The organism is Alloalcanivorax gelatiniphagus (assembly GCF_005938655.1).
GTDB classification, from domain to species: Bacteria; Pseudomonadota; Gammaproteobacteria; order Pseudomonadales; family Alcanivoracaceae; genus Alloalcanivorax; species Alloalcanivorax gelatiniphagus.
Window position 1 is genome coordinate 1 of the sequence record NZ_VCQT01000019.1, and the last position, 57,046, is coordinate 57,046.

Annotated in this window: 51 protein-coding genes; 38 read left to right on the forward strand and 13 right to left on the reverse strand. The window is 66.9% G+C overall.

From position 1 onward, the window contains the following. Window positions 1-243: 243 nt before the first annotated feature. The 5 genes from FGS76_RS03810 to FGS76_RS03830 all read right to left on the reverse strand — a co-directional run bounded on the left by FGS76_RS03810 (window position 244) and on the right by FGS76_RS03830 (window position 5,003). On the reverse strand, window positions 244-1,050 hold the full coding sequence (locus FGS76_RS03810) for an SDR family NAD(P)-dependent oxidoreductase (RefSeq protein ID WP_138771305.1): 807 nt from the start codon (window positions 1,048-1,050) through the stop codon (window positions 244-246). Further along, a complete protein-coding gene (locus tag FGS76_RS03815) occupies window positions 1,051-2,340 on the reverse strand; it encodes a dicarboxylate/amino acid:cation symporter (RefSeq protein ID WP_138771306.1) in 1,290 nt (429 codons plus the stop codon). A 71-nt stretch (window positions 2,341-2,411) separates the two neighbouring features. Next, complete coding sequence (locus FGS76_RS03820; RefSeq protein WP_138771307.1) at window positions 2,412-3,032, reverse strand: hypothetical protein; 621 nt, start codon at window positions 3,030-3,032, stop codon at window positions 2,412-2,414. After that, entirely contained in the window at window positions 3,029-4,327 is a 1,299-nt protein-coding gene (locus FGS76_RS03825) for an ammonium transporter (protein ID WP_138771308.1), read from the reverse strand. Before FGS76_RS03825 ends, FGS76_RS03820 begins: the two co-directional genes overlap by 4 nt. A gap of 175 nt (window positions 4,328-4,502) precedes the next feature. After that, a complete protein-coding gene (locus tag FGS76_RS03830) occupies window positions 4,503-5,003 on the reverse strand; it encodes an EVE domain-containing protein (RefSeq protein WP_138771309.1) in 501 nt (166 codons plus the stop codon). 184 nt (window positions 5,004-5,187) lie between these two features. Between FGS76_RS03830 and prmB the strand changes: the two genes are divergently transcribed. The 3 genes from prmB to FGS76_RS03845 are packed head-to-tail and all read left to right on the forward strand — an operon-like array spanning window position 5,188 to window position 8,394. Beyond that, window positions 5,188-6,129 carry a 50S ribosomal protein L3 N(5)-glutamine methyltransferase gene (prmB, locus tag FGS76_RS03835; protein ID WP_138771310.1) on the forward strand — a complete coding sequence of 314 codons (942 nt, stop codon included), beginning with the start codon at window positions 5,188-5,190 and terminating at the stop codon, window positions 6,127-6,129. Between the two features lie 18 nt (window positions 6,130-6,147). Next, window positions 6,148-7,245 carry a chorismate synthase gene (gene aroC, locus FGS76_RS03840; protein ID WP_138771311.1) on the forward strand — a complete coding sequence of 366 codons (1,098 nt, stop codon included), beginning with the start codon at window positions 6,148-6,150 and terminating at the stop codon, window positions 7,243-7,245. A gap of 9 nt (window positions 7,246-7,254) precedes the next feature. Continuing rightward, a complete protein-coding gene (locus tag FGS76_RS03845) occupies window positions 7,255-8,394 on the forward strand; it encodes an MFS transporter (RefSeq protein WP_138771312.1) in 1,140 nt (379 codons plus the stop codon). A gap of 31 nt (window positions 8,395-8,425) precedes the next feature. On the opposite strand, the gene FGS76_RS03850 is transcribed toward FGS76_RS03845, so the two are convergent. Beyond that, window positions 8,426-8,665: a hypothetical protein gene (locus FGS76_RS03850; RefSeq protein ID WP_138771313.1), complete on the reverse strand. Its 240-nt coding sequence runs from the start codon at window positions 8,663-8,665 to the stop codon at window positions 8,426-8,428. A gap of 295 nt (window positions 8,666-8,960) precedes the next feature. Between FGS76_RS03850 and gtdA the strand changes: the two genes are divergently transcribed. From gtdA to FGS76_RS03880, 6 genes are all read left to right on the forward strand, one after another. Beyond that, window positions 8,961-9,998, forward strand: a complete 1,038-nt coding sequence (gene gtdA / locus FGS76_RS03855) for a gentisate 1,2-dioxygenase (RefSeq protein WP_138771314.1) — start codon at window positions 8,961-8,963, stop codon at window positions 9,996-9,998. A 19-nt stretch (window positions 9,999-10,017) separates the two neighbouring features. Next, window positions 10,018-10,875 (forward strand): fumarylacetoacetate hydrolase family protein, encoded by an 858-nt coding sequence (locus FGS76_RS03860; protein ID WP_138771315.1) that lies wholly within the window; start codon window positions 10,018-10,020, stop codon window positions 10,873-10,875. Window positions 10,876-10,901: 26 nt separating this feature from the next. Then, a complete protein-coding gene (locus tag FGS76_RS03865) occupies window positions 10,902-12,086 on the forward strand; it encodes an FAD-dependent monooxygenase (protein ID WP_138771316.1) in 1,185 nt (394 codons plus the stop codon). Between the two features lie 121 nt (window positions 12,087-12,207). Continuing rightward, window positions 12,208-13,167 carry a TAXI family TRAP transporter solute-binding subunit gene (locus tag FGS76_RS03870; RefSeq protein ID WP_170214391.1) on the forward strand — a complete coding sequence of 320 codons (960 nt, stop codon included), beginning with the start codon at window positions 12,208-12,210 and terminating at the stop codon, window positions 13,165-13,167. Between the two features lie 23 nt (window positions 13,168-13,190). After that, window positions 13,191-15,149: a TRAP transporter permease gene (locus FGS76_RS03875; RefSeq protein WP_138771318.1), complete on the forward strand. Its 1,959-nt coding sequence runs from the start codon at window positions 13,191-13,193 to the stop codon at window positions 15,147-15,149. A gap of 95 nt (window positions 15,150-15,244) precedes the next feature. Continuing rightward, complete coding sequence (locus FGS76_RS03880) at window positions 15,245-16,003, forward strand: sulfite exporter TauE/SafE family protein (RefSeq protein ID WP_138771319.1); 759 nt, start codon at window positions 15,245-15,247, stop codon at window positions 16,001-16,003. A 46-nt stretch (window positions 16,004-16,049) separates the two neighbouring features. Here the strand turns inward: FGS76_RS03880 and FGS76_RS03885 are convergent, their stop codons facing one another. Next, window positions 16,050-17,261 (reverse strand): DcaP family trimeric outer membrane transporter, encoded by a 1,212-nt coding sequence (locus FGS76_RS03885; RefSeq protein WP_138771320.1) that lies wholly within the window; start codon window positions 17,259-17,261, stop codon window positions 16,050-16,052. Between the two features lie 220 nt (window positions 17,262-17,481). Here FGS76_RS03885 and pcaQ point away from each other — a divergent pair, with 220 nt between their 5' ends. Continuing rightward, entirely contained in the window at window positions 17,482-18,411 is a 930-nt protein-coding gene (gene pcaQ, locus FGS76_RS03890) for a pca operon transcription factor PcaQ (RefSeq protein WP_138771321.1), read from the forward strand. A gap of 3 nt (window positions 18,412-18,414) precedes the next feature. On the opposite strand, the gene FGS76_RS03895 is transcribed toward pcaQ, so the two are convergent. Then, window positions 18,415-19,284 (reverse strand): LysR family transcriptional regulator, encoded by an 870-nt coding sequence (locus tag FGS76_RS03895; protein ID WP_138771322.1) that lies wholly within the window; start codon window positions 19,282-19,284, stop codon window positions 18,415-18,417. Between the two features lie 173 nt (window positions 19,285-19,457). Between FGS76_RS03895 and leuC the strand changes: the two genes are divergently transcribed. The 25 genes from leuC to FGS76_RS04020 all read left to right on the forward strand — a co-directional run bounded on the left by leuC (window position 19,458) and on the right by FGS76_RS04020 (window position 49,880). Then, window positions 19,458-20,873, forward strand: a complete 1,416-nt coding sequence (gene leuC, locus FGS76_RS03900) for a 3-isopropylmalate dehydratase large subunit (protein ID WP_138771323.1) — start codon at window positions 19,458-19,460, stop codon at window positions 20,871-20,873. Between the two features lie 12 nt (window positions 20,874-20,885). Further along, the gene (gene leuD / locus FGS76_RS03905) at window positions 20,886-21,539 is read left to right on the forward strand and encodes a 3-isopropylmalate dehydratase small subunit (protein WP_138771324.1); all 654 of its coding nucleotides are present in this window, start codon (window positions 20,886-20,888) and stop codon (window positions 21,537-21,539) included. Window positions 21,540-21,554: 15 nt separating this feature from the next. Then, entirely contained in the window at window positions 21,555-21,983 is a 429-nt protein-coding gene (locus tag FGS76_RS03910; RefSeq protein ID WP_138771325.1) for a hypothetical protein, read from the forward strand. A 31-nt stretch (window positions 21,984-22,014) separates the two neighbouring features. Beyond that, window positions 22,015-23,091 carry a 3-isopropylmalate dehydrogenase gene (gene leuB / locus FGS76_RS03915; protein WP_138771326.1) on the forward strand — a complete coding sequence of 359 codons (1,077 nt, stop codon included), beginning with the start codon at window positions 22,015-22,017 and terminating at the stop codon, window positions 23,089-23,091. A 69-nt stretch (window positions 23,092-23,160) separates the two neighbouring features. After that, window positions 23,161-24,273 carry an aspartate-semialdehyde dehydrogenase gene (gene asd / locus FGS76_RS03920; RefSeq protein WP_138771327.1) on the forward strand — a complete coding sequence of 371 codons (1,113 nt, stop codon included), beginning with the start codon at window positions 23,161-23,163 and terminating at the stop codon, window positions 24,271-24,273. Beyond that, window positions 24,273-25,292 (forward strand): aspartate-semialdehyde dehydrogenase, encoded by a 1,020-nt coding sequence (locus tag FGS76_RS03925; protein WP_138771328.1) that lies wholly within the window; start codon window positions 24,273-24,275, stop codon window positions 25,290-25,292. The genes asd and FGS76_RS03925 overlap by 1 nt, the downstream gene beginning before the upstream one ends. A gap of 155 nt (window positions 25,293-25,447) precedes the next feature. After that, window positions 25,448-28,615, forward strand: coding sequence for a motility hub landmark protein FimV (locus tag FGS76_RS03930; protein WP_138771329.1), 3,168 nt, complete (start codon window positions 25,448-25,450; stop codon window positions 28,613-28,615). A 130-nt stretch (window positions 28,616-28,745) separates the two neighbouring features. After that, window positions 28,746-29,555: a tRNA pseudouridine(38-40) synthase TruA gene (gene truA, locus FGS76_RS03935; protein ID WP_138771330.1), complete on the forward strand. Its 810-nt coding sequence runs from the start codon at window positions 28,746-28,748 to the stop codon at window positions 29,553-29,555. 37 nt (window positions 29,556-29,592) lie between these two features. Continuing rightward, the gene (locus FGS76_RS03940; protein ID WP_138771331.1) at window positions 29,593-30,237 is read left to right on the forward strand and encodes a phosphoribosylanthranilate isomerase; all 645 of its coding nucleotides are present in this window, start codon (window positions 29,593-29,595) and stop codon (window positions 30,235-30,237) included. 74 nt (window positions 30,238-30,311) lie between these two features. After that, window positions 30,312-31,541 (forward strand): tryptophan synthase subunit beta, encoded by a 1,230-nt coding sequence (gene trpB / locus FGS76_RS03945; RefSeq protein WP_138771332.1) that lies wholly within the window; start codon window positions 30,312-30,314, stop codon window positions 31,539-31,541. Window positions 31,542-31,562: 21 nt separating this feature from the next. Beyond that, on the forward strand, window positions 31,563-32,369 hold the full coding sequence (gene trpA / locus FGS76_RS03950; protein ID WP_138771333.1) for a tryptophan synthase subunit alpha: 807 nt from the start codon (window positions 31,563-31,565) through the stop codon (window positions 32,367-32,369). Between the two features lie 22 nt (window positions 32,370-32,391). Further along, window positions 32,392-33,276 (forward strand): acetyl-CoA carboxylase, carboxyltransferase subunit beta, encoded by an 885-nt coding sequence (gene accD / locus FGS76_RS03955; protein WP_138771334.1) that lies wholly within the window; start codon window positions 32,392-32,394, stop codon window positions 33,274-33,276. 23 nt (window positions 33,277-33,299) lie between these two features. Continuing rightward, on the forward strand, window positions 33,300-34,553 hold the full coding sequence (locus FGS76_RS03960) for a bifunctional folylpolyglutamate synthase/dihydrofolate synthase (RefSeq protein WP_138771335.1): 1,254 nt from the start codon (window positions 33,300-33,302) through the stop codon (window positions 34,551-34,553). A gap of 13 nt (window positions 34,554-34,566) precedes the next feature. Continuing rightward, a complete protein-coding gene (locus FGS76_RS03965; RefSeq protein ID WP_138771336.1) occupies window positions 34,567-35,181 on the forward strand; it encodes an SPOR domain-containing protein in 615 nt (204 codons plus the stop codon). 77 nt (window positions 35,182-35,258) lie between these two features. After that, the gene (locus FGS76_RS03970) at window positions 35,259-35,753 is read left to right on the forward strand and encodes a CvpA family protein (protein ID WP_138771337.1); all 495 of its coding nucleotides are present in this window, start codon (window positions 35,259-35,261) and stop codon (window positions 35,751-35,753) included. Between the two features lie 34 nt (window positions 35,754-35,787). After that, complete coding sequence (gene purF, locus FGS76_RS03975) at window positions 35,788-37,317, forward strand: amidophosphoribosyltransferase (protein WP_138771338.1); 1,530 nt, start codon at window positions 35,788-35,790, stop codon at window positions 37,315-37,317. A 31-nt stretch (window positions 37,318-37,348) separates the two neighbouring features. Continuing rightward, window positions 37,349-38,560, forward strand: coding sequence for an O-succinylhomoserine sulfhydrylase (locus FGS76_RS03980; RefSeq protein ID WP_138771339.1), 1,212 nt, complete (start codon window positions 37,349-37,351; stop codon window positions 38,558-38,560). 141 nt (window positions 38,561-38,701) lie between these two features. Beyond that, the gene (locus FGS76_RS03985; protein ID WP_138771340.1) at window positions 38,702-39,613 is read left to right on the forward strand and encodes an AAA family ATPase; all 912 of its coding nucleotides are present in this window, start codon (window positions 38,702-38,704) and stop codon (window positions 39,611-39,613) included. A gap of 19 nt (window positions 39,614-39,632) precedes the next feature. After that, the gene (locus tag FGS76_RS03990) at window positions 39,633-40,577 is read left to right on the forward strand and encodes a DUF58 domain-containing protein (protein ID WP_138771341.1); all 945 of its coding nucleotides are present in this window, start codon (window positions 39,633-39,635) and stop codon (window positions 40,575-40,577) included. After that, entirely contained in the window at window positions 40,577-42,595 is a 2,019-nt protein-coding gene (locus tag FGS76_RS03995; protein WP_138771342.1) for a transglutaminase TgpA family protein, read from the forward strand. The genes FGS76_RS03990 and FGS76_RS03995 overlap by 1 nt, the downstream gene beginning before the upstream one ends. Window positions 42,596-42,674: 79 nt before the next feature. Beyond that, entirely contained in the window at window positions 42,675-43,451 is a 777-nt protein-coding gene (locus FGS76_RS04000) for an iron-containing redox enzyme family protein (protein WP_138771343.1), read from the forward strand. A gap of 220 nt (window positions 43,452-43,671) precedes the next feature. Then, the gene (locus FGS76_RS04005) at window positions 43,672-45,801 is read left to right on the forward strand and encodes a putative bifunctional diguanylate cyclase/phosphodiesterase (protein ID WP_276607921.1); all 2,130 of its coding nucleotides are present in this window, start codon (window positions 43,672-43,674) and stop codon (window positions 45,799-45,801) included. Between the two features lie 58 nt (window positions 45,802-45,859). After that, on the forward strand, window positions 45,860-48,316 hold the full coding sequence (gene hrpB / locus FGS76_RS04010) for an ATP-dependent helicase HrpB (protein WP_138771345.1): 2,457 nt from the start codon (window positions 45,860-45,862) through the stop codon (window positions 48,314-48,316). A 135-nt stretch (window positions 48,317-48,451) separates the two neighbouring features. After that, entirely contained in the window at window positions 48,452-49,249 is a 798-nt protein-coding gene (locus FGS76_RS04015) for a thioesterase family protein (RefSeq protein WP_138771346.1), read from the forward strand. A gap of 1 nt (window position 49,250) precedes the next feature. After that, the gene (locus FGS76_RS04020; protein WP_138771347.1) at window positions 49,251-49,880 is read left to right on the forward strand and encodes a 1-acyl-sn-glycerol-3-phosphate acyltransferase; all 630 of its coding nucleotides are present in this window, start codon (window positions 49,251-49,253) and stop codon (window positions 49,878-49,880) included. 13 nt (window positions 49,881-49,893) lie between these two features. Here FGS76_RS04020 and FGS76_RS04025 read toward each other — a convergent pair whose 3' ends face one another. Further along, window positions 49,894-51,111 (reverse strand): GAF domain-containing protein, encoded by a 1,218-nt coding sequence (locus tag FGS76_RS04025; RefSeq protein ID WP_138771348.1) that lies wholly within the window; start codon window positions 51,109-51,111, stop codon window positions 49,894-49,896. Window positions 51,112-51,243: 132 nt separating this feature from the next. Between FGS76_RS04025 and FGS76_RS04030 the strand changes: the two genes are divergently transcribed. After that, the gene (locus tag FGS76_RS04030) at window positions 51,244-51,507 is read left to right on the forward strand and encodes an acyl-CoA-binding protein (RefSeq protein WP_138771349.1); all 264 of its coding nucleotides are present in this window, start codon (window positions 51,244-51,246) and stop codon (window positions 51,505-51,507) included. A 28-nt stretch (window positions 51,508-51,535) separates the two neighbouring features. On the opposite strand, the gene FGS76_RS04035 is transcribed toward FGS76_RS04030, so the two are convergent. Next, window positions 51,536-52,093 carry a DUF805 domain-containing protein gene (locus tag FGS76_RS04035; protein WP_170214393.1) on the reverse strand — a complete coding sequence of 186 codons (558 nt, stop codon included), beginning with the start codon at window positions 52,091-52,093 and terminating at the stop codon, window positions 51,536-51,538. A gap of 70 nt (window positions 52,094-52,163) precedes the next feature. Further along, window positions 52,164-53,102 (reverse strand): DMT family transporter, encoded by a 939-nt coding sequence (locus FGS76_RS04040; RefSeq protein ID WP_138771351.1) that lies wholly within the window; start codon window positions 53,100-53,102, stop codon window positions 52,164-52,166. A 391-nt stretch (window positions 53,103-53,493) separates the two neighbouring features. Between FGS76_RS04040 and FGS76_RS04045 the strand changes: the two genes are divergently transcribed. Continuing rightward, window positions 53,494-54,666 carry a type III PLP-dependent enzyme gene (locus FGS76_RS04045; RefSeq protein WP_138771352.1) on the forward strand — a complete coding sequence of 391 codons (1,173 nt, stop codon included), beginning with the start codon at window positions 53,494-53,496 and terminating at the stop codon, window positions 54,664-54,666. Window positions 54,667-54,841: 175 nt separating this feature from the next. Then, a complete protein-coding gene (locus FGS76_RS04050) occupies window positions 54,842-55,597 on the forward strand; it encodes a M90 family metallopeptidase (protein WP_138771353.1) in 756 nt (251 codons plus the stop codon). Window positions 55,598-55,708: 111 nt separating this feature from the next. Here FGS76_RS04050 and FGS76_RS04055 read toward each other — a convergent pair whose 3' ends face one another. Together FGS76_RS04055 and FGS76_RS04060 are read right to left on the reverse strand one after the other, a co-directional pair. Beyond that, complete coding sequence (locus tag FGS76_RS04055; protein WP_138771354.1) at window positions 55,709-56,005, reverse strand: chaperone modulator CbpM; 297 nt, start codon at window positions 56,003-56,005, stop codon at window positions 55,709-55,711. Window positions 56,006-56,009: 4 nt separating this feature from the next. Further along, on the reverse strand, window positions 56,010-56,909 hold the full coding sequence (locus FGS76_RS04060) for a DnaJ C-terminal domain-containing protein (RefSeq protein WP_138771355.1): 900 nt from the start codon (window positions 56,907-56,909) through the stop codon (window positions 56,010-56,012). Window positions 56,910-57,046: the final 137 nt, after the last annotated feature.

Sequence of the window (57,046 nt, forward strand, 5' to 3'; positions counted from 1 at the left end):
ATATAAGCCGTCACTCCACCTGGCCATGTCTGTGCAGCCACTCTTCCAACGGGAAGTGGCTTGGATACCGTTCAAGTTTTGAGAGAAACAGCCCGGTGGTCCGATCTACAACACAGGTTCACGGACCTCAGGAGCGGCTCGGGTTGCCACCGGGCTGATAGGATGATGGTAGCTAACCATCAACCCGTGGAAAGACACAAGGAGCGGCTTTAGCCGCGATCCACCGTAGCCGCGATCCACCGTCTAGGTATGCCGCCGCAGCCGCCGGGCCTTTTCCTTCATCGCTTCCAAAAACCGCCCCGGGCGGCGGCGCTTGCGGCGCCAGGCCTTTTTCGCTTCCCGCTGGGGAAAGATGTGCAGCGGCGCCTTGGGCAGATCGGCGAGGATACGCTCGGCCACCCGGTCGGCGCTGTCCGGGGCGCCCTGCAGGGCCCGCCGCAGCCGCGCCCGGCTGAGCGCGTCGGAGCCGGCCATGTGCCGTTCCATCTCACTGGGAAACAGGTCCGGACACACCACCGACACGCGGATGCCGAGCACCGACAGTTCCGCCGCCAGCGCCTCGCTGAGCCGGATCAGGGCGGCGTTGCAGGCCACGTAGCTGGCCATGCCCGGCGGCGCGGTGAGCCCGGCCAGCGCCGCCACATTGACCACCTGGCCACTGCCCTGACGTTTCATCAGGGTGAGCGCCGCCCGGCAGCCGTACACCGCGCCCATCACATTGACCCGCCAGGGCAGCTCCCAGCTTTCCTCGTCCAGGGCCTCGAAGGGACCGGCGGCGGCCACGCCGGCGTTGTTGATCAGCACGTCGAGGCGGCCCCAGCGGCGCTGCAGGCGCTCCATGGCCTGGCGCAGATCCCGTTCGTTGGACACGTCGCCGTGCAGAAACAGCACCTCGCCGTCGGCCCGGCGCAGCGCCTCGGTGGTGGCCTGGCCGGCGCTGTCGTCCCGGTCGAACAGCGCCACCCGGTATTCACCGATGGCGCGCTCCGCCAGGGCCCGCCCCAGTCCGTGGGCGGCGCCGGTGATCAGCATGACCGGTTTGCCGTTCATTCAGTCCCGTTCCACGCTGAGTTCGCGCATCGGCCCCTGCAGCACCTGGTCCTCGCCTTCGCTGCGCGCCAGCAGCACCGCGCAGACACTGTCCCCCCAGATGTTCACGGCGGTGCGGCACATGTCCAGCAGCCGGTCGGTGACCAGAATCAGGCCGATGGCTTCGGCGGGCAGGCCGATCACCCCCAGGATCACGGTGATCGCCACCAGGCTGGCGGCGGGAATGCTGGCCACGCCGATGGAGGTGAGCAGGGCGGTGATCACGATCAGGAACTGGGTGGTCAGGGAGAGATCCAGCCCGTAGGCCTGGGCGATGAAAATCGCCGCCACGCACTCATACAGAGCGGTGCCGTCCATGTTCACGGTGGCGCCCAGGGGCAGCACGAAACTGGCGGTGCGGTTGGAGACGCCGGAGCGCTTTTCCACGCACTCCATGCTCAGCGGCAGGGTGGCGGCGGAGCTGGCCGACGAAAACGCGGTGAGCAGGGCAGGGGTCATGGCCTGCAGATGCCGCCAGGGGGACCGTTTGGCCAGCCCCCGGATCAGCAGTGGCATGACCACGAACATATGAATGCCCAGCGCCAGCAGCACGGTGACGAAGAACAGCGCCAGCGGCTCCACCGCGTCCAGGCCGGTGCGGCTCACGGTCACCGCGATCAGGCCGAACACGCCCACCGGGGCGAAGCGGATGATCACCATGGTGATGCGCAGGATCACCCGGTAGATGCCCTCGATGGTCTGGCGCAGGTGTTCGCCGGGGGCGCCGGGCAGGGTACGCAGGAAAAAGCCGAAGAACAGGGAGAACACGATCAGCCCCAGCATCTGCGTTTCCGCCGCCGCCTGGAACAGGTTGGGCGGCAGCATCTGGCGCAGGATCTCGGTGAAATCGGCGGCGCCCCGGCCCTCGATGCTTTGCAGCGTCTGCTCGGTGTCCGCGGACAACCCCAGCAGGTCCCGGGCCGGCTGACCGTCGATGATGCCCGGGGAAATCACATTCACCACCAGCAGGCCCACCAGCACCGCGATCAGGCTGGTGGTCAGATAGAACGCCACCGTCTTGGCGCCCAGGCGGCCCAGGTTGTCGCCGTCGCCCACATTGATCATGCCGCTGATGATGGCGGTGGTGATCAGCGGTACCACCACCATCTTCAGGGCGTTGATAAACAGGTCGCCCAGCAGATCGTAGACCGGCAGCAGCGGCAGGCCGAATACGGCGGTGTTTTCCGAGGTCAGGGCGCCGGCGATGCCACCCAGCACCATGGCCAGAAAGATCTGGTGATGTAATTTCATTCCGCCGCCCTTTGTGTGCAGTAGCCGGCAAGCATAAAGACCGGTTGGAACCACTGGCAACCCGCATGGGCTTACAACAGCTCATTCAATGCCTGGCCCAGTTCCGGCTGGTCCCGGCGCAGCCGGTCGCCGGCGTCCTTCAGCAAACGGTCGGCGCTGACCGGGCCGAACCGTTCGCACAACAACACATAGCCGCGATTGAGCAGGGTGCGCAGGCTGCCCTGGTCCAGGGCGGCCAGTTCGGAGCGCGGGTGGTTGAGCCAGTATTCCAGGGCGGCGCGGGTGTCGGCGGGCAAGTCGGCCTGGCGCAGGTCGGTGAGCTGGTCCAGGCGCAGTTGCCCGGCCCGGGCCTCGCCCAGCGACGCCCACAGGGCCCGCATCAACCCCTGGAAGGCGCGGGTGGGCGGGTGCCGGTCTCCGGCCCCGGCGGCCCGGTCGTCGGCCAGCGGGTCGGCGGCCAGCCGCGCGTCCGGCAGGGACTGGGCGCGCACCAGGCTCAGATGCAGCTGGTGGCGCTGCTCGCCCAGGTCGAACAGGCGGCACAGCTCGCTGACATAGCCCTGCAGGGAAAAGCGCGGTCGGTCGGCGTAGTCCCGTTGCCACAGCGCCACCGCCTCGACCAGGGCGGCGGCATCCAGATAGGGCGCCAGGCCGGTGGCCAGGGCCCGTCGGCGGCGTTGCTCCGGGCTCATGGCCGTGGCTCCAGGCCGCTGGCCACCTCCGCGTCATAGAGGTGGGGCTGGGAAAATTCCGGGTAGCCCAGTTCCGCGTGTTCGCTCACGTCCAGCCCCCGTTGCTCATGCAGAGCCGGGGCGCGCAGCCCGGCGCTCAGGGCCAGCAGCATATACAGGATCAGGGCGGCGAAGAACGCCCAGGCGAACGCCACCACGATGCCCAGCAGTTGCACCGTGATGCGGCCCGGGTCGAACAGATCGCCGCTGTAGAACAGGCCCGCCGCCAGGGTGCCCCAGGCGCCGGCGAAGGCGTGCACCGGCACCGCCGACACCACGTCGTCCAGTTTCAGGGCCAGCAGCAGCCGGCCGCCGGGGCCCACCAGCAGCCCCGCCACCAGGCCGGTGAGCACCGCGAAACCGGGGGCCATGGTGGCGCAGCCGGCGGTGATGCCGACCAGACCGGCCAGGCTGCCGTTGACGGTTTCGGTGAGCAGCACCGGGCGCCGCGCCGCCAGCCGGTAGAGCGCGGAGCCCAGGGCGCCGGCGCTGGCCGCCAGTTGGGTGTTGAGATTGATCAGGGCGATATCGACGCTGGCGCCCAGGGTGGAGCCACCATTGAAACCGAACCAGCCGAACCACAGCAGAAAGCCGCCCAGCGCCACGAAGGACAGGTTATGGCCGCGGATTTCCCGGGGCTGGCCCTGCTTGTCGAAGCGGCCCAGCCGGGGCCCCACCACCAGAATGCCGGCCAGGGCGCACCAGCCGCCGACGCTGTGAACCACCGTGGAGCCGGCGAAATCCACGAACCCCAGGCGCGCCAGCCAGCCGTCGCCGTTCCAGGCCCAGTTGCCGAACAGCGGGTAGATCAGCCCGGTGATCGCCACCGCCCCGCACAGATACCCCACATAGCGGGTGCGCTCGGCCATGGCGCCGGAGGCGATGGTGGCGGCGGTGGCGGCGAACATCAGCTGGAACAGCAGCAGGGTCCACAGGTCGCTGTCCCCCTGGCTGGGGGCGAACAGGCTCTGGCCCAGCCAGCCGCTGGGGTTGGCGCCGAACATCAGGCCGAAGCCCAGGGCCCAGAACGCCAGGGTGCCCACGCACAGGTCCATGTAGTTCTTCATCAGCACGTTGACGGCGTTCTTGGCCCGGCTCAGCCCGCTTTCCAGCAGGGCGAAGCCGGCCTGCATCAGGAACACCAGGGCGGCGGCGATCGCCACCCACACCACATCGGCGCCCTGGTACTGGGGGCTAGCGGCCAGTGCCGGGGCGGGCAGCAGAACAAAGGCGAGAAGGATGGCGCGTCGTTCCATGAAACCCCCTTAACGGTTGTTGTCGGGGGAAGGCTGCAACGGCTATGCCAACGGGTGTGCACCGGCCGGCCACGGCGGGGCGGGGCCCGGCGGGAAACGGCGCAAAAAGGAATGCTTCGGTTTGGGGCGCCCGGGAGACCCCGGGCGCCGCCTGCCTCGGAACGGGGCAGGGGCTTTAGAAGAGCGCCGACACCAGGCCGCCGGGTACCGATAGCTCCGGTTCGCACAGTGACAGGATTTGCTGGTACTGGCGGTCGGTGATCTGCTGGATCGACAGCCGCGGGCGGATCACCAGCTCCAGATCGGCGAACTCCGGATACTGGCGCATGCGCGCCAGGGGCAGGGGCTCGGCGTAGCTGCTCACGTAGCGCACGTCCACCTGGAACCAGCGCGGCATATCCTCGCTGCTGCGCGGGTCGAAGCCCGGGTGCTGCGGCTGAAACTGGGTCGGGTCCGGGTAGGGAGCGGAAACCACGCGGGCTTCACCGACGATGGAGGGATTCTTGCCACGGGAGTGGTAGATCAGTACCCGGTCGCCTTCCTGCACCTCGTCGCGGATGCGGTTGCGTGCCTGGTAGTTGCGAACACCATCCCAGCCCGTGGTCTGATCCGGCGCGTCCTGCAAATCCTGCAGACTGAAATCCTTTGGCTCGGTCTTGAAAAGCCAGCTGCGCATACCGATCCTCCCGCGTGTGAAGGGGCAATGTATCACGTCTGTCAATAAAGTCATCCTCACTTTAAGTAATGACTCCAATGCGCCCCGCCATGGGCTCCACACTGGGCCTTCGGGATGTCATTCCGGTGACGGCCAACCGGCCGATTTTGTGCTACGCTTCCGCGCCCATTATGGAGGCGTACCCGTGATCGAACCCCGCGAACAGGATCAGGCCCAGGCCACCTTGCGAACCCCGCGCGATTGTCTGCGCTGGGGCGAGTCGGTGCTGCGCCGGGGCGGCGTCTTTCTCGGCCACGGCACCGACGATCACGGCGACGAATGCCTGGCCCTGCTGTTGCATGTGCTGGCGCTGCCCCTGGACACCGACCCGCGCATGCTGGATGCCCGTCTGCTGCCCGATGAGGTATCGGCGTTCGTGGCGCTGATGAAGCGCCGCGTGAACGAACGGGTGCCGGTGCCCTATCTGACCGGCGAAGCCTGGTTCTGCGGCCTGCCGTTCCAGGTGGATGAGCGCGTGCTGATTCCGCGTTCGCCCATCGCCGAGCTGATCGAGGCCCGCTTTCAGCCGTTTCTGGACCCGGACCGCATCGACCGGGTGCTGGACCTGTGCACCGGCAGTGGCTGCATCGCCATCGCCTGCGCCCACGCCCTGGAACAGGCCCAGGTGGACGCCAGCGACATCTCCGAGGACGCCCTGGCGGTGTGCCGCGCCAACGTCCAGCGCCACGGCCTGGAGGAGCGGGTGTTTCCGCTGCGCGCCGATGGCCTGGACGGGCTCACCGGCCCCTACGATCTGATCGTCTCCAACCCGCCCTATGTGGACGCGGAGGATCTGGCGGCGATGCCGGATGAGTACCGCCACGAGCCGGAACTGGCCCTGGCCTCCGGCGTGGACGGGCTGGATTTCACCCGCCGCCTGCTGATCGAGGCGCCGGAGCGCCTCAGCGAGGACGGCGTGCTGATCGTGGAGGTGGGCAACAGCGACCGGCACATGATGGCCGCCTGGCCGGAGGTGCCGTTCCTGTGGTTCGAGTTCGAGCGCGGCGGCCATGGGGTGTTCATGTTGGATCGGCGCCAGCTGATCGAGCATCGGGATTGTTTCAAGCGAGATCATGTCACGGGCTGAGGCCCGAAGAGGAAAGCTATGTCCGGGAACAGTTTTGGTGAGCGCTTCCGCGTCACCACTTTCGGTGAAAGTCACGGCGCCGCGCTGGGTGCCATCGTGGACGGCTGCCCGCCGGGGCTGACGCTCAGCGAGGCTGACCTGCAGCACGAACTGGACCGCCGCAAACCGGGCACCAGCCGCTATACCACCCAGCGCAAGGAACCGGACCAGGTGCGCATCCTGTCCGGGGTGTTCGAAGGCAAGACCACCGGCACCGCCATCGGCCTGCTGATCGAGAACACCGACCAGAAGTCCAAGGACTACGGCAACATCGCCACCACCTTCCGGCCGGGCCACGCGGACTACACCTACACCCAGAAATACGGCTTCCGGGATTACCGGGGCGGCGGCCGCTCCTCCGCCCGGGAAACCGCCATGCGGGTGGCCGCCGGCGCCATCGCCCGCAAGTTCCTCAGCGAACGGCTGGGCGTGCGGCTCTACGGTGGGGTGGAGCAGATCGGCCCGATCCGCGCCGAGACCTTCGACTGGACCACGGTGGACAGCAATCCGTTCTTCTTCCCGGACCCGGACAAGATCCCGGCCCTGGAACAGCTGATCAACGACCTGCGCAAGGACGGCTCGTCCATCGGTGCCCGGGTCACGGTGTACGCCGACAACCTGCCGCCGGGCTGGGGCGAGCCGGTGTTCGACCGGCTCGACGCGGACCTGGCCAAGGCGCTGATGTCGATCAACGCGGTCAAGGGCGTGGAAATCGGCGACGGCTTCGAGGTGGTCAACCAGCGCGGCGAACAGCACCGCGACGAGATCACCCCCCAGGGCTTTCTCAGCAACCACGCCGGCGGCGTGCTGGGCGGCATCACCAGCGGCCAGACCCTGCGTGCCAGCATGGCCCTCAAGCCCACCTCCAGCATCACCATCCCGGGCCGCTCCATCACCCTGGACGGCGAACCCACCGAGGTGATCACCAAGGGCCGCCACGACCCCTGTGTGGGGGTGCGCGCCACGCCCATCGCCGAGGCCATGCTGGCCCTGGTGCTGATGGACCATTACCTGCGCCACCGGGCGCAGAACGGAGACGTGACGCCGCCGCTGGCGCCGATCCCCGGCCAGGCCTGACGCTCGCCCATGCATTATTATTGGCGCCTGTCGGCCTTCTATTTTCTGTATTTCGGCCTGTTGGGCACCCTGGTGCCCTACTGGTCCCTGTACCTCAAGGACCTGGGCTTCTCCGCCACCACCATCGGCCTGCTGATGGCGGTGCCCCATCTGACCAAGGTGGTGGCCCCCAATCTGTGGGGCTGGCTCGCCGACCGCTCCGGCGCGCGCATGCGCATTATCCGCCTGGGCAACCTGGCGGCGGCGGTGGCCTTTCTGCCGGTGTTCTGGGCCGACCAGATCTGGTCCATGGCCATCCTTCTCGCCGTGTTCAGCTTTTTCTGGAACGCGGTGCTGGCCCAGTTCGAGGTGGTCACCCTGCACACCCTCGGCGACCAGGCCCACCGCTACAGCCAGGTGCGGGTGTGGGGCTCGCTGGGCTTTATCACCTGCGTGTTGCTGGTGGGGCTGGCCCTCGACCATCTGCCCATGGGCCTGCTGCCCTGGGTCATGTCGGTGCTGCTCTGGCTGCTGTGGCTGGCCACCCTGGCGCTGCCGGCGGAACGGGGCGAGCCCCGCCGTAACGCCGACGGCGGCCTGATCAAGCTGCTCAAACGCCGCGATATTCAGATCTTCATGCTGGTGGCCTTTCTGATGCAGGCCTCCCACGGCCCTTACTACACCTTCTACAGCATCCACCTGGAAGAGATGGGCTTCCGCAAGGTCACCGTGGGCACGCTGTGGGCGGTGGCGGTGACCTCCGAGGTGGTGGCCTTTCTGATCATGCACCGCCTGATGACCCGCTTCGCCCTGAACCGCATCCTGCTGACCTGCCTGTTGCTGGCCAGCGTGCGCTGGGTGGTGGTGGCGCTGTGCGGCGACAGCATCCCCTGGCTCACCGCCGCCCAGCTGCTGCACTCCGCCAGCTACGCCAGTTTTCACGCCGGCGGCATCGCCTGGGTGCAACGGGCCTCCGGCCGCGCCTTCGCCGGCCAGGGCCAGGCGCTGTATTCCAGCCTGGGCTACGGTGCCGGCTGGGGCCTGGGCTCCGGCCTCACCGGCCTGGCCTGGCCCTACCTGGGCGTCTACTGCTTCCTGGTGGCCGGCGCCCTGACCCTGGTCGCCGCCGCCCTCTGCACCCGCCTGCCGGTGGCCGCCGAAGCGCGATAAACCGCCCCCGGCGGCACCGGTAGGAGCGGCTTCAGCCGCGATCTTCGGCGTCCTTTATCGCGGCTAAAGCCGCTCCTACCGGGATAGTCGGGCGACGGCGGGATGAACGCGGGCCCGTCAAGACCGGGCGTGCTCCAGGGGGCGCCACGCCGTTACGGCCCACCACGCCGGTATGGGAAGCGTCGAAGGTTTCATTGAGGTCCGCGAACAGCGGTCGGCCGTCCGGGAGCACGAAGGACAGGTCGTGCAGCGTGAGATACGGATTCGTCATGCGGATTTCCAGGGATGCCAGATTCTCCCCCTGCGTATGGGGGCCGGTGGAGACTGGCCGTCGTGAAGACGGCGGCATCAATGGCGCATTGGACGAACACCTCGGAGTGGATAAGCGGGGGGACGAGTATGACCGGTCCGCCGCGTTTTCCGCAGGGTGGCCGGGTTTGGGTGGTTAACCCCAGGTTAATCAGTGGCTCTTTTTATTCAATTTAATTAAGAAAACGACTTTCCTATAGTGCCTCGCAAGACACAACAACCCACGACACAACAACAATAGTCGCAGCGAGGTTGCTATGGCAGGCAAGACCACCTCTGCGCGCCGACGCGCGTTCTATCAACGGCTGGCGGCGTTCGAAGCCGCTCCCCTGTGGGAGGTGCTCGGCAACATCGTGCCGCGCCAGCCCACCTCCCATTACCACGCCCATCAATGGCATTACTCGCAGTTGCGCCCGCTGCTGCTGGAAGCCGGTGATCTGCTTACCGCCGAGGAGGCGGAGCGCCGGGTGCTGGTGCTGGAAAACCCGTCCTGCCCCGGCCAGTCCCGGGCCACGCCCAGCCTCTATGCCGGCTTGCAGTTGATTCTGCCCGGTGAAACCGCCCCGGCGCACCGGCACACGCCGTCGGCGTTGCGCTTTCTTATCGAGGGCGAGCGCGGCTACACCTCGGTGGGCGGTGAGCGCACCACCATGCGCGAGGGCGACTTCGTGATCACCCCGGCCTGGGCCTGGCACGACCACGGCAACGACGGCGATGAGCCGGTGATCTGGCTGGATGGGCTGGATATTCCGGTGATCAGCTATTTTGAGTCGGTGTTCTCCGACCCCCACGAAGAAAGCCGCCAGCCGCTCAGCCGGCCGGAGGGCGACTCCCTGGCCCGCTACGGCCAGAACCTGCTGCCCATCGACGCGCGCAGCCCCTACGGGCCGACCACGCCGATTTTCAATTATCCCTACGAGCGCACCCGGGACGCCCTTATCAAGGCCGCCCTGGGCGCCGCGCCGGATGAGCATTGGGGCACCACCCTGCGCTACGCCAACCCCATCGACGGCGGCTGGCCGATGCCCACCCTGGCCACCTGGATGACCCATCTGCGCAAGGGCGAGCAAACCACCGCCCTGCGTTCCACGGACAGCCAGGTGATGCACGTGGTGGAGGGCCGGGGCGAGATCACCATCGACGGCCAGGTGATCAGCTTCGGTCCCAAGGATGTGATCGCCATTCCCGGCTGGCAGTGGCGGCGTTTGTCGGCCAGCGAGGACTGCTTCCTGTTCTTTTTCTCGGATCGCGCTTTGCACGAGAAGCTCGGCTTCCACCGCGAAGAGCGCCAGTAATAAACCCAGAGGTAATCAAATGCGTATTTGTAGATTCGATAACGACCGCGTGGGCGTGGTCGTCGGCGACCGCGTGGCGGATGTCACCGAGGTGGTGAGCGAAGCGCTGCCGTCGCAACAGTGGCCGTTCTCCCGGGGCGATGCCTTTATCGCCGCGTTGCCGGAACTGCGCCAACGGTTGGAAGCGGCCGCCGCCGACGCGCCCAGCAGGCCGCTGGCCGAGGTGCGTCTGCTCAGCCCGGTGGCCAACCCGGGCAAGATCATCGCCGCGCCGGTGAACTACATGAAGCACGTGGAGGAGTCCCGCGAGGACGCCGGCATCAACTTCGGCACCGAGATCTCGCTGATCGACCGTTACGCCCTGTTTCTCAAGGCCAACAGCTCCATGGTCGGCGCCGGTGAAGGGGTGGAGATCCATCACGACGATGGCCGCCGCACCGATCACGAGGTGGAGCTGGCGCTGGTGATCGGCAAAACCGCCCGCAATGTCTCCGAGCAGGACGCTCTTGACTACATCGCCGGTTACTTCATCGGCCTGGATATCACCATTCGCGGTACCGAGGATCGCAGCTATCGCAAATCCCTGGATACCTTCACGGTGCTCGGGCCCTGGCTGGTGACCGCCGATGAATTCGGTTCCCCGGAGTCGGTGGAGCTGGACATCAAGGTCAACGACGAAACCCGTCAGAACGCCAACACCCGCGATCTGATCTGGTCGGTGGCCAAGATTATTTCCTTCGCCTCCCACTCCTACACCCTGGAGCCCGGCGACGTGATTCTCACCGGCACCCCGGAAGGGGTGGCACCGATCCAGCGCGGTGACCGTATGGATGCCTGGATCGAACGGATCGGCGCCATGCGCGTGATGGTGCGCTGAAGTTCGGTGACAAGCGGAGTCCTTGCATGAGCAAAAACAAAGTTCTGATTGCCGGCGGCGGCATCGGCGGCCTTACCGCCGCCGCCTGTCTGCTGCAGCGCGGCATCGACGTGGAGGTCTACGAACAGGCCGATGTGCTGGGCGAGGTGGGCGCGGGCATCCAGGTCAGCGCCAATGCCAGCCGCGTGTATCGCCATATCGGGGTGCTGGACGCCCTGGTGGAGACCGGCTCGCGGCCGGAAGCCTACCGGTTTCGTCTGTTCGACAGCGGCGAGGTGCTGCAGACCATTCCCCTGGGCGATGCCTACACCCGTCGCCACGGCGTGCCCTATGTGTCCGTGCACCGGGCCGATCTGCACCGGCTGCTGGTGGAGCGGGTGCGCGCCCTCAAGCCCGATGCCATCCACCTCGGCAAGGAGGTGGTGCGCTTCGAGGAGCAGGGTGGCGGGGTAACGCTGTATTTCGCCGATGGCGGACAGGCTGAGGGCGCCGTGCTGCTGGGCGCCGACGGCATCAAGTCGGCGATCCGTGAGCAGATCGTCGGTGCCGCGCCGGTGACCTATACCGGCGATGCCTCCTGGCGGGTGGTGGTCAGCGCCGACGATGTGGACGAGGCGCACCGGCTGCGCACCGTGGACATCTGGGTGGGGCCCGGCAAACACGCGGTGACCTACCCCATGCGCGGCGACAGCCTGATCAATCTGGTCGGCTGCGTGGAGCACGACCAGTGGGACGAGGAGTCCTGGGTGGCCAGCCGTCCCTGGGAGGAACTCAACGCGGACTTCCAGGGCTGGCATCCGGCCATCGGCGCGCTGATCGCGGCCGCTGACCGGGACCACTGCTATCGCTGGGCGATGAATAACCGCCCGCCGGTGGCCAACTGGACCGCCGGCGCCGCCACTCTGTTGGGCGACGCCGCCCATCCGACCTTGCCTTACATGGCCCAGGGCGCGGCCATGGCGGTGGAAGACGCGGCGGTGTTCGCCCGCGCCCTGGCGTCCGCGGGCACCGACCACCAAGCGCTGTTGTTGTATCAGCGCAACCGTATCGAGCGGACCACCCGCATCGTCAATGAATCGTCGGCCAACCGACGTCTTTTCCATCTCAATTCCACCGACGAACTGCGTCAGGAGTTCGCCAAACGGGATATGAACTCAGAGCGTTCCGCCTGGTTGTTTTCCTACGACCCGGTGAGCGTGGACATGCTCTGAAACGATTGTTCTTACGCAGCCGGAAGTGGCGGCGGCTAGCATGTCCGTTTTTCAAGCAGACGCCGCCACTCCCTAATAAAGTCCGATAACCGTGCCGGTTAAGGAGAAAAAACCAATGATAATGACAATGACCCGTAAGCTGCTTACCGCCCTGATGCTGGCCGCCACCCTGACGGCCACGGCTCAGGCGCAATCCTTCGGCATCGGCACCGCCGGCGGCGGTTCGTCGACCTACAGCATCGGCGCCGCCATCGCCAATGTGATCTCCAACGCCACCGGCGACCAATACCTGGTGCAGCCCTATGGCGGCACCGGCCGGGTGATGCCGCTGGTCAACAGCGGCCGCACCGACTTCGGCCTGGCCAATATTCTTGAGGTCAGCAACGCCTATAACGGCGTCGGCGATTTCCAGGGCCACGAACACCCGGATCTGCGTGTGGTGGCGGTGCTTTATCCGTTCGACGTGGGCCTGTTCGTGCGCGAGGACGCGGAGTACCAGAGCATCAACGACATCAAGGGCGCGCGCATTTCCTCCGGCTACAGCGGCCAGCGGATTATCGGTGAGCTGATCGACGCCGCCCTGGCCAACGCCGACCTGACCATGGACGACATGCGCGCCGTGCCGACCACCAATCTGCTCTCCAACGCGGACGACTTCACCGCCGGGCGCACCGACGTGGGCTTCTTCGCGCTGGGCTCCGGCAAGCTGGACGAGGTCAACGCCTCGGTGGGTGGCATTCGCTTCCTGCCGTTCAATATCGACGCGGAAGCCCAGGCCCGCATGCAGGCGCTGATGCCGCAGACCTATGTGCGCGTGGTGCAACCCCGGGACAACCTGACCGGGCTGAAAAAGCCCGCGCCGATGATGGCCTACGATTACATTCTGTACGCCGGCAAGCATGTGGACGACGACGCGGTTTATCGGCTGGTGGAGGGCTTGATCGAGCACCGCCAGGCCCTGGCCGACAACTACGCCAACCTGAGCCGGCTGGAGCCGCGCAAGATGGCCAAGAACGTGCGGCTTCCCTATCACCCGGGCGCCATCCGCTATTACCAGGAGCACGACCTCTGGTCGCGCTGAGCCACACCGGCGAGTAGCGAATCATGACCACATTGACTGAAGCCAACGGCGCCGCCGGCAGTGCGGCTGCCCGGCGGGCGACCGTGCTGCGTGGGCTGGTGGCGGTATTGATCACCGCCCTCAGTCTGGGTTGGACCGCGGAGCTGCCGCGCCTGTTATGGGGCCGCGTGTACCTGGTACAGGAATTTTCCCTGGTGATCCTGGGGCTGTGCCTGGCGCTTATCTATCTGAGTCGGGACCTGCGCGGGCGTGACTACGCCGGCGCCCCGGCGCGGTTCAATCTGCTGATCGCGGCGCTGGTACTGGGCACCTGCTGGTATGCCGCCTGGCGCTATAAGGTGCTGTCCGCGCAGATGTTCTACTTCCCGGTGGAGACCTTCATCATCGGCGCCATTATCGTGCCGGCGGTGATCGACGGTTTGCGTCGCATGGTGGGCTGGGCGCTGGTGCTGATCGTGCTGGCGTTCATTGCCTACGGACTGTGGGGCAATCTGATGCCGGCGCCGTTCACCGCCCGGCCCTGGACGGTGATGGATCTGGCTCCGCATCTGGTGCTCGACACCACCGCCATGGTGGGCCTGCCGATCACCATCGGCGTCACCGTGGTGATTCCGTTTATCTTCTTCGGTGTGCTGCTGAACCGCGCCGGCGGCGGCGAGTTCTTCTCCGATCTGGCGGTGGCGGCGGTGGGGCGGTTCCGTGGCGGTAGCGGCAAGATCGCCATTGTCGCCTCGGCGCTGTTCGGCACCATCTCCGGCAGCGCCGTGTCCAATGTGGTGTCCACCGGGGTGATCTCGATTCCATTGATGAAGCGCTCCGGCTTCAGCGGACGGGTGGCGGCGGCCACCGAGTCGGTGGCCTCCACCGGCGGGCAGTTCATGCCACCGGTGATGGGCGCCGCCGCCTTCCTGATGGCGGAACTGTCGCAGACCCCCTACGAGACCATTGTGCTGGCGGCGGTGCTGCCGGCGCTGTTCTTCTTCTTCGCGGTGTTCATGCAGTCCGATGCGGACGCCATCCACCAGAACGTGTCTCCCGTGCCCCGGGAGGAGCGCAAGCCGTTCAGCCAGGTGATGAAGCAGGGCGGGCATTTTCTGTTGCCGTTCGTGCTGCTGATCGTGCTGCTGTTCAACTTCAACCAGTCTCCGGAACTGTCGGCGCTGGCGGCGGCGGTGCTGGTGGCGGTGCTCGGGCTGACCCGTGGCTATGGCGGTGAGCGCATCGCTTTCCGGGACATTCTGGAAGCGTTCCGCAAAACCGGCCAGGCGTCCATGGAGATCCTGGCCATCGTCGCCGCCGCCGGTTTCGTTATCGGTGTGCTCAATGCCACCGGCGTGGTGTTCGCGCTCACCTCGATCATGGTCGACGTCGCCGGTGGCGATGTGGTGGTGCTGCTGGCACTGACGGCGGTGATCAGTATCGTGCTGGGCATGGGCATGCCCACCGTGGCGGTCTATGTATTGCTGGCGTCCCTGGTGGTGCCGGCGCTGGTGCACGCCGGCGTGCCCAAGCTGTCGGCGCATATGTTCGTGTTGTACTACGGCATGATGTCGATGATCACGCCGCCCATCGCCATCGCCGCCTACGCCGCCTCCAGCATCGCCGACGAGAAGCCGCTGGCGGTGTCGGTGACCGCCATGCGCTACGCCTGGATCGCCTACCTGGTGCCGTTTATTTTCGTGTTCCGTCCCGAGATGTTGCTCAGCAAGAGCCATTTCGACGCGGCCGGATTGACGGAGGTGGTGCTCGCCACCACGCTGTTGATCTTTATTCTCAACGGCGCCCTGGCCGGCTACCTGCGCGGTGCGCTGCGCTGGCCCTGGCGTCTGATACTGGGCGTCACCGGGCTGGCCGTGTTTCTGGCCCTGGTCAGTGGCAGCCACGCCGTGCCGGCCTACGCCCTGGGGCTGGCGGTGATGGCGGCCTGTGCCGGGCGCGGTTATTGGCGCCGGCGCGCCTGGAACCCCCAGAGCCAGCCATGATGGCGGGCCACTGACCGCCGCCTTTCCCTGTCTCCCGGGTTGGCGTCCCCGCTCACGGTTCCGGCGAGGGGCGCCTTTTTTGTCAGGATTTCGCCTTGAGCACTCTCGTGTTGCCTTCGCTGGCCACCTTCGCCGCCCTCTGTCTCACCTTTGGTACCGCCGGCACCGTCAAAGGCCTGACCGGTTTCGGCATGCCGCTGGTGGGCATTCCGTTGACCATTCTGCTGCTGGACGTTCCGCCCACCACGGTGATGGGCTGGATGCTGGCGCCGATCTTTATCACCAACCTGGCGCAGTTGATCAGCAGCCGCCATCGGGCGGCGGTGGTGGTGGGCCTGTGGCCGTTGTTCGCCGGTTTGCTGCTGGCGATGCTGGCCAGCGTGCCGCTGCTGGCACGGCTGCATCAGGATCAGCTGTCGCTGTTGGTGGGCGTGTTGGTGCTGTTGGTGACCCTGTCGCAATTCATGCGGCCCTGGCGGGTGGCGCCGGCCTGGCGGCGGGCCTTTCTGTTCACCGCAGGCGTGGTCAGCGGCGCGGTGGGCGGCGCCACCTCGTTTTTCGGTTTTCCCGCCGTGCACGCCCTGCTGGCCGTGGACCTGGACAAGACCGGGTTCATCTTTTCGGTGAGCCTGATGTTTCTGGTGGGCGGGGTGGTGATCGCCGCGGCCCTGGGTGGCTACGGGCTGATCGGCGGCGCCGATCTGGTGATCTCGGCGCTGGTGGTGGCGCCGGCATTGGCCGGGCTGTGGCTGGGGCAGCGGCTGCGCGGCCGGCTGTCCCTGCTGGCGTTTCAGCGGCTGGTGCGGGTGGTATTGCTGCTGGTGGGTTGCAGCATGATTTACAAGGGGCTGTGAAGGACCCGGCCGTTGGCCGGGTCCGTGGTACTGGTCGGGAGGGTGCTCAGAACTGGTAGAGGAAGCTGGTTTGCAGACGATTGGCGGTTTCCGATTCGCCGTTGACCTGCTCCAGATCCACCCGTTGCAGCTCCACGCCCACCATCATGCGCGCGGTCACGTCCCAGATCAGATTGGCGAAGCCGTAATCCAGCGTTTCGAAGTGCTCGCCGTATTCGGTTTCCGGCAGGTCCTGCTTGAGCCGGGAGAAGCCCACCGAGGCGAACCAGTCACGGCTCAGCGGCTGGTTGAGAGAGACGCCGAAGGCGGTCAGGTCCACGGTTTCCAGCTTGCCGTTTTCCACGTAAACGTCCGGCGCCCGGCGGTGGCCGGTATTGCCCGGGTTGCCCATGTAGTTGCCGATGCCGCTGCCGCCGATCACGTTGCCCTTGAAGGTGAGGCCGTTGAACAGCGGCAGGCTGATCTGCGCCAGGGCACCGTAACCGGTGGCGCTGTCGTCGACCTGGGCCACTTCATCGTTGGTGGACAGCTTGCGCGCCAGCAGCGACAGGGTGAACAGGCGCCGGTATTCGTAGCGCAGGGTCAGGTCCGGCAGCGGGCTGTCGCCGCTGGCGGCGCTGTTGGGGTCCGGCGAGACGTTGGCGCGGGCGATCACCGTGTCCGGGTCCTCCAGGGCCACCGCCAGGGTGCCTTTGCCGATGGAGCGGGTGTAGCGCAACTGCGCCTTGCGGTCGAAGGCGTAGCCCTTGGGGCTGCCCAGGGCCAGGGTGCGCGGCGTGGCCACGAAGCTCATGAAGTTGGTCCAGGTTTGACCGGCCAGCAAGCCGTTCATCTCGCCATAGGCATGGCGCAGATTGAACTTCTCGTCGGGCATGAAGTGCCCTTCGAAATAGGTGGTGAGCACGCCCCGGTCGGTGCGCGTATGGGTGCGGAAATTGAGCCGGGACTCCGCCGCCGTGAAACGGGTGCGGCCGTCGGTGCGGTTGCTGTCGTCGAGCACGTTGAACGGCGTGGTGGAGGCGCCCAGGTCGTAGTCGAAGTCGTAGAAGATGTCGAGTTTTGCGTAGCCGCCGAACGCCACGTCGGTGGCGGTGCCGGGAATGTTGAAGGTGCTGCGGTGGTTCCAGGGCGGGCCCACCCGGCTGGGTTCGCCGGTGACCACCGGCTGGCCGGCCTCGACCACGTCGAAAGCGTGGCTTTGCGGCGCCGCCAGCCAGGTGGAGGCCAGCACCAGAGGAACCAGAGGTTTGAATTTCATGGCGATTTCCTTGTTTCTCTTATGAATGTTGTTATTCGCGTTTTGCGTTTTTCAGGCACGAAGCGTCCCGCCCCGGGGCCGGAGCCACGGGAAAAAACAGGGCGGGGGAGGCGTGGGAAGTGCCGTTGAACCGGGACTATAGGAAAGGCTTTTTATTAATTAAATTGAAAAAACGGGACCCGAAGTTAACCTTGGGTTAACCAATAACAAGGAGAACCCCATGGACCGGCGTCTTAAGCTGCGTCATTTCCAGTGCTTTCTGTCCGCCGCGCGATCCCGCTATCTCCGCGAAGCGGCCACCGCCCTGAACATCACCCAGGCGGCGGTGACCAAAACCCTCAATGAGCTTGAAGAGATCGTGGGCCACCGGCTGGTGGTGCGGGACCGTTCCGGGGTCAAGCTGACCCACCAGGGGGAGCTGTTCTTTCATTACGCGGCGGCCGGCATGGCGTCCCTGGAGCAGGGCTACGACGGCCTGCAGGCGGACCCCAGCGCACCGCGCATCGAAGTGCGCCTGGGCGTGCTGCCCACGGTGGCGGCGCGCTTTCTGCCCCGCGCCACCAGCCGCTTTCTGGAGGAAACCCGGCGCTCGGTGAATTTCTCCCTGCTCACCGGCCATAACCAGCATCTTCTGGAGCTGCTGCACCGGGGCAAGGTGGACCTGGTGGTGGCGCGGATCGGCTCGCCGGACGACATGCAGCAGCTGGAATTCAAGCACCTCTACGCGGAGCCGCTGGTGCTGGTGGCCCGGGCCGGCCATCCGCTGTGTCAGTCCGGCGGCGTGCGGCTGCGCGATGTGAGCGGCTATCCGTTTCTATTGCCGCCGGTGGGCACGCGCATCCGGCCCCTGGTCGAGCAGGCGCTGACCAATCTGGGCATCCCGATGCCGGGCACCGTGATCGAAACCGTCTCCAACACCTTCGGGCGCTCTTTTCTGCGCGGCTCCGACGCGGTGTGGATGATTTCCTACGGGGTGGTGGAGGATTACATCGAGGCGGGCCTGCTCAGCCTGCTCGCCGACCCGATTGAGAACACCAGTGACCCGGTGGGGGTGATCCGGCGCAAGGACCAGGAGATGGACGCCGCCACCCGTCAGATCACGCAGATTCTGTTGTCCCAGACCCGCCACCTGCGGCCGCTGGGGCAGTGACCCTTAGCCGTCGGCCTGCAGAATCTCCAGAAACGCCCGCGCCGCGTTGGAGCGGCTGCGGCCCGGGTGGGTGACCACCCCCAGTTTGCGCACCGGCAGCGGCGTGTCCACGTTCAGGGTCACCACCTGATCGTCGAGCATGGTGGCGGGCAGCACGCTCCAGCCCAGGCCGATGGCGACCATCATATGGATGGTCTCCAGATAGTTGGTGGACATGGAAATATTCAGCGCCGCCTGCTGTTCGTGGAACAACTGTTCGACGATACCCCGGGTGAAGGTGGCCGGGGAGGGCAGGATGGCGCTGTAGCGGGTCAGGGCATCCAGGGTCAGGTCCCGGTGCCGGGTCAGCGGGTGCTCCGGGGCGCACATGAACACCAGCGGATCGTTCCACACGGTCTGGGTGTGCAGGCGGCCGTCCGGGCGGGGCGGCAGGGTCACCACGCCCAGTTCCAGGTCGCCGTGGAGCACCCCTTCCCAGGCTTCCTCGGAGTCGATGAACTGGATATCCAGGCGCACCTCCGGGTAGTCCCGGGAAAAGCGCCGCAGCACCGGCGGCAGACGGTGCAGGCCGATATGGTGGCTGGTGCCGATGCGCAGGGTGCCGGCCACCCGGCCGGTAAGGTTGCTGATCGCCCGGCCCATGTCCTCCAGGTCGAGCAGCACCTGACGGGCCCGGGGCAGCAGCGCCTCGCCGGCCTCGGTGAGGCGGATGCGGCGGCCCACCCGGTCGAACAGGCGGGTGCCCAGTTGCTGCTCCAGCTGGGCGATCCGTTTACTCACCGCCGGCTGGGTGAGGAACAGTCGCTCGGCGGCGGTGGAGAACGAGCCGCTTTCGGCCACGGCGGTGAAAACCGTGAGGGAGTGGGTGTCCATGGGCAGGGGGCTCCGTTGCCGGTGTCCGTGATAGTGACTTTGACGGTGGTGTTTTCAGATAACCAAATGGAATCCTAAACATAAAAAATATGAATTGGAATTATCGAATGCCCCTGCGTATGGTGTGCCTACCCTGATGATTTCCCCTTTGAACCAGGACCAGGACAAGACCTATGGCTGGCAAGACGCTTTACGACAAATTGTGGGATGCCCACCTGGTCGCCGAACGCGAAGACGGCTCGGCGCTGATCTACATCGACCGGCAGATCATCCACGAAGTGACCTCGCCGCAGGCGTTCGAGGGCCTGCGTCTGGCCGGCCGCCAGCCGTGGCGCGCCGGTGCCTCGGTGGCCACCATCGACCACAACGTGCCGACCACGCCGTTCAACAGCGCGGCGGACATCGAGGACGAAACCTCCCGCCTGCAGGTCACCACCCTGCAGGACAACACCCGTGAGTTCGGCATCACCGAGTACGGCATTGGCGACGTGCGCCAGGGCATCGTGCACGTGATGGCGCCGGAGCAGGGCGCGGTACTGCCCGGCATGACGGTGGTGTGCGGCGACTCCCACACCTCCACCAACGGCGCGCTGGCCTGCCTGGCCCACGGCATCGGCACCAGTGAGGTGGAGCATGTGTTGGCCACCCAGACCCTGGTGGCCAGCAAGATGAAGAACATGCTGGTACGGGTGGACGGCGATCTCGGTCCCGGCGTCACCGCCAAGGACGTGGTGCTGCACATTATCGGCATCATTGGCACCGCCGGCGGCACCGGCCATGCCATCGAGTTCGCCGGCAGCGCCATCCGCTCCCTGAGCCTGGAAGGCCGCATGACGGTCTGCAATATGTCCATCGAGGCCGGTGCCCGCGCCGGCATGGTGGCGGTGGACGACACCACCATCGACTACGTGCGCGACCGCCCGGCGGCCCCCAAGGGCGCGGACTGGGACAAGGCGGAAGCCTACTGGCGCACCCTGGTGTCCGACGACGACGCCCGCTTCGACACCGTGGTGGAGATCGATGCCGCCGACATCAAACCCCAGGTGTCCTGGGGCACCAGCCCGGAAATGGTGGTGCCGGTGGACGCCCTGTTGCCGGACCCGGACGCCGAGCAGGACGAGGTGAAACGCTCCGGCATGAAGCGGGCCTATGAATACATGGGCCTCAAGCCGGGCAGCAAGGTCAGTGATATCCGCGTGGACCGGGTGTTCATCGGCTCCTGCACCAACTCCCGCATCGAGGACCTGCGCGCCGCCGCCGCGGTGATCAAGGGCCGCAAGAAAGCGGACTCGGTGAAACAGGTGCTGGTGGTGCCCGGTTCCGGCGTGGTCAAACAGCAAGCCGAGAAGGAAGGCCTGGACAAGATCTTCCTGGAAGCGGGCTTCGAATGGCGTCAGCCCGGCTGCTCCATGTGCCTGGCCATGAACCCGGACCGTTTGCAGCCCGGCGAGCACTGTGCGTCCACCTCGAACCGCAACTTCGAGGGGCGCCAGGGCAACGGTGGCCGCACCCATCTGGTGAGCCCGGCCATGGCCGCCGCCGCCGCGGTGGCCGGTCACTTCGTCGATATTCGTGATTTGGACGCGTAAGGAGCGGTCATCATGGAAAAATTCGTTAAACATACTGGCCTGGTGGCGCCCCTTGATCGCGCCAACGTGGACACCGACCAGATCATTCCCAAGCAGTTTCTGAAGTCGATCAAACGCACCGGCTTCGGTCCCAATCTGTTCGACGAGTGGCGTTATCTGGACGAAGGTCAGCCCGGCCAGGACAACGACGTACGCCCGAAAAACCCGGACTTCGTGCTCAACAAGCCCGAGTACCAGGGCGCCAGCGTGCTGCTCACCCGCCGCAACTTCGGCTGCGGCTCCAGCCGTGAGCACGCCCCCTGGGCACTGATGGATTTCGGCTTCAAGGCGATCATCGCGCCCAGTTACGCCGACATTTTCTACAATAACTGCTTCAAGAACGGCCTGTTGCCGATCGTGTTGCCGGACGCTACCGTTGAGAACCTTTTCAAGGCCGAGGCGGCCAGCGACGACTTCCGGCTCACCATCGATCTGGAAAATCAGCAGGTACTGACCGCCGAGGGCGAGGCGCTGCCGTTCGAGATCGACGGCTTCCGCAAACACTGCCTGCTCAACGGCCTGGACGAGATCGGCCTGTCCCTGCAGCAGGCGGATGCGATTCGTGATTACGAAAGCCGCCGCCAGGCCGCCGAGCCTTGGGTTTTCCAGGAGCCGCAACCACAATAAAGTGAAGAGGCGGGAATGAGAGTTTGTAGCGCTGTCCTGTTGCTGGCCCTGGCCATGGCGGTCACCGGGTGTACCGGTACCGCCCTGTACGAGCCGCCCGGGGACGGCGCTCCCAAAGCCCGGCTGAGTATCGAGACCATGTTTGGCGGCAATGGGGAGCGCGGCGCAGGCGAAAGCATCGTGGCGATGCTCAAGGTGGACGGTGAACGGCTGGCGGAAACCGGCGGCAAGCAAAGGGTATTTCTGGAGCCCGGCGAGCACAGCGTGGCATTTTCCGCCGACCACCAGGGCACTTTGCGCTTCGGCACTCTGAGCCATGATTTCCAGGCCGGCGCGGACTACCTGATTTGGGTCGGCGAAGGCGAGGGCGACAGGCCCTACAGCGCCGTGCTGGTGCCGGCGGGCAGTGGCGTGGTCAACATTTATGACGAGACCCTGTTCTGAACAGGGTGATTCAAAAGTTTAAGGAATTTGAATGAGCAGTATTCTGGTGTTGCCCGGCGACGGGATTGGTCCGGAAATCGTCGACGAAGCCCTGCGGGTGCTGGACGCCGCCAAGGCGCGCTTTGGCCTGGACATCGACCTGGATCACGGCCTGGTGGGCGGTGCCGCCTACGACGCCGAGGGTGATCCGCTGCCCGAAAGTACCCTGGAGAAGGCCCGGGCCGCCGATGCCATTCTGTTCGGCAGCATCGGCGGGCCCAAGTGGGACACCATCGAGCGCGACAAGCGCCCGGAGCGCGGCCTGCTGCGGCTGCGTTCGTCCCTGGGCCTGTTCGCCAACCTGCGCCCGGCGATCCTGTTCCCGCAACTGGCCGGCGCTTCCAGCCTCAAGCCGGAAGTGGTGTCGGGCCTGGATATCCTGATCGTCCGTGAGCTGACCGGTGGCATCTATTTCGGCCAGCCGCGCGGCATCAAGGAAGAGAACGGCGAGCGCGTCGGCTTCAACACCTATGTGTACTCCGAATCGGAAATGAAGCGCATCGCCCGGGTCGCCTTCGACCTGGCCATGCAGCGCGGCAAGCGCGTGTGCTCGGTGGACAAGGCCAATGTGCTGGAAGTCACCGAGCTGTGGAAGGAAGTGGTCACCGAGGAGGCCAAGGCCTACCCGGAGATCGAGCTGTCGCACATGTACGTGGACAACGCCGCCATGCAGCTGGTGCGCGCGCCCAAACAATTCGACGTGATCGTCACCGGCAACCTGTTCGGTGACATCCTCTCCGATGAAGCCGCCATGCTCACCGGCTCCATCGGTATGTTGCCCTCCGCGTCCCTGGACGAAAACCGCAAGGGCCTGTACGAACCCTGCCACGGCTCGGCGCCGGATATCGCCGGGCAGGGCATCGCCAACCCGCTGGCCACGATCATGTCGCTGGCCATGCTGATGCGTTACAGCCTGCAGCGGGGCGATGTGGCCGACGCCATTGAGGCGGCGGTGGAAAAGGTGCTGGATCAGGGACTGCGAACCGCGGATATTCACACCGAGGGCACCCGCAAGGTGAGCACCGGGGAAATGGGCGCCGCCGTGGCCGAAGCACTGGTCAACGGCTGACCGATCGCCACCCCGTTCATCCATGGAAAAATAGAGAAGGGCGGTACGCTCTTCAGGAGAACAGACTCAATGAAGAAAGTCGGTTTTGTAGGTTGGCGTGGCATGGTGGGCTCCGTGCTCATGGACCGTATGCGCGCGGAGAACGACTTTAAGGACATCGAGCCGGTATTTTTCTCCACCTCCCAGGTGGGCCAGCAGGGCCCGGACGTGGGTAAGGACATCGCGGTGCTCGGCGACGCCAAGAGCATCGATGAACTGAAACAGCTGGACGTGATCGTTACCTGCCAGGGCGGCGACTACACCAATGAGGTGTACCCCAAGCTCCGTGAAGCGGGTTGGGACGGCTACTGGATCGACGCCGCCTCCGCCCTGCGCATGGCGGACAACAGCGTGATCGTGCTGGACCCGGTGAACCGGGGCGTGATCGACCAGGCTCTGGATAAGGGCATCAAGGACTACGTGGGCGGCAACTGCACCGTCAGCCTGATGCTGATGGCCCTCGGCGGCCTGTTCAACGCCGGCCTGGTGGAATGGGCCAGCGCCCAGACCTACCAGGCGGCCTCCGGCGCCGGTGCCCAGAACATGCGTGAGCTGATTGCCCAGATGGGCAAGATCCACGGCGATGTGGCGGACAAACTGGCGGACCCGGCCAGCGCCATCCTGGACATCGACAGCCAGGTGGCGGCGACCATGCGCGGCGCCGATCTGCCCACCGAGCATTTCGGTCACTCCCTGGCCGGCTCCCTGCTGCCCTGGATCGACAAGGAAATGGAAAACGGCCAGAGCAAGGAAGAGTGGAAGGCCCAGGCCGAGACCAACAAGATCCTCGGCCGTGGCGATCAGCCGATCCCGCTGGACGGCACCTGCGTGCGCATCGGCGCCATGCGCTGCCACGCCCAGGCGCTCACCGTGAAGCTGACCCGCGACGTGCCCCTGGACGAGATCTACCAGCTGGTGGGTCAGGCCAACGATTGGGTAAAAGTAGTGCCCAACGAGAAGGAAGCCACCCTGCGCGACCTGACGCCCACCGCCGTTACCGGTACTCTGTCCGTTCCCGTGGGTCGTCTGCGGAAACTCAACATGGGCGGTGAATACCTGAACGCCTTCACCGTGGGCGACCAGCTTCTGTGGGGCGCCGCGGAACCGCTGCGCCGCATGCTGCGCATTTTGCTGGAGCACTGATGACAAGCACCGTCGATCTGGCCGTGGTGGGAGCCACCGGCCTGGTAGGCGAGGCCTTTCTCGAACTGCTCGCTGATCGGAAGCTTCCGATCGGCGAGTTGTTCGTTCTGGCCTCCGAGAACAGCCTGGGCAAGACCCTTCAGGTGGGCAAGCGCAACTATAAGGTTGGCAAGGCCGAGGACTTCGACTTTTCCCGGGTGCAGCTGGCGGTGTTCGCCGCCGGTGCCCGGGTGTCCCAGGAGCTGGCGCCCCGGGCGGCGGACGCCGGGGCACTGGTCCTGGATCTGTCGCCGGCGTTCCGCTATGAACCGGACGTGCCGCTGGTGGCCGCCGGCGTCAACGAGGAACAGCTGGAGGCGGCCCGGGAGCGCAACATCGTGGCCGCCCCGGACGCGGCCACCGTGCAGCTGCTGCTGGCCCTCAAGCCGCTGCAGGAACTGGGCGATCTGCTGCGGGTGTCGGTGACCCAGTTGCAGGGCGCCTCGGCGGCGGGCCGCAACGGCGTGGAACGGCTGGCCCGGCAGAGCGCCCGTCTGCTTAACGGTCTGGACGCCCAGGAGGGCGGCGACGCCCAGCACGCCTTCAATCTGCTGCCAGTGGCCGGTCGTCTGCAGGACAACGGCTACACCAGCGAGGAATTGAAACTGATGCTGGAAACCCGGCGCGTGCTGGGGCAGCCGGAACTGGCGGTGGACGTGAGCTGCGTGCAGGTGCCGGTGTTCCACGGCATCGCCCAGACGGTCACCGTGCAGGGCACTCTGCCGATGGGCCTGGCCCAGGCGGAAGCCTGCTGGGACCGGGCCCCGGGCCTGCAGATGGACAGCGGCGGCGAGGATCTTGGCAGCGCCTCGCCGGTGTCGCAGATTCGCGCTGATCTGGGGGTGCGGCTGGCGCGGGTGCGCGAGGACATCGACGGCCAGGGCGCATTGAGTTTCTGGACGGTGGCGGACAACATCAAGACCGGCGCGGCGTACAACGCGGTGCTGCTGGTGGAGAAGTTGATAAAAGACTATCTGTAATGAATACTTAGCGGGATTATGTGACACAGTTTCTAGGTGATGTGTCCAGGATCCTGCACAATCCGGTGTTGCCACTGCCCAGCTGGGGTGGCGCGGGGATGCCAGCGCATGGGGCCTCTGAGCGGGGATGGGATAATAAGTAAAGGGTTCGATTGATGCTCCGAAAACTTGGGATAGGCATTATCACTCTGGCGACGCTGACGCCGGGGTTATCGGCTGCACTGGGGGTGGGCGAGTATCGGCTGAACTCCTACCTTAACGAGCCCCTGGACATGACCGTGGAGCTGCAGGACCTGGGCGATCTGTCCCGGGAGCAGATCCTGGTGGAGCTTGCGTCCCAGGAACAGTTCGACGCCGCCGGCGTGGAACGGGGCTATTTCCTCAATGACCTGAACTTCCAGGTGACGCTGGACGGTAAGCGGGGTGAGTTGCACATCACCTCCGATCAGCCGGTGCGCGAACCCTATCTCGATTTTCTGGTGGAATTTCTCTGGCCCACCGGCCGCCTGATGCGCGAATACACCATCCTGCTGGACCCGCCCAGCTACGGCAGTGACAGCGGGGTCAGCCCGGCCCGCTCCGAGGCGCCGCCGCGCGCCACCAGCCCGGTGCCGACGCCGGCCCGGCCGCAGCCGGCCCGCCCCCAATCCGAACGTCCGCAGTCAGAACGTCCGCAACCGGCACGTCCGCAACCGGCCCGTCCCGCCGCCGAACGCCCGGCGCCTGAACGCCCGGCGGTCGCCGAACGGCCGCGGGTTGCCCCCCGTCCGGCGGCCACCAATACCTCCGCCAATGCCGCCGGCGGCACCCCGGAAACCTACCGGGTGCGTGCCTCCGACACGCTCTGGCGGATCGCCGACCGCACCCGGCCGGGCACCGATGTGTCCGTGCAGCAGATGATGCTGGCGATCCAGGAAAGCAATCCGGACGCCTTTATCAACGATAACGTGAACCTGGTTCGGGAAGGCGCCGTGCTGCGCCTGCCCGACGGTGATCAGGTGCGCCGGCTCTCCAACCGGGATGCCCTGGCCCGGGTGGCCACCCAGAATCAACAATGGCAGCGCCTGCGTGAGCAGCGCCAGGCGCCGGCGGACGCGGCGCCGGTGGACGCCACCGGCCGCGACGGTGGCGACACCCGTGCCGCCGGCGACGGCGAAGGCCGGGTCACCCTGGTGACCCCGGACAGCACCGAAGGGGTCGGCGACGGTGACGGTACCGGCACCCAGGGCGGCGGCGCCAACACCGCCGCGCTGCAGAACGAGCTGGCGATCCGCGAGGAAAACCTGGACAGCCTGCGCCGGGAGAACGACGAACTGCGCAGCCGCATCGGTGACCTGGACGATCAGGTCAGCATCAGCCAGCGTCTGCTGGAACTGCGCAACGAAAAAATCGCCGCGCTCCAGGACCAACTGCGCCGCCTCAGCGAAGAGCAGGGCGTGGAAGTGGACCCGCAACTGCTGGAAGAACCGGCCACCCCCATGCCGGTGGAACCGGACGGCGGCATCGGTGACGGCGCCGTGGGCCCCAACGGCGAAACCGCCGGGTCCACGACCAACAACGAGTCCATGGCCAACAACCCGGGCGGCAACGGCACCGACCGGGCCGACGGCGCCGATAACGCCGACCAAAACGACACCGGCGGCGATGCCCAAGACCCGGCATCAGCCCAGGCTCAAGCCAAGGCCAACGCCCAGGCCGGAGCGGACAGCAACCCCGCCACCGCGCCGGCCAAGCCGAAGCCGGCCCCCGCCGCCAACAGCGGCGGCGGCTTCGTCGATATGATCATGGCCAATCTGCTCTATATCGGCGCCGCCCTGGCGGTGTTGCTGCTGCTGATTCTGCTGGCAGTGCGCCGCCGCCAGGCCGACCAGGGCAAGGATGACGACAACGATAACGGCGACGACGGCTTCGGTGGCCCCGGCTTTGCCGATGACGACGACGGCGACTTTGATACCACTCCGGTGAATGCCGGGGACCAGGGCACGTCCAGCATGGACGCCCAGGCGGTGCCCGAGGACGACCTGGACGACGAGCACATGGACCCCATGGAGCGCGCCGATGTCTATGTGGCCTACGGCCAGTACCCGCAGGCGGTGGACTTCCTGCGCAATGAGATCAATCAGGCGCCGGAGCGGGCGGATCTGAAAATCCGGCTGCTGGAGCTGCTGCGCGAAACCAACGACGACAGCGGGTTCCGGCAGCAAGCGGCCATGTTCGCCGGCACCAGCGTGGCGGTGGACGCGGCCATCAAGCGGCTGGGCGGAGACGCCACCGCCGCCGGCGGGCCGGCGCCCGCCGACGAGGACGACCAGGACTACGCGGCCATTGCCGATGATCCGGAAGAGGACGGCCAGGAAGACGAGGAACTGTCCCTGGATGACCTGGAACTGGATCTCGCCTCGGACCTGTCCGGCTCCGATGAAACCGTGCTCGGCGGCCATGCCTATGGCGACAGCACCGGCGAACCGGAAGAGGACGACGACGGCCTGGACCTGGAAGACTTCGACTTCCGGCTCGACGATGAGGAGCCGGCCGGCGACGACCGTGCCCCGGCCCTGGCCGACCGGGACCAGCCCCTGGCGGACCGCGACCAGCCGCTGGAACTGGATGACCTGGACTTCGGCGCGGAAAGCGACGACCAGGACGACGACAGCTTCGAATTCACCCTGGACGAGGACACCGGCACGGATGTGTCCGATACCTCGTTCACCGAGGAAGAACTGGCCGCCCTGGAGGGCCGCAGCGACAAACCGTCCGCCGAGGACCGGGATGACGACGGCCTGATGGAACTGGACCTGGATGATCTGGAACTGGACGACCTGGACGTGGAGCTGGATGACGACCGGGGGCAGGGCGCCAGCCTGGCTTCCGGGGCCGCCGACCAGCCGTCGTCCGACGCCGGGCTGGGTGATCTGGAGCTGTCCCTGGACGATCTGGAATTGGACGACGGCGATGCCCCCGGCGACCGCGCCCTGGACAGTGACCTGGACAGCGACCTGGCGTTCAACGACGACCAGCCGGAGCCGGCGCGGGACGAGAGCCTCGATGATCTGAGCCTGGATCTGGACGACCAGGGCCCGCTGGCCGGTAGCCCGTCGGAGCCGGCCCCGGGCGGCGTGGAGGGTGACGATATGCTCGGCGACGACGATGACTTCGACTTCCTCGGCGAAACCGACGAGAACGCCACCAAGCTGGACCTGGCGCGGGCCTATATCGATATGGGTGACGCCGAAGGCGCCCGCGACATCCTCAACGAAGTGCTCAGCGAGGGCAGTGAGGAGCAGCAGGGCGAAGCCCGGGAGTTGCTGTCCCGGGTCGGTTGAGTCTTCGCCATCGCGGCGACTCTTTGAGGCGCGGCTTCAGCCGCGATTCCCGTAAAAATACGCTAAACTACAGCGCAGGGGCGGTGCCAAAGGCACCGCCCCTTTCCTATGGGCTTTACGTGGACCGAAGATGACGCGAATCGCGGTGGCGGTGGAGTATGACGGCAGCGGCTTCCATGGCTGGCAAACCCAGCAGCCGGGGGTGCGCACGGTTCAGCAGGTGGTGGAGACCGCCCTATCCCGGGTGGCGGATCATCCGGTCACGCTGATCTGCGCCGGGCGCACCGATACCGGCGTGCACGCCACCGGCCAGGTGTGCCATTTCGATTCCGATGCGCCCCGGGACATGAAGGCCTGGCTGATGGGCGGCAACCGCTTTTTGCCCGACGACGCGGCGATCCGCTGGGCGGTGCCCATCGATGACGACTTCCATGCCCGGTTCAGTGCCTATCGGCGGCGCTATCGGTATGTGATCTACAACCATGCCACGCCGCCGGCCCTGTTCCGCCGCCAGGTGACCTGGAATTACCGGCCCCTGGATGTGGAGGCGATGACCGCCGCCAGCCGCCATCTGATCGGCACCCACGATTTCACCTCCTACCGCAGCGTGCACTGCCAGGCCAAATCGCCGGTCAAGGACCTGACCCGGTTCGAGATCCGCCGGCACGGCGAGATGATCGTGCTGGAAGTGGAGGCCAACGCCTTCCTGATGCACATGGTGCGCAATATGGCCGGCGTGCTGATGGCCATCGGCGCCGGCTACCGGCCGCCGGAGTGGGCGGCGGAGGTGCTGGAAGCCCGCGACCGCACCCGGGGCGGGGTCACCGCGCCGCCCTACGGGCTCTACCTGGTGGAGATCGGCTATCCGGAGCGCTTCGCGCTGCCCCGGGAACCACTGGGTCCGCTCTGGCTCAGCGGCCTCGCCGACGGTCATAATTGACGCCTTGCTCGCTTCGGTCTGCTATGATGGATTTCGCATGAACGCACCCCGGGTCAAAATCTGCGGCATCACCCGCCCCGAGGACGGCCTCCACGCCGCCCTCGCCGGAGCCGATGCCATCGGCCTGGTATTCCATCCGGCCAGCTCCCGTTACGTGACGCCCCGGCTCGCCGCCGAGATCATCGCCGCGTTACCGCCGCTGGTGACCACGGTGGGCCTGTTCGTGGACGCCGCGCCGGACACCGTCGCCGGCATCCTCGACCAGGCTCCCCTGGACCTGCTGCAATTCCATGGCGATGAAACGCCGGAATACGGCGCCGCGTTCCGGCGTCCCTGGATCAAGGCCCTGCGCATGCGCGACGGCGCGGATCCGGCCGCCGAGGCGCGCCGGTTCGCCGCCGCCGGCGCCCGTGGCCTGCTGGTGGACAGCTACGTGCCCGGCGTGCCCGGCGGCACCGGCGAGCGGTTCGACTGGTCCCGTTTGCCCGCCGACCTGGCGCTGCCGCTGATCCTGGCCGGCGGCCTGGACGCCGGCAACGTGGCGGAGGCGGTACGCACGGTACGTCCCTGGGCGGTGGACGTGAGCGGCGGGGTGGAAGCGTTCGATGAGCAGGGCCGCCGGCGCGGCGGCATCAAGGACCCGGACGCGGTAAGCGCCTTTATCCGCGCCGCCCGGGTCTGAGCCGCGCGCCTGCCAGCGCCGCCCGGGCGGGGCGGGCCCTAAGAATCAGGCACCATGAACTCAAGGAGCAACAGGTGACTCAACGTCCTGACAGCACTCAATCCCCGGACTATGGGGCTTTCCCCGACGCGCGCGGGCACTTCGGGCAGTTCGGCGGACGCTTCGTCTCCGAAACCCTGATGGCCGCCCTCGATGAGCTGGAGACCATGTACCGCCGGCTCAAGGACGACCCGCAATTCCAGGCTGATTTCGATCATGACCTGGCCCATTACGTGGGTCGTCCCTCGCCGCTGTATCTGGCGGAACGCTGGACCGGGCAATTGGGTGGCGCGCGCATCTGGCTCAAGCGTGAGGACCTGAACCACACCGGTGCCCACAAGGTGAACAACACCATCGGCCAGGCGCTGCTGGCCCGGCACATGGGCAAGAAGCGGGTGATCGCCGAGACCGGCGCCGGCCAGCACGGCGTGGCCTCGGCCACGGTGGCCGCCCGCCTGGGCCTGGAATGCCATGTGTTCATGGGCGAGGAAGACATCCGCCGCCAGCGCCTCAATGTGTACCGCATGAAGCTGCTGGGCGCCGAGGTGATTCCGGTGACCTCCGGTTCGCGCACCCTCAAGGACGCCATGAACGAGGCCATGCGTGACTGGGTCACCAACGTGGACGACACCTTCTACATCATCGGCACCGTGGCCGGGCCGCACCCGTACCCGATGCTGGTGCGCGACTTCCAGTCGGTGATCGGCCGCGAGGCCCGCGAACAGAGCCTCAAGCAGGCCGGCAAACTGCCGGACGCCCTGGTCGCCTGCGTGGGCGGCGGCTCCAACGCCATCGGCCTGTTCCACCCGTTCCTCAACGATGAAAGCGTCGCCATGTACGGCGTGGAAGCCGCCGGCGACGGCGTCGCCACCGGCCGCCACGCGGCGCCGCTCAGCGACGGCCGGCCCGGCGTGCTGCACGGCAACCGCACCTACCTGATGGAAGACGACAACGGCCAGATTATCGAGACCCACTCGGTGTCCGCCGGCCTCGACTACCCGGGGGTGGGCCCGGAACACGCCTGGTTGAAGGACCTGGGACGGGTCAGCTATGTGGCCGCCGATGACCAGGAAGCGCTGGCCGCGTTCCGTGAGCTGACCCGCGTGGAAGGCATCATGCCGGCGCTGGAATCCGCCCACGCCCTGGCCTATGCCCGCAAGCTGGCGCCCACCATGGGCAAGGATCAGGACATCATCGTCAACCTGTCCGGCCGTGGCGACAAGGACATCCTGACGGTGGCGGAAATCGATGGCATCAACTTTTGAGAATCGGGGAGACCACGCACAATGAGCCGAATTGAAACCACCTTCGCGCAGCTCAAACAAGACCGGCGCAAGGCCCTGATTCCCTACATCACCGCCGGCGACCCGGGTCTGGAGATCACGGTGCCGTTGATGCACGCCATGGTGAAGGCCGGCGCCGACGTGATCGAGCTGGGGGTGCCGTTCTCCGACCCGATGGCCGATGGTCCGGTGATCCAGAAAGCCTGTGAGCGGGCCCTGGCCGCCGGCACCGGCCTGCGCGACGTGCTCGCCATGGTGCGCGAATTCCGCCGTGGCGACGACGCCACGCCGGTGGTGCTGATGGGTTACCTGAACCCGGTGGAATGCATGGGCTACGAGCGCTTCGCCGAGACCTGCCTGGAAGTGGGCGTGGACGGCGTGCTGCTGGTGGATCTGCCGCCGGAGGAATGCGACGAGATCGCGCCGCTGTTCAAGGAACGGGGCGTGGATCTGATTTTCCTGGTGGCGCCGACCACCACCGACGCGCGCATCGCGCGCATCGCCAAGGCCGCCAGCGGCTACCTGTATTACGTGTCCGTGAAGGGCGTCACCGGCTCCGCCAGCCTCAATGTGGAGGAAGTGGCGGCGCGGGTTGAAACAATTCGCAACCTGGCGCAATTGCCCATCGGTGTGGGCTTTGGTATCAAGGACGCGCAATCGGCGCAGGCGGTGAGTCGCGTGGCCGATGGCGTGGTGGTGGGCAGTGCCCTGGTCAACCAGGTCGCCGAACACGCCGATGACCCCATGGCCATTAGCCGGGCGGTGTCCGGGATTCTCGCCGACATGCGCGCCGCCATGGACAAGCATTGATCACCTGGAAAAGGCTCGAGCGATGAGCAATAACTGGCTGGAAAAGATTCTTCCCACGGTGCGCCGTTCCCAGGAGAACCGGCGCAGCAACATCCCCGAGGGGCTGTGGCGAAAGTGCCCGCGCTGTGACAGCGCCCTGTACCGGCCGGAACTGGAACGCAATCAGGACGTGTGCCCGAAATGCGGCCACCACCTGCGGGTGGGCGCGCGCAAACGGCTGCGCATGTTCCTGGACGAAGGGCAGACCACCGAGATCGGCGCCGACCTGGCCCCGGTGGACCGCCTCAAGTTCAAGGACTCGAAGAAATACAAGGACCGCATCACCGCCGCCCAGAAGGACACCCAGGAGAAAGACGCCCTGGTGGCCATGAAGGGCCGGCTGCACGACATGCCGCTGGTGGCGGTGGCGTTCGAGTTCCGCTTCATGGGCGGCTCCATGGGCTCGGTGGTGGGCGAGCGCTTCGTGCGCGCCGTGGACGTGTGCCTGGAACAGCGCCTGCCGCTGATCTGCTTCGCCGCCAGCGGCGGGGCGCGCATGCAGGAAGCACTGTTCTCGCTGATGCAGATGGCCAAGACCTCCGCCGCCCTGGAGCGCATGCGCGAGGCCGGCCTGCCGTTTATTTCCGTGCTCACCGATCCGGTGTACGGCGGCGTGTCCGCGTCCCTGGCCATGCTCGGCGACCTGAACGTGGCCGAGCCCAATGCCCTGATCGGCTTCGCCGGCCCCCGGGTGATCGAGCAGACCGTGCGCCAGAAGCTGCCGGAAGGCTTCCAGCGCAGTGAGTTCCTGCTCGAACACGGTGCCATCGACATGATCGTGGAACGTCAGCACCTGCGCGACACCCTGCACCGGGTGCTCGCCAACCTGACCGGCGCACCGCTGGCGGAACTGGCGGACGACGCCTGAGCGTTGTCCGTGAATCCGCGACCATGAATACCTCCCGGCTCGACGGCTGGCTTGCCCGCATAGAGCGTCTCCACCCCAGTGAAATCGAGCTGGGGCTGGAGCGCCTGCGTGAGGTGGCCGCCCGGCTCGGCGTGGACCGGCTGCCGATGCCGGTGATCACCGTGGCCGGCACCAACGGCAAGGGGTCCGTGGTGGCCCTGATCCAGGCCCTGGCGGAAACCGCCGGCCTGGGCGTCTGTGTCTATACCTCCCCGCACCTGCAACGTTTCAACGAGCGTGTCCGCCTGCCCGATGGGCCGGTGGCGGACCAACCCCTGTGCGCGGCGTTCGAAGCGGTGGAGGCGGCCCGGGGCGACACGCCGTTGACCTATTTTGAGTTCACCACCCTGGCCGGGCTGTGGCTGTTCCGCGACAGCGGCGCCGACCTGGCGGTACTGGAAGTGGGCCTGGGTGGGCGCCTGGACGCGGTCAACCTGATCGACGCGGACGTGGCGGTGGTCACCTCGGTGGGCCTGGACCACACCGACTGGCTGGGCGACAGCCGTGAAAAGGTGGCGGTGGAGAAACTGGGCATCGGCCGGGCCGGCCGGCCACTGGTGTACGGCGAACTGGACGCCCCCGCCAACCTGGATCAGGAAATCGACAGACTCGGCGTGGTGCCGCTGCGCGCCGGCCGTGAATACCGGGTGGCGGACTCCCATCTGGCGATCCGCGTGGGCGAGCGCCTGCGCCGCTATCCGCTGCCACTGCCGGCGCGCCTGGGCTCCGACAATCTGGCCACCGCCTGCCAGGCGCTGGCCGCCGCCGGCCTGGCGCCGGCCGGCGATCTGCCCCATCGGGTGGCCGACACCGGCCTGGTGGGCCGCTGCCAGGTGCGCCGTTACCGGGGCGCCCAGTGCGTGCTCGACGTGGGCCATAACCTGGAAGCGGTGACCCGGCTGCGCGAACGGCTGCCACCCTGTGCCGGCCGCCGCCGTATCGTGCTCGGCATGATGGCGGACAAGCCGGTGGAGGAGGTGGTCGCGCTGCTCGCCGAGCGGCCCGCCCACTGGTATCTGGCGCGGCCGGATCTGCCCCGGGCCGCCCCCGTGGAGCGGCTGGCGGCGGCGTTGCCGGCGGACACCACGGCCACCCCCTGCGCGTCCGTGGCCGAGGCCCTGCGGCGGGCGGTGGACGATTGCGGGGCTGGAGACCAGGTGTTGATCGTGGGATCCTTCTACACCGTCGCCGAGGCGCTCGACGCCATGGACGAGGATTCCACGGACTGCAAGGACTGAACAGGGCCGCCCCATGCATGTGAAAACCCGCCAACGCCTGATCGGTTTGCTGCTGTTGCTGCTACTGGCCGCGATCCTGGCGCCCTTGGTGCTGCGCACGCCGGACCAGGTGCGCGTGGCGCTGGACATGAGTATTCCCGAGCCGCCGCCGGTCAGTGAGCCGGAGGTGGCGCCGGTGGTCAGCGAGGAAGAACGGGCCGCCACCGACGACCAGATCGACGAGGAACGCCAGGCGGTGCTCGACGCCGGCGAACGCGCGTTGTCGACACCGGAACAACCGAAGCAGCCGGCGGCGCAACCGAAGACCGCCGAGCCTGAACCGGCGCCGCCCGCCGCCGTGGCCCCGGCGAAGGATTCCTCCCCGGATATCGAGGACGGTCCGGCGCCGGCCTTCACCGTGCAGGTGGCCAGTTTCAGTGATGCCGGCAACGCCGAGGCGCTGGTGAAACGGCTGCGCGGCAGTGGCTACAACGCCTACCACCGCACCGTCAGCCAGGACAACAATACCTGGGAGCGGGTGTTCGTGGGCCCGGAGGTCCGCCGCGCCGACGCCGATGCCCTGCGCCAGCGTCTGGCCGCCGACAAAACCTTCGCCCTGGACGGCCTGGTCAGGCCGTTCGTGCCGTGAAGCGCCACCATAAAGCCCTGGGACGGGTCCGGCCGCTCTGGTAGACTTTGCCGCCTGTTCCAACCACGCGCGTGTTCATGAATCTGGCAGACGGCATCATTCTGTTCATCATCGCCGTATCGGCACTACTCAGTGTGCGACGCGGTTTTACGCGCGAAGCGTTTTCCCTGCTGACCTGGGTGGCCGCCTTCGTGGTCGCGCGCCTGTTCAGTCCGGCCCTGACATTGCTCCTGGCCGATTCCATCGAAACACCCAGCCTGCGCCTGGCGGTGGCGTTCGGCGTGCTGTTCGCGATCACGCTGGTGGTGGGTGCTCTGATCAGTCATTTGCTCGGCGAACTGATTCGTGTCACTGGTCTGAGTGGCACCGATCGTCTGTTGGGCATGGTATTCGGGGCCCTGCGTGGTGCCCTGGTGGTGGTTGTGTTGGTGGCTCTGGGCCACCATCTCTTCGCCCAGGATGTCTGGTGGCAACAGTCGATGCTGGTCCCGCATTTCGCCATGCTGGAGGACTGGACGCGGCGCGTCGCCGGAGACCTGATCGCTTATCTCATGAACGTCAGCGGAAGCTAACCCCGGTTAGTCAAGCAAGCTAGAGGATACGCAAATGTGCGGCATTGTTGGCATTGTCGGCCACTCCTACGTGAACCAGGCGATCTATGACGCCTTGACGGTTCTGCAGCACCGCGGCCAGGACGCCGCCGGCATCGTCACCTGCGACGGCGATCGCCTGTTCCTGCGCAAGGACAATGGCATGGTGCGGGACGTATTCCGCAACCGCCACATGCGCCGGCTGGTCGGCAACATGGGCATCGGCCATGTGCGCTATCCCACCGCCGGCAGCTCCAGCTCGGCGGAGGCGCAGCCGTTCTACGTCAACTCGCCCTATGGCATCACCCTGGCGCACAACGGCAACCTGACCAATTCCGAGGTGCTGGCCGAGCATCTGTACCGCTCGGACCTGCGCCATATCAACACCACCTCGGACTCCGAGGTGCTGTTGAACGTGTTCGCCCACGAGCTGCACGAGCGCGGCAAGGGCAAGCTGCGCCCGGAGCCGGACGACATCTTTGACGCGGTGGCGGCGGTGCACCGCCGCGCCGAGGGCGCCTACGCGGTGGTGGCGATGATCACCGGCTACGGCATCCTGGCGTTCCGCGACCCGCGCGGCATTCGTCCGGTGTGCTTCGGCCGCAAGGACACCGAGCACGGCCCGGAATACATGGTGGCCTCCGAATCGGTGGCGCTGTCCTCGCTGGGCTTCCAGCTGGAGCGTGACCTGGCCCCCGGCGAGGCGATCTACATCACCGCCGACGGCGAGGCGCACACCCGCCAGTGCTATGACGAGCCGGAACTGAATCCCTGTATCTTCGAGCAGGTCTATCTGGCGCGGCCGGACTCCATCATCGACGACATCTCCGTCTACAAAGCCCGTCTGCGCATGGGCGAAAAGCTGGCGGAGAAGATCGAGCGCGAATGGCCGGACCACGACATCGACGTGGTGATTCCGATTCCGGACACCAGCCGTACCTCGGCGCTGCAGATGGCCAACCGGCTCAACCTGAAATACCGGGAAGGCTTTATCAAGAACCGCTACATCGGCCGCACCTTCATCATGCCCGGCCAGCAACAGCGGCGGAAATCCGTGCGCCAGAAGCTCAACGCCATCGAGCTGGAATTTTCCGGCAAGAACGTGCTGCTGGTGGACGACTCCATCGTGCGCGGTACCACCTGCCACGAGATCATCCAGATGGCCCGTGAAGCGGGCGCGCGCAAGGTCTACTTCGCCTCCGCCGCGCCGGCGGTGAAATTCCCCAATGTGTATGGCATCGATATGCCCGCCGCCAGCGAGCTGATCGCCCATGGCCGCACCACCGAGGAAGTCTGCCAGCTGATCGGCGCCGACAAGCTGATCTATCAGGAGCTGGACGACCTGGTGAACGCCTGCAAGGAAGGCAACGCCACCATCCGGGAGTTTGATTGCTCGGTGTTCAATGGCCACTATCTGGCCGGTAACATCGATCAGAATTACCTGGATGACCTGGAAGCCCGGCGCAGCGACGGCGCCAAGAAAAACCGCGAAAAGACCCGCGCCCTGGCCGATAACGAAGTGATCGACCTGCACAACTCCAACTGAGCCTGAATATTTCACCCGTACCGAGAAGGCAATGAGCGACAAACCGGATCCGAACGATTTTCACACCGACACCCTGGCCATCCGTTGGGCGCAGCTGCGCACCGACGAGATGTCGCACTCGGATCCGATCTTCCTCACCTCCAGCTTCGTCTATAACAGCGCCGCCGAGGCCGCCGCCCGTTTTTCCGGCGAGCAGCCCGGCAACGTTTACTCCCGCTTCACCAACCCCACGGTGCGCGCCTTTGAGCAGCGCCTGGCGGCCCTGGAAGGGGGCGAACAGTGCCAGGCCCTGGCGTCCGGCATGGCGGCCATCAGCAGCACCTTCTTCGCGCTGCTGGCCCCCGGCGATCACGTGATCAGTTCACGCAGTGTGTTCGGTACCACCAACGTGATCTACAGCCGCTATCTGAAGAAATTCAATATCGACACCACCCTGGTTGACCTGGACGATCTGGACCAGTGGCGGGCGGCGATTCGTCCGGAAACCAAAATGCTGTTTCTGGAAACCCCGTCCAACCCGTTGTCCGAGGTGGGCGATATCCAGGCGCTGGCCAAGCTGGCCCACGACAATGGCGCGCTGCTGGTGGTGGATAACTGTTTCTGCACGCCGGCCCTGCAAAAGCCCATCGCCCTGGGCGCGGATCTGGTGATCCACAGCGCCACCAAGTACATCGACGGCCAGGGCCGCTGCCTGGGCGGCGCCGTGGTCGGCCCGGCGGACCTGATCAAGGAAGTGCACGGTTTCGTGCGCTCCGCCGGCCCCAGCATGAGCCCGTTCAACGCCTGGGTGTTCCTCAAGGGGCTGGAAACCCTGGGCCTGCGCATGAAGGCTCACTCCGCCAACACCCTGGAACTGGCACGCTGGCTGGAACAGCAGCCGGGCATCGCCAAGGTCCATTACGCCGGCCTGGAAAGTCACCCCCAGCACGCCCTGGCGGCCCGCCAGCAAAGCGGCTTCGGCGCGGTGCTGGCGATCGAGGTGGAAGACAGTGACGGCCGCGCCGACCGCCAGGCCGCCTGGCGCTTTATCGACGGTACGGAACTGATGTCGATCACCGCCAACCTGGGTGATGTGAAATCCACCATCACCCACCCCGGCTCCACCACCCACGGCCGCGTCGACCCGGAGGAAAAAAAACGGGCGGGTATCACCGACAACCTGATCCGTATCGCGGTAGGCTTGGAGGACGTGGACGATCTCAAACGGGATTTGGCGCGGGGGATCACGGCGCTGGGTTTCTAAAACCAGTTCAAAGTTGAAAGTGAAAAGTTAAAAGGGGCCGGCGGGCGCCGGCCGCTTCGACCGCGGGCACGGCCCGGCCGGATCACGACGCTCCCTTCGCGTTTCAACTTTTAACTTGTAACTTTCTCCTTTGGGGTTTTTATGCAGGCACTGGACAACGCCCTGGCCCGGGTCGGCAGCGTGGTGCTGGGGAAGCCGGAACAACTGAAACTGGCTCTGGCCTGTTTGCTCGCCGGCGGGCATCTGCTGATCGAGGATTTGCCGGGGATGGGGAAGACCACCCTGGCCCATGCCCTGGCGCGGGTGTTCCGGCTGGATTACCGCCGGGTGCAGTTCACCAGCGACATGCTGCCCGCCGACATTCTCGGCGTTTCCCTGTTCGATCCCGAATCCGGTGAGTTCAGCCTGCGCGAGGGCCCGGTGTTTAGCCAGCTGCTGCTGGCCGATGAAATCAACCGGGCCACGCCGAAGACCCAGGGCGCGTTGCTGGAGGCCATGGAAGAGCGCCAGGTTACCCTGGACGGCCTGACCCGGCCGCTGCCGTCGCCGTTCTTCGTGGTCGCCACCCAGAACCCGGTGACCCAGGCCGGCACCTTCGTGCTGCCCGAATCCCAACTGGACCGGTTCCTGATGCGCATCTCCCTGGGCTACCCGGCCCCGGAGGTGGAACTGGAACTGCTGGCCGGCGGCGACCTGCGCGAGGCCGTGCGCGAACTGCGCCCGGTGATCGAACCCGCCGGGCTGGTCAAACTGATCGCCCATGTGGGCAAGGTGCGCGCCAGCCGCGATCTGATCGACTATGTGCAGCGCCTGCTGGAAGCCACCCGCGCCGACGACCGCTTCGCCGCCGGCCTGTCGCCCCGGGCCGGTCTCGGCCTGCTGCGCGCGGCCCGCGCCTGGGCTTTGATCCATAACCGCGACTATGTGCTGCCCGAGGATGTGCAGGCGGTGTGGCCGTCGGTGGCGGAGCACCGCCTGCAGCCCCGCGAGGGCGGCCAGGTGGCGGCGATCACCCAGTCCCTGTTGCAGACCGTGCCGGTGGTGCGCGGCTGACACCGGCCGAGGAGGTGCCATGGTCCGTAACGCCTGGCAACGCTGGCTCGACCGGCGCCTGCCCCGCGCCCGTCAGGTGCGGCTCGATCAACGGGGCATCTTCATCCTGCCCAGTGGCTACGGCTATCTCTATCTGCTGGTGGCGGTGCTGCTGTTTTTCGGTGGCATCAATTACGAGAACAACCTGATTCTCGGCCTCTGCTTTCTGATGATCGGCCTGTTCGTGGTCGCCATTCTTCACACCTACCGCAACCTTTCCGGCCTGACCCTGCGCGCCGGTGGCGCCCGCTCCGGTTTTGTCGGCGGGCAGGGCAGTCTGGAAGTGGTGCTGATCGCCCGCCGGCGCGGTCACCGCGCCCTGTGGCTGCGCTGGCTGGAGCAAACCGCCCAGGAAGTCAGCGTGGAGCGCAACGAGGAAACCGGGCTGTGGCTGAACCTGCCACTGACCCGGCGCGGCGCCCGCCGGCCGCCCAGGCTACGGGTGGAAAGCCGCTATCCCCTGGGCCTGCTGCGCGCCTGGTCCCTGGTGGCCCTGGATCAGGTGTGCCTGGCCTGGCCCCGGCCCCAGCAGGGCGCCGAGTGTCCGGCCCGGGGCGGCGACCGGGAGCGGCGCCCGGCCCCGGCCGCGCAGAACGGCAGCGAGGAGTTTCGCGGTTTGCGCGGCTATGTGCCCGGTGATGCGCTGACCCAGGTGGACTGGAAGGGCTACGCCCGGGGCCGGGGCCTTAACGTCAAACTGTTCGATGAACCGGCCAGCGGCCGGTTGTGGCTGCGCTACGACCTGCTGGAGGGGGTGCCGGTGGAGCAGCGCCTGTCGATCCTGTGTGATTGGGTATTGCAGCTGAGCCGGGAAAATCGCCCCTTCGCGCTCTGGCTGCCCGGCGCCGAACTGCCACCGGGGCAGGGCGACGAGCAGCGGCGGCGGGCCCTGGACCTGCTGGCCCGCCACGGGGAGGCGGACTGATGGCGCGCATCTACCAGGTGCCCAGCCACGCCCGTGGCTGGCTGACCCTGGCGATCATCGCCACCTCGCTGCCCCAGCTCAGCGATGGCCCCTGGTGGCAAAGCGGCTTGCTGCTGCTGGTGCTGGGCTGGCGGGCGCTGGTGGACCGCCAGCGGCTGGCCTTGCCCGGCCGGCTGGTGCGGCTGGTTCTGCTGCTGGCCACGGTGGCCGCCACCTGGCAAAGCTACGGCCGGCTGCACGGCCCGGAGGCCGGCAGCGCCCTGATCACCGCGCTGTTCGCTCTGAAATACCTGGAACTGGTCAGCAAACGGGACGCCTATGTGCTGATCGTGCTGGGCTATTTCGTGTGCGCCACCATTCTGCTGTTTCACCAGGGGCCGCTGGCCGCCCTCTACGTGATCGGCTGCCTGGCGCTGCTCACCGCCAGCCTGGCCGGCATCAACTACAGCGATACCCATGCCCGCCGCCGCCAGCACCTGGGCGTGGCGGCGGTGATGCTGCTGCAGGCGCTGCCGCTGGCCGCCATTCTGTTCGTGCTGGTGCCCCGGGTGGCGCCGCTCTGGAACATGCAGCTGGACAGCGGCCAGGCACGCACCGGCATGAGCGACAGCATGTCGCCGGGCCAGGTCAGCCGCCTCACCGAATCCGCCGAGCTGGCATTCCGGGTGCAGTTCGAGGGGCAGGCGCCGCCGCCCCGGCAGCGCTATTGGCGGGGCCTCACCTACAGCTACTTCGACGGCACCACCTGGCGCCAGGCGCGGCCGCCGGGCTGGAGCGACCGGGACACCGTCTACGGCGGCCGGGGCCCGCAGCCGGACTGGTACCGTGACCTGCGCGCCGCCGACAGCGGCCCGGCCTGGCGTTACCGGGTGATCATGGCGCCCAGCCAGCAACGCTGGCTGTACGCCCTGGCGGTGCCGTTCACCGACCTGGATGGCCTGGCCCTGGCCCGGGATCTGCGACTGGTGGCGGATGCCCCGGTCACCGGGCCGCTGAGCTACCGGGTGCGCAGCGTGCCCGCCGCCGGCGCCGGCGCCACCCTGGACGGCGCCGAGCGCGAGCTGATGCTGAGTCTGCCGGAGCAGGGCAATGCCCGGGCCCGGCGTCTGGCCGGCGAATGGCGCCGCCGCTACCGCCAGGACGACGCCCTGGTGCGGGCGGCGCTGGATTATTTCCGCCAGCAGCCGTTCTTCTACACCCTGGAGCCGCCGCCGGTCACCGGCGATACCGTGGACCGCTTTCTGTTCGACACCCGGCGCGGCTTCTGCGAGCACTACGCTTCCAGCTTCACCTTCCTGATGCGCGCCGCCGGCATCCCCGCCCGGGTGGTGGCCGGCTACCAGGGCGGCGAGGCCAACGGCGATTATCTCCAGGTCCGCCAGTACGACGCCCACGCCTGGAGCGAAGTGTGGCTGGACGGCCGCTGGCAGCGGGTGGACCCCACCGCCGCGGTGGCCCCGGAGCGCATCGAGCTGGGCCTGCGCCAGACCCTGCGCAACCTGGGCGCCGACCAGGACGGCGAGGGCGGCGGCGCGTTCAACCGGGTGCCGCTGCTGTTCCAGCTGCAGCAGTGGGCCGACTATGTGGACTTCAACTGGCAGAAATGGGTGCTCGGCTACCGCCAGGATCAGCAGCGGGCCTTCCTGGAACGTCTACTGGGCGCGGTCACCGCCACGCGCATCGCCCTGGCCCTGCTGGTGGCGGTGCTGGTGACCACCGCGCTGTTGGCGCTGCTGGTGCTGAGTCGCCGGCGGGACGATCCCACCCGGCCCCTGGAGCGGGAATTCCGGCGCTTGCGTCAGGCCCTGCGGCGGCGCGGACTGGAGCTGCCCGAAGCGTCCTCCGCCGCCGTGCAGAGCGCGGTGAGCGGCCGCTGGCCCGGTGCCGCCACCGCCGCCGGCCATTGGCGTCGTTACTTCGAATATCTGGCCTATCGGCTCGACCAGGAACCTTCCGGTGGCCAATTACGCCAGCTGGCGCGCCGCCGGCGCGCATTGCTGCGCGCCCTGGGCCGCTGAACCGCTGCTCCGGACCGGGCTGGCCGCCGTGGCAATGGCTGGTTAGCATGGACTAACAATAATCCGCCGGAGGAATGCCATGGGGGTCGCTCGTTACAAGGATGCACTGACACTGACGGAACACCCGTCCTGGGCCCAACGGTTCTGGGACGCCCTGGTGCCGCTCAAGGATCGGGTGGTCGATCACCCGCTGTTTGTGGAGATGGGCGAGGGCCACCTGTCCCTGGAGCGCTTTCAGGACGCCTTGCTGCACTTCTATCCGCTGGTGGAGAACTTTCCCAAGTACATGGGGCTGGCGTTGGCCAAGACCCGGGCCGGGCGGGCGCCTGGCCATGAGGACACCAAGAATTGGCTGATTGGCAACATCCGCATCGAACAACGCCACGCCTACTGGTATCAGGACTGGGCGGCCGGGTTCGGGTTGTCCCGGGAGCGTCTGGAAACCACCACGCCGCCGCCGGCCATGGACGCGGTCAATCAGTTCCTCTGGACCACCGGCCACCAGGGCACCCTGGAAGAGAGCATCGCCGCCACCAATCTGGCCATCGAGTGGGCCACCGGCGAGTGGAGCCAGCGGGTGGTGGCCGGCGTCAAACACTACGCCGAACAGGGCCGCGCCGAGATCAATCGCCACACCATGGCCTGGTTGCGGGCCCATGCCAGCTACGACGACGCCCACCCCCATGAAGCCATGGAACTGATCAAGCTGCTGGCCGTGGACGAGCCTTCACGGCGGCGGGCCTTCACCGCTGCTCGACGCGGGTTGGAATATTATCTGCTCGCCCTGGATGACTGTTACCGGCATTCCGGCGAGCGCGCCCCAACGGAACTTCCGGGCCTGCTCGACTCGGTTTAAGCGGCGCTGCCCGGGGCGTTTTAGCGGAGATTTAATATTGCTGAATCCCGGCATGGGAGACAAAAACAGCAATTTTAATGTTCGTTACGCATAAACACTTATCGCATCAATAATGTTGCTGGACCGGGCAGAATATCGACGCTATTTTTCGCGAAATGGAGGTGCGGGCGTTCACGGGCGCGCATTCGCCATTATTGGTGGCCTCAGTCGGGAAATAAAGATGGCGCTTCATTCCTTGGATGAAACATCGCGTCTGGACGCGCTTAGCGATTATCAAGTTTTTGGCACACCTCCAGAGAAAGAGTTCGACCGTATCGTCAAGATGATGTCGAGCATATTCTCGGTGCCCACTGCTCTGATCGGCTTCATGAGCAATGATTCTCATTATTTTAAGGCGCGGGTCGGTTTTGACGCCTGCGAAGCCTCGCGGGAGGTTTCGTTTTGCACCTACACGGTGGAGCGTAATGAGATCGTGGTGATTCCGGATACGCTGGCCGATCCCGCCTACCGGAACAGCACCCTGGTTCAAGGGGGGCCGCGCATCCGTTTCTATGCCGGCGCCCCGATCCGCACCTCGTCCGGCCATTGTCTCGGTGCCATCAGCCTGGTGGATTATGTGCCCCGCGACCCCCTTACCAAAGCCGAGGAGACCCTGCTCGAGGGCTTCGCCGAGATGGTCATGGATCATCTCGCCCGCCGTCGCCTTTTGCTGGTACGCCGCGCCGCTCTGAAGCTGGCGTCATCGATCCCCGACGCCATTATCTGTATCAACCAGGCGGATGAAGTCACCTTCTGGAACCGGGGCGCGGAGCAGCTCACCGGCCTGCATGCCCATCGAGCCCGGGGCCAGAAGCTGGGGGCGCTGCTGGGTGCCCAGTTCCAGCACCTGCTGTTCGACGCCGGCGGCGGCAGCCGGGACTGGCGCTCGCTGGAGAACCAGCGAAGCTTCCTGTTGCGTACCGATGGCAGCCACCTGCCGGTGGAGGTGTCGTCCGCCATTTGGGTGGAAGACGATCAGTATCAGCGTGGCTTCGTGATCCGCGATATTGCCCACCGCCAGGATCTGCAGAACCGGGTGCGGTTGATGCGCGACACCGACCGCCTGACTGGCCTGCCCAACCGGGGACGGTTCCTGGAAATGACCCAGGGCTATATGGACCGTGGACGCGCGGTGACGGTGCTGAAGGTGGACCTGGACAGTTTTAAAGCGGTGAATTCCTCCCTGGGCATGGCCACCGGTGACGAGGTGCTGCGCGAGGCGGCGCGGCGGTTTTCCGATCTGGCGCCGGAGTCGTCGCTGGTGGGGCGGCTGGCCGGCGATGAGTACGGCATGCTGCTGTATGGGGAGCAGGACCCGGAATACCTGCGTACCCTCGGCGAGAAGGTGATCGAAGAGGTAAGCCGGCCCTATCGCATTCATGGCTTCGAGTGCCGGGTCACCGCCTGCGTGGGCATTGTCTCGGCGCCGGCTGAGGCCTCCGGCGAGCTGGACAGCGCCGGGGTGTTGAAACAGGCGTTGCTGGCGTTGCAGGAAGCCAAATGTCTGGGCTCCAGACATTTGGTGATCTTCAACGACGAGCTCAACGAGCGGGTGGAGAAGAAGCACCGCCTGGAACAGGATCTGCGCATCGCTTTCAAGCAGCGCGATTTCGAGCTGCACTTTCAGCCTCAGAACACTCTGGGCAGCGGCAAGGTGGTGGGCGCCGAGGCGTTGCTGCGCTGGCGGCATCCGCAGCGGGGCCTGGTGTTCCCCGGCGACTTCATCAGCGTGCTGGAGGTCAGCGATCAGGCCCTGCGGGTGGGCGATTGGATTCTGGAAGCCAGTTGCGCCTTCGCGGCGGCGCAACGGGCCAAATACGACAGTTTCCGGATCGGCGTGAATCTGTTTGCCTGCCAGCTCCGCGATACCGCTCTGGCGGACAAGGTGGAGACCTTGCTGAAGCGCTACGACCTGCCGCCCCAGTCGCTGGAACTGGAGATCACCGAAACCACCATTCTTGGCATCAGCCCGGAAATCCTCAGCGTGCTGCAGCGGCTGCACGATCTTGGCGTGGGCCTGGCCTTCGACGATTACGGCACCGGCTATGCGTCCCTGAGCCTGCTGAAGAAATACCCGCTGACGCGGCTCAAGATTGATCGCCAGTTCGTGGCCAATCTCACCACTTGCCCGGACGACCTGGCGATCGTTAACTCAATCATCTTGCTGGGGCGCAATCTGGGGCTGCAGATCATCGCCGAGGGCATCGAGACCCGGGAGCAGGCGGACATGCTGCGGCGGCTGGGCTGCCATGAAGGCCAGGGTTACATGTTCAGCCGGCCGGTGCCGGAAGCGCAGTTTCCCGGCGGCTGATCCACCGGCGGGCGCTTTCCGCTACCATGCCGTTTTTCACGGTGAAGGGGCTGGCCCCATGTCCGACATCAACCCCGCCGCATTGCCGGTGGAGGCGGTGCTGCCACGACTGCTGGAGTGCCTGGCCAGCAGTGGCGGGGCGGTGCTGGAGGCGCCCCCCGGCGCCGGAAAATCGACCCGCGTGCCACTGGCACTGCTGGACGCCGACTGGTGCCACGGCGGGCGCGTGCTGGTGCTCGAACCGCGCCGGGTGGCGGCCCGGGCGGTGGCCGGGTTCATGGCCCGCCAGCGCGGCGAACAGGTGGGCGCCACCATTGGCTATCGCACCCGTTCCGACTCGCGCATCAGCGCCGCCACCCGGGTGGAGGTGGTCACCGAAGGCATCTTGACCCGGATGCTGCTGGACGACCCCTCCCTGGACGGCTACGCGGCGGTGGTGTTCGACGAATTCCATGAACGTTCCCTGCAGGCGGATCTGGGCCTGGCCCTGGTCCAGGAGGTCCGTGGCGCCCTGCGCGAGGACCTGCGTTTGCTGGTGATGTCGGCCACCCTGGAGCTGGGGCCGCTGGCCGAGGGCCTGGGGTTGCCGGTGGTGAGCAGCGAGGGGCGCGCCTATCCGGTGACCATCAGCCACGCGCCGCCGGGCCGCGACCAGGACCCGCTGGCCCACTGCGCCGCTCAGGTGACGGCGGTGGCGGGGCAGGGCACCACCCTGGTGTTTCTGCCCGGCGTCGGCGAAATCGAACGGGTCCGCCAGCGGCTGCCGGCGCAGCCGCCGGTGCAGGTGCTACATGGCCGTCTCGATGGCGACCAGCAGGCGGCGGTGCTGGCCGCCCCCGCCGACGGCGCCGCCCGGGTGGTGCTGGCCACCAACGTGGCCGAGACCAGCGTTACCATCGGCGGCGTCACCACCGTGGTGGACAGCGGCCTGGCCCGGCGTCCCCAGTACGATCCGCGCCGCCATCGCAGCCGTCTGGTCACCCGCCGCATCAGCCAGGCCAACGCCGACCAGCGTGCCGGCCGCGCCGGCCGTCTGGGGCCGGGCCGCTGCATCCGCTTGTGGGCCCGGGAAGAAGTGCTGGCCCGCCATATCGAACCGGAAATCCGCCATACCGCCCTGGACGGGCTGGTACTGGACCTGGCCCGCTGGGGATGCCGGGACCCGCGCGAGCTGTTCTGGCTGGACCCGCCGCCGGAGGGGGCCTGGCAGGCGGCCCGGGAACGGCTCACCGGCCTGGGCGCCCTGGACCGGGACGGCGGCATCACCGACCTGGGCCGGCGCCTCAACGGCCTGCCGCTGCCGCCGGATCTGGCGGTGCTGGTGCTCACCGGCCGGGACCGGGGCCGGCCGCGCAGCGCCGCCGCGCTGGCGGTGCTGCTCAATGAACGGGCCCCGGGCCTGGACCGGGAACCGGACCTGGCCCGCCGGCTGCAACGTTTTCTGGCGGCGCCGGGGCAATGGCCGCTGTTGCAGCGGGAGCTGACGCGGCTGGCCGGTGACCGCCGGGACCGCCCGGACGCGGAGCCCCTGGACCTGATTCTCGCCGACGCCTTTGCGGAGCGCCTGGCGCGCTGCCGGGAGCCGGGCAGTGGCCGCTATCTGCTCGCCGATGGCGGCGGCGCCCGCCTGGAGCCCGGCACGCCGCTGGCGGCCCGCGACTGGTTGTTGATTCTGGACACCGACGGGCAAAGCCGGGACGGCCGGGTGCGACTGGCCTGGCCGCTGGCCACGGAGGCGGTGGACGCGGTGCTGGAGCGCCGCGCCAAGGAACAGGACCAGGTGCACTGGGACTCCCGGCGGGAACGGGTGGTGGCCGAGCGGGTGCGTGCCGTGGGCGCGCTGGTGCTGGACCGCCGGCCGCTGGCCGAGCCGTCCCCGGAGCTGCTCCAGCAGGGGCTACTGGCCGCCCTGTGCGATCGTGGCCTGGCCATGCTGCCCTGGGACGAAGACAGCCAGCAGCTGCGCGCGCGCATCGCCTGGATGCACGAGCTGGAACCGGAGCACTGGCCGGCCATGGACGACGACAGCCTGCTGGCCGGGCTGGAGACCTGGCTGGCGCCGTTTCTGGCCGGCTGCCGCACGCCCCGGGATATGCAGCGGGTGCCGCTGGGCGAGGCCCTGGGCCTGTGGTTGGGCAGCGACCGGCGGCGCCGGCTGGAGCGCGCCTTGCCGGCCCGCTGGCCGGTGGCCTCGGGCCGTTCGGTGGCGATCAATTACCGGGCCGAGGGCGGCCCCCGGCTGGCGGTGAAGCTGCAGGAGTGCTTCGGCATGGAGGCCCTACCGGTGCTGGCCGATGGCCGGCTGCCACTGACCGCGGAACTGCTCACGCCGGCGGGCCGTCCGGCGGCCATCACCGGCGACTTGGGGCGGTTCTGGCGGGAAGGTTACACGGCGGTGCGCAAGGACCTGCGCGGCCGCTATCCCAAGCATCCCTGGCCGGAGGACCCGCTCACCGCGCAGGCCACCGGCAGGACCAAACGGGCACAGGCGGCGAAGGGTGGGGATCGCGGCTGAAGCCGCTCCTACCCCGGTTCTTGACGTCGTAGGAGCGGCTTCAGCCGCGATCCAACGCCAACGCCCTTAACAGAACGCCCCTTTCCAAGCCGGGTCCGCTCTGCTATCAATAGCCGCTTTTGCCGGGAGCGATTTATGAAATACAGTTCCATCGTGGCCGCCGCCGCCGGCACGGAAATGACCGTGCCGGAAGGCTGGGGCCAGGGGCGCGCCACCTTTGGCGGCATCGTCGGTGCCATTCTGATCGCCCATATGGACGCCTATCTGGCGGCGGAGCAGGGCGACCAGCGGGCGCCGCTGCGCAGTTTTTCCCTGTCGTTCGTGGCGCCCATGGCGCCGGGCCCGCTGGCCCTGTCGGCGGAGATTCTGCGCGCCGGCAAGTCGGTGACCCAGGTACAGGTGACCGCCCGCCAGGAAGGCCAGGTGGTGGCGGTGATGCTGGGCAGCCTGGGCCAGCCGCGCCCGTCGTCCCTGGCGGTGGCCGGCAGTCCGCCGCCGGAGATGCGGCCGGCGGCGGAGTGCAATCCGGTGCCGTTCGTGGAAGGCCTGACACCGGATTTTCTGCGCCACTTCCACCTGCTCTACGCCGACGATAACTACCCCTACACCGGCTCCTCGCGGCCGGATTTCCAGGGCTACATGCGCTTCGCCGAACCGGGCCAGCCCCAGGACGCGGCCAGCCTGGCCTGCCTGGTGGACACCTGGCCGGCCTCGGTGATCACCATGCTGAAAAAGCCGGCGCCGATGAGTTCGCTGACCTGGACCATGGACTTTCTGGTGGACCCGGCGACCCTGCCGCCCACCCGCGACTGGCAGTACGACGTGATCACCGACGCCTTCGCCGATGGCTACGGCCACACCCGCTCGCGGATCTGGGACGAGCAGGGCCGGCCGGTGGCTTTCAGCCGCCAGACCGTGGTGGTGTTCGCCTGATATGGGGGCCCGCCTCGCGCCCCTGACGCCGGCGGACATCGGCCCGCGGGTGCCGCGCCGGGGCAGTGCGGTAACCGCCTGGCTGGGCCGTGCCGTGCTGCGTGCCATCGGTTGGCAGGTGGTGGGGCGGCTGCCGGACGTGCCCCGGGCGGTGATGATCGCCGCGCCGCACACCTCCAACTACGACGGCCTGGTGGGGATCGCCGCGATCCTGGGGCTGCGTCTGGATATCCGCTTCATGGCCAAGCACAGCCTGTTCCGGGGGCCGGCGGGAATGTTGCTGCGCGCCGCCGGTGGCATGCCGGTGGACCGCCGCCGTCCCGGTGGGGTGGTGGCCGACACCCGGCGGCTGCTGGCCGGCGGCGACCCGTTCTGGCTGGGGATTACCCCGGAGGGCACCCGCAGTGGGGCGGGGGAATGGAAAACCGGCTTCCACCGCATCGCCGTGGAACTGGCGCTGCCGATCGTGGTGGTCACCTTCTGTTACCGCCGCCGGCAGGCGCGGATTCTGGAAACCTTCTGGCCCGGCGGCGATCTGGAGCAGGATCTGGAGGCCATCTATGCGGCCCTGGACGATGTCACCCCGCGCCACCCGGAGCGCCTTTCCGCGCCCTTGAAACGCCGCCGCTGAGCGCCGCCGGCGTTCAGCCGGCCTGGCGGTGGCGGCGCATATAGTCCTCCCGGCCCATGGCCGCCACCAGGGCGTAGGCCAGCGACGGCGCCAGACTCTCCAGCAGCGCCCGGGCGTCGTCGTCGAACGGGGTCAGGGCGGCCAGTTCCAAGATCCCCAGCGGCTCGTCGTCGCCCTGGCGCACGGTGACAAACAGCACCTGGCCCGGGCGCATGCGGCTGTGGCCGGTTTCCAGATCCAGGTAACCCGCCGGCACGTCGTGGCGGACGGTGACATCGCCTTCGCTGTCCAGGGCCCCGGCCAGCAGCCCTTCCCGGGGCAGATGCCGGCGCCCGCGGGCCACCGCGTCCAGGCCCCGGCTGGCCTCCTGGTGCAGGCCGTCGTCGGCCAGCCGCCAGGCGGCGCCGGCCACCGCCGGGGTGTGCTCGATCATGAAAGCCAGGGCCTGGTCGAGCAGCACCGACACCCGGGGGTTGCCGGCGATATGGGCCATGAACTCGTTGAGCAGGCGCTGCCGGCGGGCTTCCCGGTCGGCGTTGTCGCGCCACTGGCGCAGCCGGTCGGATTCCTTGGCCAGCAGCAGATTGTTGGCATAACTGTGGCGGGCGCTGGCGTCCAGCATGTAGCCGTTGAGCGCGCACACCACCAGCGGAAAGCCGTAGAACAGCAGCAGCGAGGCCGGCTGCACCGACCAGCCCAGCACCAGCGCCAGGGTCAGCGCCAGCACCAGCGAGCCCAGGCACCAGAACAGGGTGCGGGTGGGCGGCAAGCGCAGAATCGAGAAGCCGATGATCAGCACGTAGACGGTCTCGAACGCCGCCACCTGGCCCAGGAAGGTATCGGCCAGCCGGATCGCGCCCAGCAGGGTGCCGGCCAGGGCGACCATCAGGGCCAGCCCTACCAGGGTGCTCACCCAGCGGGTCAGAGCGTCCACTTTCACCGCCAGGAACAACAGCACCAGGGCGCCCACCAGGGGCCAGAACCCGAACCACCGCCAGCCGGCCAGGCCCGGGTCGTCCACCAGTACCAGCACCGGCACGGTGACCACCAGGAACAGGGCGATCAGCACATACAGCGAGCGGCCGATCAGCTTGCGCGCCCGGCGGATCGAGTGGTGGATGTACTGGTCTTCCAGGGAACCGGAGAAGCGTACCCAGACGCTGCCCAGGGCTTTCTTCAGGTCGCGCTCCTGGCGCGCATCCACGACGGTGTTTCCGGTGGCCCGGGCCATGGCGACTTTCCCCCTTGATGGTGTTGCCTTGCTTTGCGTTATCGTTATCGTCGAGAGTAGAGCGCCGGCGCGCCTTCCCGAGGGCGTGGCCGGTGGTTCCTAAGCATAAATACCAACCAACAGGTGAGAATAATGGCCGATACCGCCCGCTTTGAACAGGCCCAGAAAGACGTCAAAACCCTCAACAAGAAACCGAGCAACGACGATTTGCTGTTCCTCTACTCCCATTACAAGCAGGGGAGCGAGGGCGATGTGAGCGGCAAGCGGCCGGGCATGCTGGATATGGTGGGGCGCGCCAAGTACGACGCCTGGGCCAAGCTCAAGGGCATGAGCAAGGACGACGCCATGGGCAAGTACATCGACAAGGTGGAGTCCCTGCTCAAGACCCACAAGTAAGCACCGGGGCGCGCCCGGCGGCGATGCGCTAGCGGTTTTGCAGCTGCATCTGCTGGGCCTTGGCGCGCTCCACATAGGTCTGGTAGGCGGGCAGGGCGACGGCGGCCACGATGCCGATCAGGGCCAGCATCACCAGGCCCGCCGCCACCGCGCCGAGCACCACGCCGGTGCCGTTGGCCGGCGGGCGCGGGCCGTAGCGATTGTCGCCGGGGCTGCCCGGCGCGAACAGCAACACCAGCGCCAGCACCAGGTTCAGCACCGGCACGAACCCCAGCACCATCAGCCAGCCGCTGCGGTCCATATCATTGAGCCGCCGCACGCCGTACACCACCCAGGCGAAGGTGGCCACCACCATCAGCGCCAGCGCCACCAGGCCCACCAGCACCGTCGGCCGGCCATCGCCGGCCACACCGGCGCTGAGGATCGAGGCGAAGGTCAGCATCAGATACAGCACCAGCATCACCAGGCCCACGTAAGCAAAATAGCGCAGCCGGCCGAGCCGGCCCCGGAATGCGAACGGGTCCGTGGTGCGACGGTTGAGCGGGTCCGCCGGAGCGGCCTCCGGGGCATGGTAGGGCTGGTTCATGGGCAATCCTTGATGGTCGGTTATCGGCCCGAGCATAACCGCGACGCCGGCGGCTGGCCACCCGGCTGGTTCAGGCCAGCCAGGTTTTCAGCGCCCGCCGCACGCTGCTCCAGCGATTGACCAGCAACGACAGAAAGATCATCAGGCAGCCGCTCACCTGCACGGCGGTCATGGTTTCGCCGAACCACAGCGCGGCGAACAGCGCCGTCCACATCGGTTCCAGCACCAGGATCACCACCCCGTGGCTGTGCACCGACAGGCTCTGGGCGTAGGTCTGCATAAAGAAGCGCACGGCGGTGCCCAGGGTGGCGCTGGCGATCACCCAGCCGGCCATGGCGCCGCTGAACTCGTCCAGAGTGGCCTGCCAGGGCTCCAGCGCCAGCGACCCCAGCCCGGTCACCAGGCTGACCGTGAACATCACCACCGTGGTCAGCGCCAGCGCCGGCACCCGCCGGCGGGTGGTCACCGCGCCGTCGGCGCCGGCGCGCACCGCGTCATTGGCGGCCCGGGTATTGAGCGTGAAGAACAGCGCGAACATGGCCGCCGCCGCCACATAGAACCACTGACCCGGTTCGGCGCGGAAGCCGCCTTCCAGGGCCAGCAGCGCCAGGCCGCTGGCGGCCACCGGCAGGGCCACCCAGGTGCTCGGCGGCGGCCGCTCCTTGAACACCAGCCGTGCCATCACCGGCACCAGCACCACGCCAAGACTGGTGAGAAAGGCCCCTTCGCCCACATGGGTGCCGAAGTTCAGACCCAGAATCCAGAAACTCATCGCCAGGCCGAACACCAGCCCCACCCGCAGGCTGCGCAGGTACTGGTCCCGGTCCAGGCGCAGCAGGCGTGGCCAGGCCACCGTGGCCAGCACCAGCCCGGCCAGAAAGAAGCGCAGTGCCATGAACAGCAGCGGCGGCATCAGCAGCACCGCTTCCTTGGAGAAGATCCAACTGAGCCCGGCCAGCAGGGTCACCGCCACCAGCAGCAGATCGGCGCGTCCGGCGGCGGCGCTCATTGGCGGCGGGAGCGGTGTGGGGCCAGGGCCATGGTGGTCTCCGGGGCGGGGCGGCAGGGGGCGCAGACAATACCGCATTTGCCCCGGGCGGCACTAGCGGCGCCCGGCCCGGGTTAAAAAAAGCTGTAGGAGCGGCTTCAGCCGCGATCCCCCGTCGCCATCGTGATCGCGACTAAAGTCGCTCCTACCAGGGGCCGGAAGGCCCCCACGCGGATCCGCGTCCGGGATAGAGACCTCCCGATTTCCCGCCCGACCATGATGAACCAAAAAAAAGCCCGCCCGGTATCTCCCCAAGCGGCCCGTACCTTGATAACTTGGGCGCCCGTTGCCCCTGGAACGGCCGGAGCCCTTGCCGGGCCCGGTCCGTGTGTTGAGAGGAAAGAGGACCCCCATGACCACCGAGGCCATTCGCGTCGAGGATTTTTACGAACCGGCGGTGTTCCGTCGCATCAAGGACCTGGCGGACACCAAGGAGACGCCCTTCGTGGTGATCGACACGGAAACCGTGGGCAAGCACTACGATCAGCTGATCGAACAGTTTCCGTTCGCGCGCATCCATTACGCGGTCAAGGCCAACCCGGCGGAGCAGCTGATCAGCCTGCTGCGTGATCGCGGCGCCAACTTCGACATCGCCTCCACCTATGAGCTGGAGAAGGTGATGGGCCTGGGCGTGTCCGCCGAACGCTGCATCTTCGGCAACACCATCAAAAAAGCCCGCGACATCCGCGCCTTCTACGAAAAGGGTGTGCGCATGTTCGCCACCGACTCGGAGGCGGATCTGCGCAACATCGCCAAGGCGGCGCCGGGCTCCCGGGTCTATGTGCGCATCCTCACGGAAGGCACCCACACCGCCGACTGGCCGCTGTCGCGCAAGTTCGGCTGCCAGACCGACATGGCCCTGGATCTGATGATCCTGGCCCGGGACCTGGGCCTGGAACCCTACGGCGTGTCCTTCCATGTGGGCTCCCAGCAGCGCGACATCGGCGCCTGGGACGCGGCCATCGGCAAGGTCAAGATCATGTTCGAGCGGCTCCGCGAGGAAGTGGGCATCGAGCTGAAGATGATCAATCTGGGCGGCGGCTTTCCGGCCAACTACATCGCCAAGACCAATGACCTGGAGACCTACGCCTCCGAGATCATCCGTTTTCTCAAGGAGGATTTCGGTGAGGAACTGCCGGAGATCATCCTGGAGCCGGGCCGCTCGCTGATCGCCAACGCCGGCGTGCTGGTCAGCGAAGTGGTGCTGATTTCTCGCAAGTCGCGGACCGCCCTGCAACGCTGGGTGTTCACCGACGTGGGCAAATTCTCCGGGCTGATCGAGACCCTGGACGAGGCCATCAAGTACCCGATCTACACGGAGAAGAAAGGGGAAATGGAAGAGGTGGTGATCGCCGGGCCCACCTGCGACAGTGCCGACATCATGTACGAGAACTACAAATACGGGCTGCCGCTGAACCTGGCCATCGGCGACCGTCTGTACTGGTTCTCCACCGGTGCCTACACCACCAGCTACAGCGCGGTGGAATTCAACGGCTTCCCGCCGCTGGCCAGTTACTACATCTAGTCCCCCCGCGGGCCGTGCCGGTCGGCACGGCCTCCGCACCCGGCGGCCCCGGGGCCATCCACGTCTTCCTGCTCATATTATGGGACGCCCCCCGGGCAAACCGCTTTACGGTTCACCGGCAAAAAGGGCAAGCTTTCAGACCTAATTTTTTTCGTTTGTTGTTGGGGAAAACAGGATGTTAAAGCAGGCCAGGAAATGGCTGGAGGACCGCAAGCTATCGCGGCTGCCGGTCAGCCGGCAGCAGTGGGAAGCGGCGGTGGCCGGCTGGCCGGTGGCGGCCCGTTATCAGGGGGAGCTTCGTCAGCGCCTGTTCGATAACGCCCTGCGCTTTCTGTTGCGCAAGGAATTGGCCAGTGGCGGTGGCTTTCAACTGAACGACGACCAGCGCCTGCTAATCGCCACCATGGCGGTGGTGCCGGTACTGGAACTGGGGCTGGACTGGTACGACGGCTGGTACACGGTGATCGTCTACGAGGACACCTTCGTGACCCCGGACGGCGGCGTGGATGAATTCGGCGTGGTCCACGAGGAAGGCCGGGCGCTGGCCGGCGAGGCCTGGCTGCAGGGGCCGGTGATCCTGTCCTGGGGCGACATCGCCCAGGCCAGCTCCGAGGATGGCTACAACGTGGTGCTGCATGAACTGGCCCACAAGCTGGACATGCTTGACGACGGGCCCAATGGCGCGCCGCCGTTGCACCGGGGCATGGAGCCGGGCCGCTGGCATGAGGTATTCACCAATGCCTGGCACGCCCTGGAAGGAGCCCACCAGCGCGGCGAGCCGTTCCTGGACCCCTATGCCCTGGAAGATCCCGGCGAGTTCTTCGCCGTGGCCACCGAGAGTTTCTTCGAGTCACCGGATTATCTGCGCGAGGTGCTGCCGGAGGTGTATGAGCAGCTGGCGCTGTTTTATCGGCAGCGGCCTACCGGGTGATCGGGGATGATCGATCGCGACTGAAGTCGCTCCTACAATACCCTTGCCAAACCGCACCGCGCTTTTTGTAGGAGCGACTTCAGTCGCGATCACCCGCGATCACCCGCGATCTCATTCAAGCAACCGCGCCAGCCGCCGCCGCAGCGCCTCGTTTTCCCGGCGCAGACGCTGATTGTCCTCCGCCAGCTCCAGGGCCAGGGCCACGCCGTTCCAGTCCATGGCCAGGTCCCGATGCAGGCGGGCGGCGCGGCTGACCACCACCACCACGGTTTCATCGAACAGCCAGTGCGGGTCCCGTGCCTGGGGTTCGATAATGCCGAGTTCCACGATTTCGGTGACCGTGGCCACCGGCAGGGCGACCCGCTGGGACAGTTCACCCAGGGTCAGAGAACGGATGCGGTTGCTCATACCATCACTCCCAATCCGCGCGCGGGTCGAAGCCGCTGTGTTCGGCAAGCTGCCGCCACAGGGCCTGGCTGTGTTCGTCGTTGTGGTCGGGCATCACCACCTTGAGCACGGCGTACAGGTCTCCCGGTGCTTTCTTGCCGTTCAGCCCCTTGCCCTTGAGCCGCAGCCGCCGGCCGTTCTGGCTGTTGGCGGGCAGGGTGACGCTGATGCGCCCGCTCAGGGTAGGCACCGACACCTTGCCGCCCAGGGCCGCTTCCCAGGGCGCCACCGGCACGGTGACGATCAGGTCGTGGCCGTCCACATCGAACAGCGGGTGGGGCACCAGCCGTACTCGCAGGTACAGATCGCCGGCCTCGCCGCCGCCGGCGCCGGGGGCGCCCTGGCCCTTGAGGCGGATGCGCTCGTTGTCGCCGGTTCCGGCGGGAATGGTCACGTTGAGGGTGCGCTCGCCGACCCGGATCTGCTTGCGGGTGTCGGCCACCGTGTCCTCCAGGAACAGCGGCATTTCCACTTCCAGGTCGCGGCCCGGCCGGGGCCCGGAGGAGCGCTGCCGGAAACCGCCGCCGAACAGGGATTCGAAGAAGTCCGAAAAGTCCCCTTCGCCCTGGAAGTCCGAGCCGCCGGAGCCACCCTGGAACCCCTGCCAGCCCGGCGGTGGTTGAAAGCCACCTCCGCCACCGCCGCCTTGCTGGTATTGGCGCAGGCGGTCATACTCCGCCCGTTTTTCCGGGTCCTTGAGGGCGTGGTAGGCCTCCGACACCTCCTTGAATTTGCTTTCGGCGTCGTCGTCGCTGCTGACGTCGGGATGATACTGGCGCGCCAGCTTGCGGTAGGCGCTTTTGATCACCTTGTCATCCGCGTCTGGCTCGACGCCGAGGATGCGGTAATAATCCTTGAATTCCATACTCGCCGCGACTCCCGTGCCGCTGTTGCCGATCAGTGTCCCTTTTATGGCGGCGCCGCGGCCTTTTACAAGCCTTTACCGGGTGGGCGGGGCCGCTCTTCAAGAAGCGATGCTATCTTAGGCCCATCTTGGGGTTT

Coding starts and splice junctions, on each gene's coding strand:
- FGS76_RS03925 (WP_138771328.1), top strand. CDS start 24,273: ATGACAAGCACCGTCGATCTGGCCGTGGTGGGAGCCACCGGCCTGGTA.
- accD (WP_138771334.1), top strand. CDS start 32,392: ATGAGCAATAACTGGCTGGAAAAGATTCTTCCCACGGTGCGCCGTTCC.
- FGS76_RS04015 (WP_138771346.1), top strand. CDS start 48,452: ATGAAATACAGTTCCATCGTGGCCGCCGCCGCCGGCACGGAAATGACC.
- FGS76_RS03995 (WP_138771342.1), top strand. CDS start 40,577: ATGGCGCGCATCTACCAGGTGCCCAGCCACGCCCGTGGCTGGCTGACC.
- FGS76_RS03990 (WP_138771341.1), top strand. CDS start 39,633: ATGGTCCGTAACGCCTGGCAACGCTGGCTCGACCGGCGCCTGCCCCGC.
- FGS76_RS03970 (WP_138771337.1), top strand. CDS start 35,259: ATGAATCTGGCAGACGGCATCATTCTGTTCATCATCGCCGTATCGGCA.
- FGS76_RS04000 (WP_138771343.1), top strand. CDS start 42,675: ATGGGGGTCGCTCGTTACAAGGATGCACTGACACTGACGGAACACCCG.
- FGS76_RS03885 (WP_138771320.1), bottom strand. CDS start 17,261: ATGAAATTCAAACCTCTGGTTCCTCTGGTGCTGGCCTCCACCTGGCTG.
- FGS76_RS03895 (WP_138771322.1), bottom strand. CDS start 19,284: ATGGACACCCACTCCCTCACGGTTTTCACCGCCGTGGCCGAAAGCGGC.
- truA (WP_138771330.1), top strand. CDS start 28,746: ATGACGCGAATCGCGGTGGCGGTGGAGTATGACGGCAGCGGCTTCCAT.
- purF (WP_138771338.1), top strand. CDS start 35,788: ATGTGCGGCATTGTTGGCATTGTCGGCCACTCCTACGTGAACCAGGCG.
- FGS76_RS04025 (WP_138771348.1), bottom strand. CDS start 51,111: ATGGCCCGGGCCACCGGAAACACCGTCGTGGATGCGCGCCAGGAGCGC.
- FGS76_RS03965 (WP_138771336.1), top strand. CDS start 34,567: ATGCATGTGAAAACCCGCCAACGCCTGATCGGTTTGCTGCTGTTGCTG.
- FGS76_RS03850 (WP_138771313.1), bottom strand. CDS start 8,665: ATGACGAATCCGTATCTCACGCTGCACGACCTGTCCTTCGTGCTCCCG.
- FGS76_RS04030 (WP_138771349.1), top strand. CDS start 51,244: ATGGCCGATACCGCCCGCTTTGAACAGGCCCAGAAAGACGTCAAAACC.
- aroC (WP_138771311.1), top strand. CDS start 6,148: ATGTCCGGGAACAGTTTTGGTGAGCGCTTCCGCGTCACCACTTTCGGT.
- FGS76_RS03940 (WP_138771331.1), top strand. CDS start 29,593: ATGAACGCACCCCGGGTCAAAATCTGCGGCATCACCCGCCCCGAGGAC.
- hrpB (WP_138771345.1), top strand. CDS start 45,860: ATGTCCGACATCAACCCCGCCGCATTGCCGGTGGAGGCGGTGCTGCCA.
- FGS76_RS03825 (WP_138771308.1), bottom strand. CDS start 4,327: ATGGAACGACGCGCCATCCTTCTCGCCTTTGTTCTGCTGCCCGCCCCG.
- leuC (WP_138771323.1), top strand. CDS start 19,458: ATGGCTGGCAAGACGCTTTACGACAAATTGTGGGATGCCCACCTGGTC.
- FGS76_RS04060 (WP_138771355.1), bottom strand. CDS start 56,909: ATGGAATTCAAGGATTATTACCGCATCCTCGGCGTCGAGCCAGACGCG.
- FGS76_RS03910 (WP_138771325.1), top strand. CDS start 21,555: ATGAGAGTTTGTAGCGCTGTCCTGTTGCTGGCCCTGGCCATGGCGGTC.
- FGS76_RS04050 (WP_138771353.1), top strand. CDS start 54,842: ATGTTAAAGCAGGCCAGGAAATGGCTGGAGGACCGCAAGCTATCGCGG.
- FGS76_RS03870 (WP_170214391.1), top strand. CDS start 12,208: ATGACAATGACCCGTAAGCTGCTTACCGCCCTGATGCTGGCCGCCACC.
- FGS76_RS03980 (WP_138771339.1), top strand. CDS start 37,349: ATGAGCGACAAACCGGATCCGAACGATTTTCACACCGACACCCTGGCC.
- FGS76_RS03985 (WP_138771340.1), top strand. CDS start 38,702: ATGCAGGCACTGGACAACGCCCTGGCCCGGGTCGGCAGCGTGGTGCTG.
- FGS76_RS03810 (WP_138771305.1), bottom strand. CDS start 1,050: ATGAACGGCAAACCGGTCATGCTGATCACCGGCGCCGCCCACGGACTG.
- FGS76_RS03875 (WP_138771318.1), top strand. CDS start 13,191: ATGACCACATTGACTGAAGCCAACGGCGCCGCCGGCAGTGCGGCTGCC.
- FGS76_RS03860 (WP_138771315.1), top strand. CDS start 10,018: ATGCGTATTTGTAGATTCGATAACGACCGCGTGGGCGTGGTCGTCGGC.
- FGS76_RS03815 (WP_138771306.1), bottom strand. CDS start 2,340: ATGAAATTACATCACCAGATCTTTCTGGCCATGGTGCTGGGTGGCATC.
- FGS76_RS03865 (WP_138771316.1), top strand. CDS start 10,902: ATGAGCAAAAACAAAGTTCTGATTGCCGGCGGCGGCATCGGCGGCCTT.
- asd (WP_138771327.1), top strand. CDS start 23,161: ATGAAGAAAGTCGGTTTTGTAGGTTGGCGTGGCATGGTGGGCTCCGTG.
- FGS76_RS04020 (WP_138771347.1), top strand. CDS start 49,251: ATGGGGGCCCGCCTCGCGCCCCTGACGCCGGCGGACATCGGCCCGCGG.
- leuD (WP_138771324.1), top strand. CDS start 20,886: ATGGAAAAATTCGTTAAACATACTGGCCTGGTGGCGCCCCTTGATCGC.
- FGS76_RS03820 (WP_138771307.1), bottom strand. CDS start 3,032: ATGAGCCCGGAGCAACGCCGCCGACGGGCCCTGGCCACCGGCCTGGCG.
- pcaQ (WP_138771321.1), top strand. CDS start 17,482: ATGGACCGGCGTCTTAAGCTGCGTCATTTCCAGTGCTTTCTGTCCGCC.
- leuB (WP_138771326.1), top strand. CDS start 22,015: ATGAGCAGTATTCTGGTGTTGCCCGGCGACGGGATTGGTCCGGAAATC.
- gtdA (WP_138771314.1), top strand. CDS start 8,961: ATGGCAGGCAAGACCACCTCTGCGCGCCGACGCGCGTTCTATCAACGG.
- FGS76_RS03830 (WP_138771309.1), bottom strand. CDS start 5,003: ATGCGCAGCTGGCTTTTCAAGACCGAGCCAAAGGATTTCAGTCTGCAG.
- trpA (WP_138771333.1), top strand. CDS start 31,563: ATGAGCCGAATTGAAACCACCTTCGCGCAGCTCAAACAAGACCGGCGC.
- FGS76_RS03930 (WP_138771329.1), top strand. CDS start 25,448: ATGCTCCGAAAACTTGGGATAGGCATTATCACTCTGGCGACGCTGACG.
- FGS76_RS04040 (WP_138771351.1), bottom strand. CDS start 53,102: ATGAGCGCCGCCGCCGGACGCGCCGATCTGCTGCTGGTGGCGGTGACC.
- FGS76_RS04035 (WP_170214393.1), bottom strand. CDS start 52,093: ATGAACCAGCCCTACCATGCCCCGGAGGCCGCTCCGGCGGACCCGCTC.
- FGS76_RS04005 (WP_276607921.1), top strand. CDS start 43,672: ATGGCGCTTCATTCCTTGGATGAAACATCGCGTCTGGACGCGCTTAGC.
- FGS76_RS04045 (WP_138771352.1), top strand. CDS start 53,494: ATGACCACCGAGGCCATTCGCGTCGAGGATTTTTACGAACCGGCGGTG.
- FGS76_RS03845 (WP_138771312.1), top strand. CDS start 7,255: ATGCATTATTATTGGCGCCTGTCGGCCTTCTATTTTCTGTATTTCGGC.
- FGS76_RS03960 (WP_138771335.1), top strand. CDS start 33,300: ATGAATACCTCCCGGCTCGACGGCTGGCTTGCCCGCATAGAGCGTCTC.
- FGS76_RS04055 (WP_138771354.1), bottom strand. CDS start 56,005: ATGAGCAACCGCATCCGTTCTCTGACCCTGGGTGAACTGTCCCAGCGG.